At 72.0% G+C, this 57,479-nt stretch carries 48 protein-coding genes, 2 pseudogenes and 2 riboswitches (2 of these 52 cut by a window edge); of the genes and pseudogenes, 26 read left to right on the forward strand and 24 right to left on the reverse strand.

Annotated features, from left to right (window positions below):
- Both tcmP and P2424_RS16080 read right to left on the reverse strand, forming a co-directional pair.
- Nucleotides 1-156, reverse strand: the 5' end (the start) of a protein-coding gene (tcmP, locus tag P2424_RS16075; protein WP_346660127.1) for a three-Cys-motif partner protein TcmP. The gene continues 831 nt to the left of window position 1, outside the view; the window shows 156 of its 987 coding nt (coding positions 1-156); the start codon lies at nt 154-156; its stop codon lies beyond the left edge, outside the window.
- Nucleotides 157-1,554: an IS30 family transposase gene (locus P2424_RS16080; RefSeq protein ID WP_276476414.1), complete on the reverse strand. Its 1,398-nt coding sequence runs from the start codon at nt 1,552-1,554 to the stop codon at nt 157-159.
- Nucleotides 1,555-1,577: 23 nt separating this feature from the next.
- On the opposite strand from P2424_RS16080, the gene P2424_RS16085 reads away from it, so the two are divergent.
- Entirely contained in the window at nt 1,578-1,877 is a 300-nt protein-coding gene (locus P2424_RS16085; protein WP_276476415.1) for an integrase core domain-containing protein, read from the forward strand.
- Nucleotides 1,878-2,376: 499 nt separating this feature from the next.
- Entirely contained in the window at nt 2,377-3,579 is a 1,203-nt protein-coding gene (locus tag P2424_RS16090) for an IS110 family transposase (RefSeq protein ID WP_276478848.1), read from the forward strand.
- Nucleotides 3,580-3,680: 101 nt separating this feature from the next.
- On the opposite strand, the gene P2424_RS16095 is transcribed toward P2424_RS16090, so the two are convergent.
- The 3 genes from P2424_RS16095 to P2424_RS16105 form a co-directional block, all read right to left on the reverse strand.
- The gene (locus P2424_RS16095; RefSeq protein ID WP_276476416.1) at nt 3,681-4,292 is read right to left on the reverse strand and encodes a TetR/AcrR family transcriptional regulator; all 612 of its coding nucleotides are present in this window, start codon (nt 4,290-4,292) and stop codon (nt 3,681-3,683) included.
- 273 nt (nt 4,293-4,565) lie between these two features.
- Nucleotides 4,566-5,519: an IS481 family transposase gene (locus P2424_RS16100; RefSeq protein ID WP_276476417.1), complete on the reverse strand. Its 954-nt coding sequence runs from the start codon at nt 5,517-5,519 to the stop codon at nt 4,566-4,568.
- Between the two features lie 89 nt (nt 5,520-5,608).
- Complete coding sequence (locus tag P2424_RS16105; RefSeq protein ID WP_276476418.1) at nt 5,609-6,091, reverse strand: methyltransferase domain-containing protein; 483 nt, start codon at nt 6,089-6,091, stop codon at nt 5,609-5,611.
- Nucleotides 6,092-6,187: 96 nt separating this feature from the next.
- Here P2424_RS16105 and P2424_RS16110 point away from each other — a divergent pair, with 96 nt between their 5' ends.
- Together P2424_RS16110 and P2424_RS16115 are read left to right on the forward strand one after the other, a co-directional pair.
- Nucleotides 6,188-7,111: an NAD(P)/FAD-dependent oxidoreductase gene (locus P2424_RS16110; protein ID WP_276476419.1), complete on the forward strand. Its 924-nt coding sequence runs from the start codon at nt 6,188-6,190 to the stop codon at nt 7,109-7,111.
- Nucleotides 7,112-7,140: 29 nt separating this feature from the next.
- Nucleotides 7,141-7,785 carry a hypothetical protein gene (locus P2424_RS16115; protein ID WP_276476420.1) on the forward strand — a complete coding sequence of 215 codons (645 nt, stop codon included), beginning with the start codon at nt 7,141-7,143 and terminating at the stop codon, nt 7,783-7,785.
- Between the two features lie 250 nt (nt 7,786-8,035).
- Here the strand turns inward: P2424_RS16115 and P2424_RS16120 are convergent, their stop codons facing one another.
- From P2424_RS16120 to P2424_RS16130, 3 genes and pseudogenes are all read right to left on the reverse strand, one after another.
- The gene (locus tag P2424_RS16120) at nt 8,036-8,680 is read right to left on the reverse strand and encodes a Tn3 family transposase (protein WP_276479000.1); all 645 of its coding nucleotides are present in this window, start codon (nt 8,678-8,680) and stop codon (nt 8,036-8,038) included.
- Between the two features lie 32 nt (nt 8,681-8,712).
- Nucleotides 8,713-9,105, reverse strand: a complete 393-nt coding sequence (locus tag P2424_RS16125; RefSeq protein ID WP_276476421.1) for a Tn3 family transposase — start codon at nt 9,103-9,105, stop codon at nt 8,713-8,715.
- Between the two features lie 316 nt (nt 9,106-9,421).
- Nucleotides 9,422-9,733 (reverse strand): annotated as a pseudogene (locus P2424_RS16130) (XRE family transcriptional regulator); the annotation flags it as partial.
- A gap of 282 nt (nt 9,734-10,015) precedes the next feature.
- Here P2424_RS16130 and P2424_RS16135 point away from each other — a divergent pair.
- The 4 genes from P2424_RS16135 (at nt 10,016) to P2424_RS16150 (ending at nt 14,552) form a co-directional block, all read left to right on the forward strand.
- Entirely contained in the window at nt 10,016-11,536 is a 1,521-nt protein-coding gene (locus tag P2424_RS16135) for an SMI1/KNR4 family protein (RefSeq protein ID WP_276476422.1), read from the forward strand.
- Nucleotides 11,537-11,829: 293 nt separating this feature from the next.
- Nucleotides 11,830-13,260 (forward strand): FG-GAP repeat protein, encoded by a 1,431-nt coding sequence (locus tag P2424_RS16140; RefSeq protein ID WP_276476423.1) that lies wholly within the window; start codon nt 11,830-11,832, stop codon nt 13,258-13,260.
- 123 nt (nt 13,261-13,383) lie between these two features.
- Entirely contained in the window at nt 13,384-13,731 is a 348-nt protein-coding gene (locus P2424_RS16145) for a hypothetical protein (protein WP_276476424.1), read from the forward strand.
- A gap of 233 nt (nt 13,732-13,964) precedes the next feature.
- The gene (locus P2424_RS16150) at nt 13,965-14,552 is read left to right on the forward strand and encodes a hypothetical protein (RefSeq protein WP_276476425.1); all 588 of its coding nucleotides are present in this window, start codon (nt 13,965-13,967) and stop codon (nt 14,550-14,552) included.
- A 113-nt stretch (nt 14,553-14,665) separates the two neighbouring features.
- Here the strand turns inward: P2424_RS16150 and P2424_RS31000 are convergent.
- Both P2424_RS31000 and P2424_RS16155 read right to left on the reverse strand, forming a co-directional pair.
- Nucleotides 14,666-15,040: pseudogene (locus P2424_RS31000) on the reverse strand (IS630 family transposase); the annotation flags it as partial.
- A gap of 34 nt (nt 15,041-15,074) precedes the next feature.
- Nucleotides 15,075-15,407 carry a glyoxalase superfamily protein gene (locus tag P2424_RS16155; protein WP_276476426.1) on the reverse strand — a complete coding sequence of 111 codons (333 nt, stop codon included), beginning with the start codon at nt 15,405-15,407 and terminating at the stop codon, nt 15,075-15,077.
- Nucleotides 15,408-15,849: 442 nt separating this feature from the next.
- Here P2424_RS16155 and P2424_RS16160 point away from each other — a divergent pair, with 442 nt between their 5' ends.
- Nucleotides 15,850-17,334 carry a hypothetical protein gene (locus P2424_RS16160; protein ID WP_276476427.1) on the forward strand — a complete coding sequence of 495 codons (1,485 nt, stop codon included), beginning with the start codon at nt 15,850-15,852 and terminating at the stop codon, nt 17,332-17,334.
- A gap of 587 nt (nt 17,335-17,921) precedes the next feature.
- Here the strand turns inward: P2424_RS16160 and P2424_RS16165 are convergent.
- From P2424_RS16165 to P2424_RS16185, 5 genes are read right to left on the reverse strand one after another with little or no spacing between them, the layout of a single operon-like run.
- Entirely contained in the window at nt 17,922-18,857 is a 936-nt protein-coding gene (locus P2424_RS16165; protein ID WP_276476428.1) for an ROK family protein, read from the reverse strand.
- Nucleotides 18,854-20,566: an ABC transporter ATP-binding protein gene (locus P2424_RS16170; protein ID WP_276476429.1), complete on the reverse strand. Its 1,713-nt coding sequence runs from the start codon at nt 20,564-20,566 to the stop codon at nt 18,854-18,856. The genes P2424_RS16165 and P2424_RS16170 overlap by 4 nt, the downstream gene beginning before the upstream one ends.
- Complete coding sequence (locus tag P2424_RS16175) at nt 20,563-21,465, reverse strand: ABC transporter permease (protein ID WP_276476430.1); 903 nt, start codon at nt 21,463-21,465, stop codon at nt 20,563-20,565. Before P2424_RS16175 ends, P2424_RS16170 begins: the two co-directional genes overlap by 4 nt.
- The gene (locus tag P2424_RS16180; RefSeq protein ID WP_276476431.1) at nt 21,462-22,421 is read right to left on the reverse strand and encodes an ABC transporter permease; all 960 of its coding nucleotides are present in this window, start codon (nt 22,419-22,421) and stop codon (nt 21,462-21,464) included. The genes P2424_RS16175 and P2424_RS16180 overlap by 4 nt, the downstream gene beginning before the upstream one ends.
- 49 nt (nt 22,422-22,470) lie before the next feature.
- A complete protein-coding gene (locus P2424_RS16185; RefSeq protein WP_276476432.1) occupies nt 22,471-24,282 on the reverse strand; it encodes a peptide ABC transporter substrate-binding protein in 1,812 nt (603 codons plus the stop codon).
- 307 nt (nt 24,283-24,589) lie between these two features.
- On the opposite strand from P2424_RS16185, the gene P2424_RS16190 reads away from it, so the two are divergent.
- The 3 genes from P2424_RS16190 to P2424_RS16200 are packed head-to-tail and all read left to right on the forward strand — an operon-like array spanning nt 24,590 to nt 28,123.
- Nucleotides 24,590-25,837, forward strand: coding sequence for an ROK family transcriptional regulator (locus P2424_RS16190; RefSeq protein ID WP_276476433.1), 1,248 nt, complete (start codon nt 24,590-24,592; stop codon nt 25,835-25,837).
- 10 nt (nt 25,838-25,847) lie between these two features.
- Nucleotides 25,848-27,371: a M81 family metallopeptidase gene (locus P2424_RS16195; protein WP_276476434.1), complete on the forward strand. Its 1,524-nt coding sequence runs from the start codon at nt 25,848-25,850 to the stop codon at nt 27,369-27,371.
- Nucleotides 27,368-28,123: a copper homeostasis protein CutC gene (locus P2424_RS16200; protein ID WP_276476435.1), complete on the forward strand. Its 756-nt coding sequence runs from the start codon at nt 27,368-27,370 to the stop codon at nt 28,121-28,123. The genes P2424_RS16195 and P2424_RS16200 overlap by 4 nt, the downstream gene beginning before the upstream one ends.
- Nucleotides 28,124-28,329: 206 nt before the next feature.
- Here the strand turns inward: P2424_RS16200 and P2424_RS16205 are convergent, their stop codons facing one another.
- A complete protein-coding gene (locus P2424_RS16205; protein WP_276476436.1) occupies nt 28,330-28,602 on the reverse strand; it encodes a hypothetical protein in 273 nt (90 codons plus the stop codon).
- Between the two features lie 198 nt (nt 28,603-28,800).
- Between P2424_RS16205 and tsaD the strand changes: the two genes are divergently transcribed.
- From tsaD to alaS, 3 genes are read left to right on the forward strand one after another with little or no spacing between them, the layout of a single operon-like run.
- Nucleotides 28,801-29,877 (forward strand): tRNA (adenosine(37)-N6)-threonylcarbamoyltransferase complex transferase subunit TsaD, encoded by a 1,077-nt coding sequence (tsaD, locus tag P2424_RS16210; protein ID WP_276476437.1) that lies wholly within the window; start codon nt 28,801-28,803, stop codon nt 29,875-29,877.
- A complete protein-coding gene (locus P2424_RS16215) occupies nt 29,874-30,449 on the forward strand; it encodes a GNAT family N-acetyltransferase (RefSeq protein WP_276476438.1) in 576 nt (191 codons plus the stop codon). The genes tsaD and P2424_RS16215 overlap by 4 nt, the downstream gene beginning before the upstream one ends.
- Nucleotides 30,450-30,466: 17 nt before the next feature.
- Complete coding sequence (gene alaS, locus P2424_RS16220; RefSeq protein WP_276476439.1) at nt 30,467-33,115, forward strand: alanine--tRNA ligase; 2,649 nt, start codon at nt 30,467-30,469, stop codon at nt 33,113-33,115.
- Nucleotides 33,116-33,225: 110 nt separating this feature from the next.
- On the opposite strand, the gene P2424_RS16225 is transcribed toward alaS, so the two are convergent.
- The 4 genes from P2424_RS16225 to P2424_RS16240 are packed head-to-tail and all read right to left on the reverse strand — an operon-like array spanning nt 33,226 to nt 38,156.
- A complete protein-coding gene (locus tag P2424_RS16225) occupies nt 33,226-34,863 on the reverse strand; it encodes an ATP-binding cassette domain-containing protein (RefSeq protein WP_276476440.1) in 1,638 nt (545 codons plus the stop codon).
- A complete protein-coding gene (locus tag P2424_RS16230) occupies nt 34,860-35,705 on the reverse strand; it encodes an ABC transporter permease subunit (RefSeq protein WP_276476441.1) in 846 nt (281 codons plus the stop codon). Before P2424_RS16230 ends, P2424_RS16225 begins: the two co-directional genes overlap by 4 nt.
- Complete coding sequence (locus P2424_RS16235) at nt 35,702-36,649, reverse strand: ABC transporter permease (RefSeq protein WP_276476442.1); 948 nt, start codon at nt 36,647-36,649, stop codon at nt 35,702-35,704. Before P2424_RS16235 ends, P2424_RS16230 begins: the two co-directional genes overlap by 4 nt.
- A 1-nt stretch (nt 36,650) precedes the next feature.
- Nucleotides 36,651-38,156, reverse strand: coding sequence for an ABC transporter substrate-binding protein (locus P2424_RS16240; RefSeq protein WP_276476443.1), 1,506 nt, complete (start codon nt 38,154-38,156; stop codon nt 36,651-36,653).
- Between the two features lie 109 nt (nt 38,157-38,265).
- Nucleotides 38,266-38,389: riboswitch (cobalamin riboswitch) on the reverse strand.
- Nucleotides 38,390-38,596: 207 nt separating this feature from the next.
- A riboswitch (cobalamin riboswitch) is annotated at nt 38,597-38,730 on the forward strand.
- Between the two features lie 140 nt (nt 38,731-38,870).
- Here P2424_RS16240 and P2424_RS16245 point away from each other — a divergent pair.
- From P2424_RS16245 to P2424_RS16270, 6 genes are all read left to right on the forward strand, one after another.
- Nucleotides 38,871-39,848: a hypothetical protein gene (locus P2424_RS16245; protein WP_276476444.1), complete on the forward strand. Its 978-nt coding sequence runs from the start codon at nt 38,871-38,873 to the stop codon at nt 39,846-39,848.
- Nucleotides 39,845-40,954, forward strand: a complete 1,110-nt coding sequence (locus tag P2424_RS16250; protein ID WP_276476445.1) for a CbiQ family ECF transporter T component — start codon at nt 39,845-39,847, stop codon at nt 40,952-40,954. The genes P2424_RS16245 and P2424_RS16250 overlap by 4 nt, the downstream gene beginning before the upstream one ends.
- Nucleotides 40,951-42,567 (forward strand): ABC transporter ATP-binding protein, encoded by a 1,617-nt coding sequence (locus P2424_RS16255; protein WP_276476446.1) that lies wholly within the window; start codon nt 40,951-40,953, stop codon nt 42,565-42,567. Before P2424_RS16250 ends, P2424_RS16255 begins: the two co-directional genes overlap by 4 nt.
- Entirely contained in the window at nt 42,564-43,607 is a 1,044-nt protein-coding gene (locus tag P2424_RS16260) for an ECF transporter S component (protein ID WP_276476447.1), read from the forward strand. The genes P2424_RS16255 and P2424_RS16260 overlap by 4 nt, the downstream gene beginning before the upstream one ends.
- A complete protein-coding gene (locus P2424_RS16265) occupies nt 43,604-45,040 on the forward strand; it encodes a peptidase (RefSeq protein ID WP_276476448.1) in 1,437 nt (478 codons plus the stop codon). Before P2424_RS16260 ends, P2424_RS16265 begins: the two co-directional genes overlap by 4 nt.
- Before the next feature lie 330 nt (nt 45,041-45,370).
- Nucleotides 45,371-45,808: a DUF4430 domain-containing protein gene (locus P2424_RS16270; protein ID WP_276479001.1), complete on the forward strand. Its 438-nt coding sequence runs from the start codon at nt 45,371-45,373 to the stop codon at nt 45,806-45,808.
- A 106-nt stretch (nt 45,809-45,914) separates the two neighbouring features.
- On the opposite strand, the gene P2424_RS16275 is transcribed toward P2424_RS16270, so the two are convergent.
- Nucleotides 45,915-46,931, reverse strand: coding sequence for a LysR substrate-binding domain-containing protein (locus P2424_RS16275; RefSeq protein WP_276476449.1), 1,017 nt, complete (start codon nt 46,929-46,931; stop codon nt 45,915-45,917).
- 370 nt (nt 46,932-47,301) lie between these two features.
- Here P2424_RS16275 and P2424_RS16280 point away from each other — a divergent pair, with 370 nt between their 5' ends.
- Nucleotides 47,302-48,552, forward strand: coding sequence for a M24 family metallopeptidase (locus tag P2424_RS16280; RefSeq protein ID WP_276476450.1), 1,251 nt, complete (start codon nt 47,302-47,304; stop codon nt 48,550-48,552).
- A 97-nt stretch (nt 48,553-48,649) separates the two neighbouring features.
- Nucleotides 48,650-49,924 (forward strand): FAD-dependent oxidoreductase, encoded by a 1,275-nt coding sequence (locus tag P2424_RS16285; RefSeq protein WP_276476451.1) that lies wholly within the window; start codon nt 48,650-48,652, stop codon nt 49,922-49,924.
- Nucleotides 49,925-49,958: 34 nt separating this feature from the next.
- On the opposite strand, the gene P2424_RS16290 is transcribed toward P2424_RS16285, so the two are convergent.
- The 3 genes from P2424_RS16290 to P2424_RS16300 form a co-directional block, all read right to left on the reverse strand.
- Complete coding sequence (locus tag P2424_RS16290; RefSeq protein WP_276476452.1) at nt 49,959-50,495, reverse strand: hypothetical protein; 537 nt, start codon at nt 50,493-50,495, stop codon at nt 49,959-49,961.
- A 207-nt stretch (nt 50,496-50,702) separates the two neighbouring features.
- The gene (locus P2424_RS16295; RefSeq protein ID WP_276476453.1) at nt 50,703-52,037 is read right to left on the reverse strand and encodes an MFS transporter; all 1,335 of its coding nucleotides are present in this window, start codon (nt 52,035-52,037) and stop codon (nt 50,703-50,705) included.
- A 290-nt stretch (nt 52,038-52,327) separates the two neighbouring features.
- On the reverse strand, nt 52,328-53,788 hold the full coding sequence (locus P2424_RS16300) for a Glu/Leu/Phe/Val dehydrogenase dimerization domain-containing protein (protein ID WP_276476454.1): 1,461 nt from the start codon (nt 53,786-53,788) through the stop codon (nt 52,328-52,330).
- Between the two features lie 953 nt (nt 53,789-54,741).
- Here P2424_RS16300 and P2424_RS16305 point away from each other — a divergent pair.
- The 3 genes from P2424_RS16305 to P2424_RS16315 all read left to right on the forward strand — a co-directional run.
- Nucleotides 54,742-56,028 carry a pentapeptide repeat-containing protein gene (locus P2424_RS16305; RefSeq protein ID WP_276476455.1) on the forward strand — a complete coding sequence of 429 codons (1,287 nt, stop codon included), beginning with the start codon at nt 54,742-54,744 and terminating at the stop codon, nt 56,026-56,028.
- A gap of 79 nt (nt 56,029-56,107) precedes the next feature.
- Entirely contained in the window at nt 56,108-56,581 is a 474-nt protein-coding gene (locus tag P2424_RS16310) for a diadenosine tetraphosphate hydrolase (protein WP_276476456.1), read from the forward strand.
- Nucleotides 56,582-56,765: 184 nt separating this feature from the next.
- Nucleotides 56,766-57,479, forward strand: partial view of a hypothetical protein gene (locus P2424_RS16315; protein ID WP_276476457.1) — the 5' end (the start) only. It continues 825 nt past the right edge of the window; 714 of the gene's 1,539 nt are visible here — the first part of the coding sequence; it begins with the start codon at nt 56,766-56,768; its stop codon lies beyond the right edge, outside the window.

Here is a 57,479-nt window from a genome sequence, read left to right on the forward strand (position 1 = left end):
GCCCATCTGGTGATCAAGTTGTTGAGCCCTCTGTTTGTGCTCCTCCATGAGGAACATGCGGAGTCTCTTGGGGTACCGGTGCAGGGCGCCGGCGAAGACGTCGTAGGCCACGACTGGGGATCCCGGCTCGCCGTGCTCGTAAATGCCTGGACGGATTCAATCGGTCGTCGCAACGTTGACTGGTGGGAGCGATCGTAGCTGCTTGGTAAACACTTCAGCCGGGGTTCGCCACCCGAGGGTCTTCCGGGGTCGGTTGTTGAAGACGGCCGCGACGGCCTGGAGTTCTTCGCTGTTCCAGCGGGACAAGTCGGTGCCCTTGGGGAAGTACTGACGCAGCAGGCCGTTGGTGTTCTCGTTGGTCCCGCGTTGCCAGGGGCTGTGTGGGTCGGCGAAGTAGACAGGGATGCCGGTCTCGACCGTGAAGGCGGCGTGCGCGGACAACTCCTTTCCGCGGTCCCAGGTGAGGGACCGCAGGAGCTGCTCAGGCAGCGTGGTCATCGTCCTGGCCAAGGCATCCTTCATCGTGATGGCGCCGTATCCGGCCAGGGCAGGGCCGTTCTTCGTGCGCGGGATCACGCCGTAGCCCTCCTCGCGCGGCAGGTGGACCAGCATGGTGAACCTGGTGGTGCGCTCGACGAGGGTTCCGATTGCCGAGCGTTTCAGCCCGATGATGAGGTCGCCCTCCCAGTGCCCGGGAACGGCGCGGTCCTCGGCCTCGGCGGGACGCTCGCTGAGGAGGACCTTGTCGGTGACGTGGGCCCACGCCTTCTGCCGGCCGCGAGCCCGGGGAACACGCAGCGCCCGTCCGGTGCGCAGACAGGCCACCAGCTCGCGTTTCAGCGCGCCACGTCCCTCGACGTAGAGCGCCTGGTAGATCGCCTCGTGGCTGATGCGCATGTCCTCGTCGTTGGGGAACTCGATGGGTAGGCGTCGCGCTATCTGCTCCGGGCTCCATGCTGTCACCCAGCCTCTGTCCCCGCGGTGCGGTTTGTTGCGCCCCTTCCAGGCCGGGCCCTCGGGGCCGACACGGTTGCCTCCGGCGTCGGTGACGTCCCCTGACAGACGGGCCTGGACATAGACTCGCAGTCTTGGATTGTCCACGAGCTTGGCTGTCTTCGGGCGCCGGGCCCGGCGTTCAGCGTGCCACTGCGCGGTCGAGGCCCGGTAGTCCAGCGTGTAGGTCCGAGTGGAGGCATTGCGCCGTAGCTCACGGGAGACAGTCGACGGCGCCCGTCCGAGCCTGCGGGCGGTCTCGCGGACGCCGGCGCCCTGGGCATGCCAGACAGCGATGTCCTCCCGTTCTCGAAACGACAGGTAGCGCCCGGACACTTCATCAGGAAGACACGGATTCACGCCGCCAGCGTGCCGGAACCAGCGGAACCCCACCGGCCCGGACACCCCCGCAGCACTGCACGCAACCTCGGTCTTGGCACCCCGAGCAATCTCCGTCCAGAACCTGACCCTGTCCTCACGCCAGGCCACCGACGGCCTGCCCGGCGACGGCATCAACCCCCGGTACGCACGAACCTGCTTGTGCCGTTCCACAGCACCCATCGCTCCACCTTCCGATCAAGGTGTTGCGACGATCAGTTGAATCCGTCCAGTACACCAGCCGTGAATTCGCCGAACTCGCCGACAGCTTCGGCATCCGGCTGTCCGTCGGCCGCACCGGCCAGTGCTGGGACAACGCGCTGGCCGAGTCGTTCTTCGCCACCCTCAAGAGGGAACTTCCCTGCGACAGCCCATGGCCCAGCAAAGCCACCGCACACGCCGCGATCTTCGAATGGGTCGAGAGCTGGTACAACCTCAAACGCCTGCACAGCAGCCTCGGCTACCGAACCCCCGCCGACTACGAAGCCGCCACCACAGCGGCCTGACCACCACACCGACGGTGTCCGTCAAAGCGGAACAAGCTCACGTCTGGGAAAGGAGGTGTCGTCGATCCTCCACGCCTCCGGAGAGACCGCCGAGGCGACCTTTGAACGCCGCGGCTCGCAATACAGAAGCGTGGTCCCACGTGGACTGGCTGACGAACTGCTGCAACGCCTGCATGCTGTCGTCCGGTAGCCGCTCGGCCATCGGCTGGACCGACTTGCGCTTGCGCTGCCGTCCAGAAATCAGCCCACGCAGACGGCAGCCCCCCATTACCGTTTTCGTGGCCTCGCAACGGGGCTCCCGGCCTCTGGAGCTGGCATGACTGTGTCCCCCTGTCGAACGTATGGCCCGGGGGGTGGTGTCACCAGTTCCGGAGGCATCGACAGACCGCTGATTAGGGACATGACCACCGGCTTCTTCGCAGGTCGGGAGGCTCTTCGTAATGTGGATGTGGCGATCGGTGCCGTGCCAAGGCCGGGCGAGGACGACCGGAGACTGCACGTGATCGACATCAGCGACATCGGCGTCTTCCTGGGCCTGGACGTCGGCAAGGGCGAACACCACGCCACCGCCGTCACCCCGGCCGGGAAGAAGGCGTTCGACCGGCGGCTGCCCAACAGCGAACCCAAACTCCGCGAGGTTTTCGGCAAGCTGACCGCGAAACACGGCACCGTGCTCGTGGCCGTCGACCAGCCGGCCTCCATCGGGGCCCTGCCCCTCGCGGTCGCCCGCGACATGGGCTGCGAGGTCGCCTACCTTCCCGGACTGACGATGCGGAGGATCGCCGACCTCTACCCCGGCGAGGCCAAGACCGACGCCCGCGACGCTTTCGTCATCGCGGACGCCGCCCGTTCCATGCCTCACACCCTCCGCGCGATCGCCCTCGAGGACGAGGCGGTCGCCGAGCTGGAGATGGTCGTGGGCTTCGACGACGACCTCGCCGGCGAGGCGACCAGGATCAGCAACCGCCTCCGCGGCCTGCTCACCCAGATCCACCCGCACCTCGAACGCGTCCTGGGCCCGCGCATCCAGCACCCGGCCGTCCTCACCCTGCTCGACCGGTTCGGTTCCCCGGCCCAGATCCGCAAGGCCGGCCGTCGGCGGCTCATCAGCCTCATACGTCCCAAAGCCCCGCGCATGGCCGAACGACTCGTCGAGGACATCTTCACCGCGCTCGACGAACAGACCGTTGTCGTTCCCGGCACCGACGCGGCCGCACTCATCGTCCCGAGCCTGGCCGGCTCGCTCCAGAACGTGCTCGACCAACGGAAACTGCTGGCCACCAGGATCGAGGAACTCCTGGATGCCCACCCTCTTTCCCGGGTCCTGACGTCCATGCCCGGCATCGGCGTCAGGACCGGAGCCAGGATCCTCATCGACGTGGGCGACGGCAGCGGCTTCCCCACAGCCGCCCACCTCGCCGCTTACGCCGGCCTGGCCCCGGCGACCCGCAGCTCGGGGTCCTCGATCCGGGGCGAACAGCCGTCCCGGCGAGGAAACAAGCAACTCAAACGGGCCTTCTTCCTGTCCGCGTTCGCCGCCCTGTCCGAGCCCAGATCCAGGACCTACTACGACAAAAAGATCGCCCAGGGCAAGCACCACACCCAAGCCCTCCTCTGCCTCGCCAGACGACGAGCCGACGTGCTCTTCGCGATGCTCCGCGACGGCACCTTCTACACCCCCCAACCAGCCCCTACAGGTTGACGAAACCCATAGGGACACCCCCCCCAAGATCCACGACCGGCAGCATGCGCCACGGCACGCCACCCGATCAAACCCACCTGACGAAGCGCTGCCGGAGGTGATCAGGCGACTCGGTCGCTCGGGGGGTGAGCGGCGACGACGCGGCGGAAGAGGGCTTGGACGACTCCTGTGATGTCGGTGTCCGCCTGGGCGTGGTGGCAGGGGCCGGTGTAGGCGTGGGTGAGGAAGTCCGCGGTGAGTTCGGGGTCGGGGACGTCGAACTCGCCTGCCGCGTCGCCTTGCGCGAGGAGGGTGATGAGCAAGTTGCGAGCGGCGGTCATGGGCTCCTCGCCGGTGGCGCCGCCGGGTTCGTGGAAGAGCTGGTGGTAGAGCTCGTGGTGGTCCTGTTCTACGGCAATCCAGGCGGCGACGAGGCCGTCGAGGCGTTCGGTCCAGGTCAGGCCGGGCTGCTCCAGGAGGGCGGCGGGCTTCTGGAGCATGCGGTCCCACATCTCGGCCTGGAGCGCGGCCAGGAGCGCCTGCTTGGAGTCGAAGTAGAGGTAGACCGTGCCCTTGGCGACCCCGGCGCGGGCGGCGACCTTGCTGATGGTCAGGGCCTCGTAGCCGTCGTCCAGGAGCAGGGCGGCCGTGGCGTCGAGGATCTGGCGGCGCCGGACGTCCGGCGGCTGGAAGCGGCCGGTGGGCTGGGCGGGGGCGGACTGCTCCGCGGGCACGGTCCCTCCTTCGTCGTCAGGTGACTGACCGACCGATGGCTGGTCAGTGGGCGGAGTCCAGGGTGTCATGCGGTTTGCGGGCGATGACGATGACCGCGTGGTCCTCGCTGAGGTGCTGGAGGCGCGGTGTGATCCTCCGTTCGGCGCGCACGATGTCCAGGCCCAGCGCGGTGCAGGCTTCGGTCAGCTCGGCGAGGGTGGCGAGATCGCCGGGCTTTCCCCAGTCGCAGGCATCCTCGTCCCATTCGCCGAGGGCCAGGAGACCACCCGGGGCTAGTTGTATTGCTCTGTGAGGTTGGGGACGCGGCTGGCGGGTGGTTTGCCTGCGAGTGCGGTGTGTCCGCGGTGGTGATTGTAGGTGTGCAGCCACTGCGGGAACGCGTCGCGTCGTTCCTGTTCTGACCGGTAGGGGCGGGCGTAGGCCCATTCGTCGAGCAGGGTGCGGTTGAGGCGTTCGACCTTGCCGTTGGTCTGGGGCCGGTAGGGCCGGGTTCGCTTGTGGGTGATCCCGGCCGCTGCCAGTGTGTCGCGCCAGGTGTGGGACTTGTAGCAGGCGCCGTTGTCGGTCAGGACGCGTTCGACGGTGATGCCGACGCTGGTGAAGTAGGCGTGTGCCCGGGCCCAGAAGCCGGTGGCCGTGTCCTTCTTCTCGTCGGTGTGGATCTCGCTGTAGGCGAGGCGGGAGTGGTCGTCGACGGCGGTGTGGATGTAGCTGTAGCCGGCGTTCTTGCGGGTCTTGCGGCCGGCCTGGCGGCCGAGGACCTTGTGGCCGCCGCCGTCGGGGATGTTGCCCAGTTTCTTGATGTCGACGTGGACGAGCTCGCCGGGATGTTCGCGTTCGTAGCGGCGTATGACGCGGCCGGTCGCACGGTCCAGATGGGTCAGCCGGGCCAGCCCGAACCGCGTCAGCACGCGGTGCACGGTCTGGGGCACGAGGTCCAGCAGGTGCGCGATGCGGGCCGGGCCCCACCGGCGCAGGAGGCGGACCTTGATGATCCTTCGCTCGGTCCGTGTCGGCGTCCGCCGCGGGCTGTGACGGGGACGCGAGGAGCGGTCGGTCATCCCGGCCTCGCCCAGCAGCCGGTAGCGCTCAGCCCACCGCTGAGCCGTGGTCGGCGAGACCTGGAAGCGTTCGGCAGCCCGCCGGAGCGGCCAGCCGTCCTCGACCACGCAACGGGCCAGACGCAGACGTCCGGTCTCGGTCAGGGGTGCATTACGGTGGGGCACGAGGGCCTTTCTGGTCGGTGTAGACGTCGCAATCCACACCGAACCCGGAAGGCCCTCACCCGTTCAAGATCCCTCAGCCGAGACCTGCATCACCCGTCCACAACCTCCCGAGACAGAACAGCTAGTGCGGTGGCCAGGACTGCGAGGGTGGCAGTGCGGGCGGGTCCGCGGGGAGGCAGCGCGTAGGAGCTGAGGGCGAAGCCGTAGGCGGTCTCGGGCCGCCAGGTGGCGCTGTCGGCGACGACGAGTTCGACCCGGTCGTCCAGACCGCGGGCGCAGGCGCTGGCGCGGGTGGAGGCGATGGCACGGGGAGCGAGGTCCACTCCGGTGACGCGCCAGCCGCGTGCGGCGAGCGCGAGGGCGTTGCCGCCGGCGCCGCAGCCCAGGTCCAGGGCCCTTCCCGGGGGAAGGCCCTCGGAGGGGGCCAGGAGCATCAGGTCCGGGGCGGCGGTGTCGCTGCCGTCGCCGGTGTAGAGGTCATCCCAGTCGAAGTCCGGGTACCCGGTCGCTCCGGGGCCGTGAACCTGGTTGCCGTCGGGCGTGCCGCAAGCGTGGCCGGTGTTGTGGGTCACAGTTCCTCCAGCGGGAATGAGGTCGAGCGAATGACCGTTGGTCAGTAGTATGACCAGCGGTCATTCGATCCCGTCAAGTCCCTTCGGAGGCATCCCGTGAACCCCACCGCCCAGTACGACACCGTGATCATCGGCGGCGGGCCGGCCGGCCTGACCGCCGCGCTGACCCTGACCCGCTACCGCCACCGCACCCTGGTCATCGAGTCCCCCGCCCCGCCCCGCAACGCCGCATCCCGCGGTGTCCACGGCCTGATCGGCCTGGAAGGCGCCACCCCCGACGAGCTGCGTACCCGCGCCTGGCAGGAGCTGGACGGCTACGGACTGGCCCAGCGGCTCGATGCCGCGGGCGGCGAGATCACCCCGCTGGCCGGCGACGGCTTCACCGTGCGCGCGGACGACGGGACGACGGCCTGGGCCCGGAACGTGATCCTGGCCACCGGTGTCATCGACCAGCACCCCGACGGCGTGGACGGTTTCGCCGCATGCTGGGGCCGCACGGTGATTCACTGCCCGTTCTGTATCGGCGAGGAGAACGCGGACCGCACCTGGGCCCTGGTCGCCGACAACCCCCGCTACCTCGGCATGGCCGCCACCGCCTTCCGCGCCTGGACCGGCGACACCATCGCCATCGCTCCGCCCTCCCTGCCCGGCGCCGACGACCTGCGCCGCAGCCTGCGCGAGCAGGGCAGCGACCTCGTCCAGGGCGAGATCACCCGCCTGCACCACACCGACGGCGACCTGCACGCCGTGGAGCTGGCCGACGGCACCCTCCTCAAGCGCCAGACTTTGCTCTGGCCCCAGCCCCAGCGGCAGGTCCCCCTCGTCGAACGCCTGGCCGCGGACCACGGACTCGCGCTGAGCGAGGGCTACGTCGCCGTGGACGACAGCCGCCAGACCAGCATCCCCGGCCTCTACGCCGCCGGAGACCTGACCGGCCAGACCTGGGAACAGGGAGTCGTCCCCGCCGTCACCGCCGCAAGTGCCGCCGCCGACGCCATCCACTTCGCCCATCTGGCCTGACGGCCCCGACACCCCCACCGGAGCCCTCCGTGCCCGAGCAGGACTTCACCGACTACATCGACCGCGTCGGCGGCCACCTCGGCGACCGCACCCCCCTCTACCAGGACGTCGCCGCCCACAGTCGAGCCCGCCGCGTCCTCTACCCCGGCAGCTACCTCGACCTCGCCCCCTCCTACCACTGGCCCGACGTCACCTACCTCGACGCCGACGCCCGCGCCCGCAAAGCCTTCCAGGGCCCCGACGCCGCCACTCTCGCCACCCGGCACAAGCAATACCCCGAACAACCCCGCATCGCGTTCGTCCCCGGCGACTACACCCGCACTCTCGCGGAACTCCCCGCGGCCGAATGGGATCTGGTGATCTCCCTGTACGCGGGCCCCGTCTCCGAACACGCCACCCGCTGCCTGCGCCCCGGAGGCTGGCTCCTGGCCAACAACAGCCACGCCGACGCCGGCCTCGCCCACCTCGACCCCCGCTACCGGCTCGCCGCCGTCCTCCACCACCGCTCCGGCCGCTACCGCCTCACCACCGACGACCTCGACCGCTACCTCCAACCCAAACGCCCGCCCCACCCCACCCGCGAACAACTCCACGCCACCGGCAGAGGCACCGCCTACACCCACCCGGCCGCCGCCTACCTCTTCCGCCTCCACCCCCACACGCGCGAACGGTAGACCCGACCCGGAATCCCACCGGAACCCGGCAGGCCAGCACCACTGAACGAGCCCGTACGTGCCAGGCGCCCGGGCGGGGAGAGTAACGACCCCGCCCGGGGGCCTGGCACGTTCACCTCACCCACTTGTACGCGCCGTCCTCCCCGCCAGCGTCGCGGTCATCGCCGTTGAGCAGGTCGTTCACCTCGTCCTCGGTGAGCTCGCGCGTCCCACCCATGGCCCTCATGAGGCCGACCCGCCCGACGCCGGCTCAGGCGGCCTGGCTGAGGTCGGCGGCGGTCAGGTCCTGCTCGCGGAGCTGGGTGAAGTCGACGTCCAGTTTCGGGTCGTACGCGTCGGGCTGGACGCCGAGCTCGTGTGTGGAGTGCTCGCCGAACCGGTTGATGTGCTCGGTCAGGTACGGCGGGATGCGGACCAGGTCCTCCGGCTCGATCTCCCAGCCTTCCTCCAACAGCTGCCGGATGATCTCCGCGATGTCCAGGGCGTTGTGAAGAATGACCGAGTTCGTGAGCAGCGCGTTGAGCTTCATCGCCTTCTCCTGCTCGACCGGGTCGCTGTCCGCGATGACCCCGCGGTTGCCGAAGCCGATCCACTGCGAGAAGCCGTTGAATGCTTCGGCCTTGTTCGTCGCCGCGGTCACCCGCCGGCGAACCGCCGGATCACAGAGGTACCGCAGCGGCTGGACGGTGCGGATCACGCAGCCGACCTCGCGAAAGGCGGCGTAGGTGGCGTTCTTCTCGGAGCCCGAGCGCAGCCGCTTGAGCAGCGTGGACGAGGAGATCGCCCCCTCCCGTACGGAGACGGCGACCTTCATCAGGTGCCGGAACTGGGACTCGATCAGGTCCCGGTCGATGACGTTCTTCCCCACCTCGCCGAACAGGACGTCGATGTACACGTATTCGGTGGTCTTGGCCGGCCGGCAGAAGGTCAGGTGCCCTTCCAGTTCCTGATCCTGGGCATGAGGTCGAAGGCGAGCAGGTGGGCGAGCGCGAACACCGGCTGGGACTGGCCCTGGGTGTCCGCGTGCACCGTGGTCGACTTCACCTCGGAGGAGTTCGTCAGCAGGCCCTCGATGATGTAGACGACCTCCCGCACCCCGCACGGGATGAAGTGCATGAACAGCGCGACATAGGTGTCGGAGATGTGGTGATAGGCGATCCCGCCCGGCTTGCCGTACCGGACGGACGTCTCGGCGAGCAGGTTGTCGAGGTAGGTGTCCATGTGGGTGCCGTCGGTGGCCACCGTGGTGCCGTCGCCCCACGCCTGGGAGATGTCCAGACGGGCGTGCGCGTTGACCAGGTCGGCGATTGCCTCGTTCAACAGCACGATTGGAAAAGTGCCGGTTCGCCGTGTACGCCAGCTCGTGACCCGAGACTCCAGGGATGTGCCGGGCGGCCTCGTACGGGCCCAAGTTGGTGCCCTTGACGAAGGTCGTGATGACGTAACGGCCGAACGGGTCGTCCAGCTTCGGCTCGTTGCCGGACGCCGGACCAAAGCGCTGCCACCAGTCCACCCAGTACGCGGTCCTCGCCACGATCCCCATGAGCGAGCGCTCCGGCATCCTGGCCTTGACCTCCTGCTCCAGGCGCCTCGCCGAGGGCCGCTGTCCCTCAGAGCGGTCGGCTTCAGCGACAGGAGCGTCCACGGCGTCGAAGTGTGCGTGCCCGCTGTCGCGGTGAGCCTGCGCGGCCAGCCACGCGGCGACACCGATGGCGTGCGGATCCTCGGACTCCTGGGCCGCCACCATGCCGCGCTCGACGGCGCGCCACAGCAAAGCGGCGTCGGGCTGGTAGGCGGGGAAGAACTGGCTGAGGGCGTATGTCTCGGCAGCACTTCCGCAATCCGCAACACCATGGGCAGCTTCGGCATCTGCCACCGTCCGCCCCTCGCTCTGCTTCACCCAGTTCGTGGAGGGCCCCAGCAGCCCGGCCAGCACCTCCCGGCTCATCCCGCGACGTACCCGCAGCACCCGGACCCGCTGCCCGAGGCCACCGGCTCGCTCCCGTAGCTCCCACCCACCGTCACCGCGGCGACCCTTTTCCCGGTTCCCTCACCAGCCTAGGGATTGCTTGCCGCGGGGTCCGGTGAACGGTCCGATGGCGTCCCGTCACCGACGCCGACCATCCGGTGCGGTGGCTCCGGTGGCTCTTGGGCGCGCTGGATTGTCGGTCGTGGATGCTGCAATGGGTCACACACAAGGCGAATGATCCAACTGACGACGAGGAGCCGCATGACCAGCCCACAGAACCCGGAAACCACCGCTCTGTTGCAGAACTTGGCGCACAGCATGGCCAAGAGGGCACCCAAGGGGTGGCAGCGGATATCGCTCAGCGCCCATGCCGACGACCACGGTGTGGGCACTCACGGAGTGGTCCACGTTCTCGCAGACGGCGAGCCGCGCCTCGCATCCGGGCGAAGCGGTTTCGACGAGACCGGAGCCAAGACTCTGGGCCGGATCTTCGACCTCGACGACACCGGGGCCGACAGGCTGACCGTCGACCTGATGGTGCACCCGGACGGCGGGTTCGAGGCGGTGACCAGCCGGGCGATCGTGCAGCAGTCGGGAAACACCCTCGGAGAAGGGGGCCATGTCTACGTTCTGCGGTCCGATGTACGGCCCCCCGACGCCGGTGACCTGCAAGCAGGCCCTGCGGACCCGAGGCAGGCAGGAGATCCGCACGAGGCGGTGCAGTTGCTGTGGGCGTATCTGCGGAAGCGGGCAGAGATCTTTGGCTGGGAGGCGGGGCGCCTGGAGCGTTTCGAGGACGTGCTGCCCGCTCCCCGGACAGTCGAGGAGATCGAGGAGCTGGAACAGGGGCTCGACATGCGGCTGCCGTCCGATCTGCGCGCGCTGTACGCCGTGGCCGACGGTGACGACGGGGACTGCGGCGCCCGGCTCTTCGACCGCCACCCCTGGCTGGATCTGGACCAGTTGGTCTCCAGGCACCACGCGGACCACTGGTGGGCGGCGGACGAGAGCTGGACGTACCACACGCTCGGTGCGGAGCGCTCCGATGGTCTGCCCCACGCCGCCGTACGTGGCTCTGTCGATCGTCCGGGATGGATCGTCTTCGCGGAGAGCACCGGCGGCGACTTCCTGGCCGTCGACATGGACCCGGCTGAACACGGCCGTCCGGGCCAGGTCATCCGCGTGGGGCTGCACCATGACGACGGTCCCGTGTACGTGGCCGACTCGGTGACCGCACTGTTGCGGCTGCAATTGGCGGCGCTGGAGCGCGGCGCCTACACATGCGACGCCGCCTCCGAGGAGTTGTGGATCGACGCGGGGCTGCCGGAGGACCGCGGCGACTTCCCCCACGGCGCGGACAGCGGAACGGACAGTGTGGACGCGGCCGCGCAGACCCCCGTGCACCATGCCTCTGTGACCTGCGACGCGGAGCTGCTGCCGCTGGCCGGGCACCCGACGCTGGCATCCGTGACCGTCCTGTCGGCGGAACCCGTCTCACTGGCCCCGTTGCGGGACTGCCCCAGGCTCTATGGACTGGATCTGTCCCGGGCGGCGGTGCGCGATCTCGAGGTGGTCGCCGGGATGCCGGGGCTGCGATACCTGTCGATGCGTCAGGAGCAGTGGCGCGCACTGACCGAAAGCACCGGCCGACCTCCCGGCCTGGCCGCCGCCGTGCTGACCGACGCCTCCTCACCCGCAGCTCTCGCCACGTGGGCCAAGCATCTCGACGGCAGCGACGACGACTTCCGCTGTTACGCCGGCCGCCTGCCGGAGGACGGGTAGGCCCCTCGAACACCCCTGGTGTGCCCGAGCCGGCGGTCGCGACTGCCGCGGCCGCCAGCTCCCTGCCGGGGCCCTGCGGGCCGTTCACGACTGGGATTGTCGTCGCGGTGGGGAGTCGGGACTCTCGCGGGACGACGACACCCGTGCCGCAGCAGTCTCAACCGCCCCCTGCGAGCACAACCATTCGATTCTACAAACGGTCTGCCTCCGAAAAGGGCGCTCGGGCGCCCGCGCTCCGGCCGAGCCCGGGCGAAGGACTGCGCTCCGTCTCAGAGAAAGCAAGAGGACCCTGTATGCGCACGCGCGCGCTTGTCACAGCAGCGACCCTGACCGCCCTCGCCGCCGGAGGCCTGGCGGCCCCCCTGGCGACGGCCGCGCCGGCTGATGCCGAGCCCGCGCAGCAGCGGGACGACTTCAACGGCGACGGCTACGGCGACGTGGCGGTCGGGGTGCCCGCGGCCGACGGCAAGGCCGGTGCCGTGGTCGTGACGTACGGTTCGGCGTCCGGGATCTCCCCCTCCCGCTCGGTGCGCATCACCCAGGACACCGCGGGCATTCCGGGCGTCGCCGAGCCCGGCGACCAGTTCGGGGAGAACGTGACCAGCGGCGATGTGAACCACGACGGCTACGCCGACCTGATCGTCGGCGCCCCGTACGAGGAGGTGGCCGGCAAGCCCGACGGCAGCCTCACCGTCGTCTGGGGCGGCGCCCGAGGCCTGACGGGCGGCGGCGTCGCCCTCGCCGCTCCCACCGGGGAGGACCGCAACTTCGGCCAGGGCGCCGCCTTCAGCGATCTCGACGGAGACGGCACCGCACAGCTCCAGGTCGTCAGCGGACGCCACTTCTGGTGGTACCCGGAGACGACGCCCAGGGGCGACGGCAGCGACACACCGCTCGGGCTGGAGGACGACTTCCTCCCCGACGACGTGCAGTTGGACGGCGTGGCAGCGGGGCGCTTCGCGGGAGGCTCCCACAGCGACTTCGTGCTCCACGGGAAGCGCGGGAACGGCGGCGCCTATCTGGCGACCTTCCGCGGCGGTGCGGGCGACATCGGGTACCACCACCAGGTGCTCTCCGACGGCGGCACCGAAGTGCGCTCGGTCGCCACCGGCGACATCGACAACGACGGCCGAACCGACCTGGTCACCGGCGAGCCGGCCGCCGGCCAGGTGGGCGGCTCGGTCACCGTGCGGTGGGGCGCGCCGGACGGACTGGGCACCGGACCGAAGCCGGTCGGCTACGACCAGAACAGCCCCGGGGTGCCGGGCACCGGCGAGAGCGGCGACAGCTTCGGGGCCGACGTCTCCGTCCGCGACGTGACCGGCGACGGCTACGCGGACCTCGCCGTCGGCGTCCCCGACGAGGTCGTACGCGGCAGCAGGGCCGGCAGCGTCGTCCTCCTCAAGGGCTCGGCCGACGGCCTCAGCGCCATCGGGGCGCAGACGTTCCACCAGGAGACGACCGGCGTCCCCGGTATCGGCGAGGAGGGCGACCGTTTCGGGTCCGGCGTACATCTCTCCGACGTCGACGGGAACGGGCGGGCCGACCTGTTCGCGGGGGCCGACAGCGAGGACATCGGCACGGTACGGGACGCGGGTGCGCTCTGGGTGCTGCGCAGCACCTCCTCCGGGCTGACGATCCGCGACATCACCTCGTTCAACGGCACCGACGTCGGCTTCACCGGAAACACCGGACTCCGCTTCGGCCAGGTCTTCGACCACTGACCCCAGCGCCCGAGGACACTGCCGTGGGGCCCGCCGCGTCGGGAGGGACGGCGGGCCCGCGGCGGGGCCCGGCGGGCCGCACCTGGCGGCCGGGATGTCACGGTGGGCCGCTAGGGTGCGGGCATGAGCGCCTCCGGCGGCAACGGGTACGAGCGGCTCCAGCGGGATGCCCTGCGGATGCGGACGTCGTCCGCGGCGGAACGGAGGGCCTCCCTCCGTCAGCAGCGGACCACCCCGGTCAATGCGCGGCGCGCCCTCATGCTGACCGGGGCGGTGTACCTGGCCGGCGGGATCGGTGAGACGGTCAAGGCAGTGCATGGGGACGCTTCCGCGCCCGTCGTCGGCGTGCTCGTGGCCGCCACCGCGCTGTCCGCCCTCATGATCGAGCTGGCGCGGCGCGGCCGCACCCGGCTCGGGTTCACCGTTTTCGTGGCCGGAGTGGTCGTCCTCTCCCTCTTCGGAGCCCTGTAGCCCCGGTGCCGGGTGGCGCAGTGACGGTGCGTGGGTACCGGTGGCAGCGGCGAGGCCATCGGTGCCAGGAGGTGGGAGGCACCCGGCGCTCGGACAAGCCGGCCTGCACCGTCCCAAGCCGTGACGCCCCGCATAGAGGCATGATCGGCTGATGAATGACCGGCTGGGGGTGGGAACACCAGCTGTTCCCACCCCCAACTGCACTGCACCTCACCCACACCAAAGGAGAGAGAGTGTCTGACGGCATCCTGTGGCTGCCAGATACCTGGAACACGCCGAACCTGTTCATCACTTTCGCCCGAGGCTTGAGCCCGCACGATCTCGCCGTTCGGCTCGGCGCCGAGCCGACAGGATTCCTCGGCCCGATCACCATGGCAGAGGCCGAGTCCCTCACCGGCCGGGAGAAAGCGGCACGGACAGCCCGTTTCGGCGAATGCGCGGGCTGGTCCTTCGCGGTCGAACAAGGCTGGCCGTCCAAAGCATGGTGGGCCCACCCGCCCATGTCAGCGGGCGGGGTCGAAGTGCTGCACCTCACGCCGAAGCCCGACGACCCGCCCAAAGAAGTCTGGTACTACCGCGACGGTGCGACGGTCGGGTGGTTCAACATCGGTGAGCGCCCCGACGACGGGACGGAGTTCCTGATCCCCGCGCTGAAAGAGGCCGGCTTCTTCGACACCACGTCACGCGAGGACGAGGTGCTGACCACACTGCGGGTCCTACAGGAGCACTTCAGGCTGTCGCTGCCGCGCCAGCAGATCCTCACCGGGCTTCTTCCCGCCGCAGTGACCGCGACGACGACGCCGGAAAACCTGGGAGACTGACAAGCCGTTCGTCCGGTCAGGGTTCGCCCTGTCGACGACTTCACGTAGCCGTTCATCGGCGGCGGGCGCGGAGCAGGAACCGAAGGCCCTCTCTCTGGCTGGTTCGTCAACCGCCCCTCGGTGACCAGGAAGTCGGCCGGCTTGGCCAGGCTCCAGGTCGCAGGACGGCAGACCGTCCTCGGCCGGATCTTGGCGATCCTCTTGGTCCCGCGCCGCTCGGGCCGGGTGAATGTCCCGGGCCGACAGCCTTTGCACTCGGGTAGAGGGAGCGGAAGCCGTCGGCATTGTGGTTGTGGATCACATCCCGGACCCGGTCCGCGCGCTGGTGAACGTCACGTCGACGATCTTCGCCACGGGCATGCCCTGCGCGGACAGCAGCACCCTCTGTGCCATCCACCACGTCACCAACGATCCGCTGCCCCGGCGGATGATCGCAGCAGGAGCCGCCCGTCGTCATCGATCTCGCGGACGCGTACTCGGTCAGCCACCAGCGCAGCTTCCCTGACGCGCCGCCGGCGAGTGTCATTCCGTCGGCGTGCCGATCCGAAGCCGGTTGCCGTCAGGGTCGCACAGCTCGATCTCACGCGCCCACGGAGCGTCCTTTGCCTGCACACCGAACTCGGAGGCGATGGCGTCGACATCACGCATGCGGAGGTAGACCAATGTGTCGGGACGTGCGTCGCCCTTGTGTTCCGACAAGAACAACCGCACCCCGCCCCGGGCGACCTCGACGAACGCGGGAAGTCCCGGTTCGAAGCGGTGTTCCCATTGCCTGGCGAAGCCCAGTCGCTCGTACCACGCGACCGCCGCCGCAGCGTCCTCGACGTGAAGAATGGGGATGACTTCCTCGTCCATGGCGCCATCGTCGCAGACCGCCCAGGGCGAACGTTGCCTGATGCGGCACTTGCCCCTCGCGGCCCGCGAAGCCGTTCACAGCTCATACCGGCACACCTTCGGCGGCAGTCGGTGACCCGTGCGGGCCAGCAGCCGCCGAGTACGTGGCGGCTGCCCCCGCTGTCAGGGCTTTGAGGCCGAGTCGAGCTGAGCGCTCCGGGCTGCTTCGCAGACGCGCGTGTGCGAGTCGGCTCCCCGGCTTCGGCAGTGGGCATCGCGGTAGTCGTCGACGTGCCGTGCAGTGGCCGACTGCGGCGGCGCGGGCCCTCCGCGTTCACGGGCCTAATTCGCGTGCCGTGCGTGAACCCTGCCCTTTACACTCCTCCGGTACGGCTGTTGGAGGGTGGGAATGCTTGCGGACATCGGGCACGGGGCAGCTGCGGCCACGCGGCTCGCGGAGGGTATGCCGCTTCACAGCGTGCTTGATGTCGCCGACCCCGATGGCTGGCTCGCGCTGGATGCAGCGGTACGTGGGGTGGCCTGGAACCGCCCGCGGTTCCTGACGGAGTGGGAGCCCTCCGCCCCGCTGCCCGCAGGCCTGACTCAGCTCGGCGAGTCGCGCCTCGCGCTCGCCCTCTGCCACCGCGACGGGCGGATCCGTCAGAAGGCGGTGCGCCAGTCGGCCCGATTCCCCGGTCTGCTGCCATTGGTCGTGGTCCGGTGCGCCGATTGGGCCGGCCCCGTGCGCGAGCAGGCCCGGCAGGTGCTGCGCGAGGCTCTGACCGTGGACTCCGCCCTCGGCCTCACGCCGATCATCCTTCGCGTCGGCCGCCGCGACAGAGGTGCCTTCGGGGTCGATGTGCTCGGCCAGGTCCTGCGCAAGGCATCTCATGGACAGCTCGCCGTACTCTTCGCTCACCCCGACCGCACCGTCCGGCGGTTCGCCTACCGGCTGGCCATCGAGGGCCGCCTGCTCGGTCCCGCTGAGCTGGCCCGCGCGGCCGCCCGGGACCAGGACAACGTGGTCCAGGACCTGTGTGCCACAGCAGCGCTGGCGGTTCTGGGAGATGAGGACGCCTACGAGGACGTGCTGCCGCCGCTGCTGTCCGCACGCAACCCGCGCACCCGTTCGGCCGGTGTGACCGCGCTGAGACGTGCCGGGCGCTCACAGCAGGCGGAGACGTTCCTCAGCGACCGTTCCGCGCTCGTGCGCGCTTGCGCCCGGTATGTCGTACGACAGCAGGGAAGTGACCCGGCGGCCTGGTACCGCCAGCGGTGCAGGGCGCCGGACGATCCCGAGTTGCAGCCCGGCGCGGTCATCGGGCTGGCCGAGTGCGGGAACCGCGCAGACGCCGGGCTGCTGCGGCCGTTTCTCGCGCACCCCGTGGCCGGGGTGCGGGCGCGAGCGGTGGCGGGGCTGCGGGTGCTGGACTGCGCGGATGCGGAGCAGTTGCGGCCGCTCCTCGACGATCCTGCCGCCGGTGTCGTCCGCGAGACCGCCTCCGCCCTGGAGCCCTCGGCCAAAGACCTGCCCGCCGACTGGCTGTTGGAGCGCACCGGTTCCGAGTGGCCACGGCACGTCCGCCTCGGCGCGTTCCGACTGCTCGACGCGTGCGGCGGCATCGTGGCGCTGCGGGCGGCAGTCGGTCTGCTCGAGGACCCGGATGTCAAGCTACGCACCTGGGCCGCGCAATCAGTGCAGCGCTGGCATCCGTCGCCGGTCGGGCGGCGCGGCGACGCGGAGGTGGGTGAACTGCTCGACCGGAGCCGACATCTCTTCAGCGACCACGTGCTGCGCCGGCGCAAGTGGGAAGCCGGGCTGGAGAGCCGAGACTCCACCGCGATCCGGGACTCTGCTCAGCCCTCGCCACCCGGTCACCCGAGTGACAGCACGCCTGGCTGGGGGTCAACCGTCGTGTTCCGGCTCAGGCGGGCGATGCGACGCTGATGCCGTGCCATTCTTCAAAAGGCCAGGTCCAGATAGTCGGTCCAGATGGTCGATGTCGTTGATAGCGGACATCCAGGATTCCCACGATGCAACTCCCATGAGAATTCACCTCGTGCACGGAAGTCCTGGACATTTCGTCCCTCTGGAGTTCGACGACGGCGGCGAGTGTCTGCGATGAACCGCCGAACTCATCTACGACGGCCCCCGAAGCGGAATGGGCCCCCGTCGCCCCGGCTCAGTGCAAAACCCGCCGCCGCGAGGACGAGAACCGCATCGACGCGCTCGCGGCCGGCAGCCCGGCATTGATGGGCCGTCAGGACATCTCCCCCGAAGAGCACCCAGGACCACGCGCCACCTGGCCATAGCGATAGGAGACGAGACCATCTGCTATCGCGCACTCTCCGACTGAGACGACAGGCTCCGAGTCCAAACAGCCAGCAGCCGAGTTCCCGGTTCGATTCCCACCTCCTGCGGACTGCGTGAAGCCCCGCCCGCGCGCAGGAAGGGCTTGCGCTCCACTCGCGGAAATCCGCCGGCGATCCGCCCGAGTGTTGCCGCGCCGGGACCGCCGCAACCTCGGTGCGGTCTCAGACCAGGGCGCTCTCTCTCAGTTCCCGGCGGGCTCTGGCCGCCGCGCCCACCGGGATCGCGTCGGCGCCCAGCGCGGCCCGCACCAGCCGGACCGGGTGGCCGCTGACCGGCGGCTCGGCGGCCAGCGCCTGCCGTACGAGGGGCTCCAGCAGCGGCCAGGCACCGCTGACGCCGCCGCCGACCACCACCGTGGTGACGTCGACCAGGCCCGCCGTCATCACGATGGCCCGCGCGAGGCCCCCGGCGGCGGCCCGGTAGACCGCGAGGGCGTTCGCGTCGCCGTGTCCGGCGGCGTCGGCGATCTCGCGGGCTGTGAGTCGGCGGCCGGTGCGCTCGGCGTACCGGGCGCACAGCGAACGCCCGGAGGCGAGGGTCTCCAGGTGGCCGCGGCCGCCGCAGGTGCAGGGCAGGTCGCCGAATCCGGGGATGTGCCCGATCTCGCCTGCCGCGCCGTGCGGTCCGGGGAACAGGGTGCCGCCGGTCCACAGCGCCCCGCCGACGCCGGTGCCCAGCGTGATGCCGAGGACGTCGGTCTCGCCGCGCACGGCGCCGCCGTACACCTCTCCGTACAGGAAGGCGTTGACGTCGTTGTCCAGGTAGGCCGGGACGCCGAGTGCCGACTCGACGGCGTCGGCGACCGCGAAGCCCGCCCAGCCGGTGAAGGAGTCGCTGGCCACCAGGATGCGTCCGGTGGCGGAGTCGACGACGCCGGCCGCGCCGGTGCCGACGCCGGCCAGCCGCCCGGGGGTGCGCTCCAGCAGGGGGGCCAGCGCGCCGAGCGCCTTGCCGATCATGGCTTGGCCGCCGTCGGCTGCCGGGGTCGCCGTCCCGGCGCGGTCCAGGACGGTCAGGTCCTCGGCGCAGAGCACCACTTCGGTGGTCGTTCCGCCGATGTCCATCCCGGCGAAGAGGGTGCGTTCCCGGGGGGTCAAGCCCTCGCCTCCGTCCGGCCCGCCGCCAGAGTGGCCAGGCGTTCGGCTCTGCGACCGCGCTGCACCACCGGGTCCGGCACCGGTACGGCGGCCAGCAGTCTGCGCGTGTAGTCGGTCTCCGGCCGCAACAGCGTGCTGCCGGTGTCACCCTGCTCCTCGATCCGTCCGGCGCGCATCACCAGGACGCGCTGCGCGAAGTGCTGGACGACGGCGAGGTCGTGGGACACGAAGAGGCAGGCGAAGCCCAGTTCGGCCTGGAGTTCGGAGATCACGTCGAGGACGGCCTCCTGCACGCTGACGTCGAGCGCGCTGGTGGGTTCGTCGGCGACCAGGAGGCGGGGCTCCAGTACCAGAGCGCGGGCGAGGCTGACCCGTTGGCGCTGCCCGCCGGACAGTTCCCTGGGGGCCCGCCGGGCCACTTCGCGCGGCAGTCTGACCCGGTCCAGGACGGTGGCGACGCGGTCCTGGCGCTCCCGCGCGGTCAGCGACCGGCGGTGCACCCTGAGGGGTTCGGCAACGCATTCGCCGACGGTCATCCTGGCGTCCAGCGAGGCCACCGGGTCCTGCAGGACCACGCCGATGCCGGCCCGCAGCGCTCGGCGGGCCCGGGAGCGGGTGCGGGCCAGGCCGGTGCCGAACAGCGAGACGGTGCCCTCGGTCGGTGGGACCAGACCGAGCGCGACCCGGGAGGCGGTCGACTTGCCGGAACCGGACTCGCCGACCAGGCCGAGGGTCTCGCCCTGGTGCACGGTGAGGGAGACCCTGTCCAGCGCCCGTACGGCGCTTCTGCCCCGTCCGAAGACGACGGAGACGCCGTCCAGTTCGACGACCGGCTCGGTTCCGGCGACGGGTGCGGCGGGCCGTGCCGCCTGCGCCGCGCTCCCCTCGGCGACGGAGAGGCGCGGCACCGCGGCCAGCAGCCGCCGGGTGTACTCGTGGGAGGGGCGCAGCAGCACGTCCTCGACGGGGCCGGTCTCGACGACGGTGCCCTGGTACATCACCGCGACCCGGTCGGCGAAGTCGGCGACCACGCCCATGTTGTGGGTGACCAGCAGCACGCCGGTGCCGGTCTCGGCGGCGAGGCGGCGCAGCAGGTCGAGGATCTCGGCCTGGACCGTGACGTCGAGTGCGGTGGTCGGCTCGTCGGCGATGAGCAGCGCGGGTTCGTTGGCGATGGCCATGGCGATGACGACGCGCTGGCGCTGGCCGCCGGAGAGCTGGAAAGGGTAGGCCGAGGCCCGCTTCTCCGGTTCGGGGATGCCGACGCGGCGCAGGAGATCGACGGCCTCGGCGGCGGCTTCCTTGGCGGAGACGTCGCGGTGGTTGCGGATGACCTCGGCGATCTGCTTGCCGACGCGGGTGAGCGGGTCCAGGGCTGTGGCCGGTTCCTGGAAGACCATGGAGACGGTCCGGCCGCGCAGGCCGGCGAGTGCGGCTTCGCCGGCGCCGACGACTTCGGTGCCGGCGACGGCGGCGCTCCCGGTGGCGCGGGCGTTTCCGGCGAGCAGGCCCGTCGCGGCGAGCGCGACGGTGGATTTGCCGGAGCCGGACTCGCCGACGAGGGCGAGGGTCTCGCCGGGTTCGACCAGCAGGGACACGCCGCGGACGGCGGGCACCTCGCCGGACTGGGTGGTGAAGACGACGCCGAGGTCGTCGAGTTGCAGGATGGGCCCGGCCGCCGGTGCGGCGGGGCGTTCGGTGGCGGTCATCCGCGTCCCCTCACGTCGAATGCGTCGCGGAGCCCGTCCCCGATCGCGTTGAACGCCCACACCACCAGGATGATGGCGAGGCCCGGCGGCAGGATGAGCCACCAGTAGCCGGAGTAGGCGGCGGTGAGGCCGGCCGTCAGCATGCCGCCCCAGTCGGTGGCCGGCGGCTGGACGCCCAGGCCCAGGTAGGAGACGTAGGCGACCAGCAGGATGGCGTCGGCGATCTGGAAGGTGGCCGCGACGACGATGGTGGAGACCGAGTTGGGCAGGATGTGCCGGGTGATGGCCCTGGAGTGGGTGCCGCCGATGGCGCGCAGCGTCAGGACGTAGTCGCGGTTCTTCAGGGTGAGCGTCTCGGCGCGGACCAGCCGCGAGGGCACCAGCCAGGAGACGAAGCCGAGGATGAGCACGAGGCCGCCGAGGCCGGGCGTGGTGATGGCGGAGACCACCAGCAGGATGAACAGGGCGGGGATGGCGATGCCGGCGTCCACGATCCGCATCATGACCGCGTCGATCCAGCCGCCCGCGTAGCCGGCGGCGGCGCCCCACAGGGTGCCGATGACGGTGGCGAGGACGCCGGCGGCGAGGCCGACGGTCATCGACACCTTGCCGCCGTACATCAGCCGGCCCAGTTGGTCGTGGCCGACGGCGTCGGTGCCCAGCCAGTGTGCGCCGCTGGGGGCGAGGTTGACCTGGTGCAGCAGGGTGTGGGTCTGGTCGGTGGAGTAGACCAGCGGGCCCGCGAAGCAGAACAGGACGAAGAAGACGACGACGCCGAGACCGACGACCGCGAGCCGGTTGCGCAGGAAGCGCCGGACAGCCAGCCGGGTTCCGGACGCCGCGGGCTCGGCGGTGGTGGGCGTGCCGGGGGTGCGGCCCGGCTGCATGACTGTGCTCATGACCGGCCTGCCTTCACTCGGGGGTCGATGATCCGCTGGACGATGTCGGCGAGCAGCGTGCCGGTCACCGTGGCGACCGCGATGATCAGCACGCAGCCGAGCAGCACCGGGTAGTCGGAGGACTGTGCGGCGGTCCAGAAGAGCAGGCCCATGCCGGGGTAGTTGAAGAGCTGCTCGACGACCAGGGCGCCGCCGAACAGCACCGGCACGTAGTAGCCGAGCATGGCGACCACCGGGGTCAGCGAGTTACGGAAGACGTGCCGCCACAGGATGGCCCGGGAGCGGGAGCCGCCGGCCCGGGCGGTCCTGACGTAGTCCTCGGAGAGGTTCTCCAGGGTGGCGGCGCGCATGTAGCGGCTGAAGACGGCGATCATCGAGGCGGCGCCGGCGGCGACGGGCAGCACCAGTCCCTGCGGGTCGGCGAGCACCTCGCCCAGTGTGTGCCCCTGCGGGGCCTGGGAGGGGAACCACGGCAGCGCCTGGCTGAAGACCAGCACCAGGATCAGCCCGAGGAAGTACACGGGCGTGGAGTAGGCGATGAAACTCAGCGTGGTGATGACGTAGTCGACCGGCTTGTTCCGCCTCATGGCCTGCCACATGCCCAGCGGCACGGCCAGCAGCAGGCCGACGACCGCCGAGAGGACGGTCAGCAGCAGGGTCTTCGGCAGCCGCTCGGTGATCAGCTGCGACACCGGCTCGTTGAGTGTGTAGGAGGTGCCGAGGTCGCCGTGTGCCAGTTGCCCCAGGTAGTAGAGGTACTGCACGGGGAGGGGCTTGTCGAGGCCCTGCTCGTGGTCGAAGGCCGCGATCTGCTGTGCGGTGGCCTGCGGGCCGAGGATCCCGCGGGCGGGACCCCCGGGCAGGGCGTGCAGCAGGGCGAAGACGACGATCGTCACGATCAGGATGACCGCGGCGGCCTGCAGGACCCGTCTGATCAGGTATGTGGGAGTGCTCATCTGTGTTCCGTCGCTCGGGCTCGGTGGTGCGCGCGGTCGCGGTGACGGGCTACTTGGTCCACTTCCACATGGCGGGGTGGAAGTTGGCGAGTGAGTCCTGTGCGAAGCCGCCGAGTCCCTTCTTGACCACGGAGACCTGGTAGTCGGGTTCGGGCAGCCACACCACCGGGAGCTTCTCGGCGAGCGCTGCGCTGTACTCGCGCATGGCCTCGTCGGAGCCGGAGGTGGTGGTCCGGGCGACCAGCTTGTCCACCTCGGGGTCGGAGTAGTTGCCGAAGTTGGAGCCGCCGCCGCTGGCGAAGAGCGAGTCGCCGCTGGGGTAGGCGGGGAAGTACCAGCTGCCGGCGGTGCCGAAGAAGGAGAGCTGCCACTTGCAGCTCGGTTCACTGGCCTTGCACTGGCCGGACTGCGAGAGGACGGAGTTGACCGGTGCGGTCTTGATGTGGAAGTCGATGCCGGTCTTGGCGAACGACGACTGCAGGGCGCTCATCATGTTGTCGGTCACGGTGGAGCCGGACTGCGAGAGCACCTGCATGGAGAACTTGGTGCCCTTGTCGACGCCCTTGCCGCAGTGGCCGTCGCCGTCGCCGGGGCTGGTGCACACCATGGTGCCGCCGCGCTCGCTCCAGCCGTGGTCGGTGAGCAGCTTGCGGGCCTTGGCGGTGTCGTAGGGGTAGGGGTTGTCCTGCTGCTTCTTCGAGACGAAGGAGGACTTCTGGCCCTGCGGGATCGGACCGTAGGTGGGCACCGCGGTGCCGTTGAAGACGACCTTGGAGAGCGTCTTCTGGTTCACCGACATCTGGATGGCCTGGCGGGCGTAGAGCTGCTTGAAGACCGGGCCCATCTTCGGGTTGTTGAAGTTGTAGGGCATGTAGGTGATGGCCCAGCCCGACCAGGGCCGGACGATGTACCCCTTGGCGGTGAACTGCGACTTCTGGCCGAGGTCGGTGGCCTTGATGTAGCCGTAGTCCACGGTGCCGGCCCGCAGTGCGTTCTCCTCGGCGTCGGTGGTGGTGAACGGCAGCAGGTTGACGTTCTTGATGTGGGCCTTGCCGCCGCCGTCGTACTCGGCGTTGGCGGTGAGCTGCACCTTTCCGGCGGTGGAGAACGACTTGAGGGTGTAGGGGCCGCTGACGGTCTTCCACAGCGGGTCGGTGGCGTAGCCGGAGATCTTCTTGGCGACTCCGTTGAGGTACTTCCAGACCTTCTTCGCTCCGGCGGGGGTGCGGTCCAGGTCGGAGACGGAGCCGGAGTCGCCGGTCTTGTCCCAGACGTGCTGCGGCATCGGGCGGATCATGCTCAGCTCGTTGGCGAGCATCCACTGCTGGTTGTAGGCCCGGTCGAAGGTGAGGGTGAAGTGGGTGTCGTCGACGGTCTTGAAGGACTTCCAGTTGTCGGGTGCCTTGCCGGGGCTGTAGCTGGCCCAGTCCTTCTTGTTCTCCTTGACGAGGTTGAACCAGAACTCCACGTCGCGGGAGGTGATGGGCTTGCCGTCGCTCCAGTGCCGGTCGCCGAGGGTGACGGTGACGCTCTTGCTGTCGTCGGCGAAGTCCGCGGCGGTGGCCAGCGAGTTGTCCTTGTTCCAGCCGACCTTGCCGGTGGAGCCGTCGTAGGCGATCAGCGGCTCCCACAGGGACTGGGATATGGAGGAGTTGTTGGTGTTCAGATGTGCGGCGGTGCCGATCGGGAGGATCCAGTTCGGTGTGAAGTTGGCCGGGAGCGCGTAGTTGATCGTGTCCGAGGCGCCGGAGGCGGACGAGGCGCCGCCACCGGAGCAGCCGGCCAGGAGTGCACCGGTGGTGGCGGTGGCGCCCGCGACGAGGGCCCAGCGGCGGCCGGCGGCCGTAGGAGCAGGGGACATGGCTCTCCTCAGGAAGTAGGACCCGAAGGGGGAGCCCGGTGAACCGGGCTGGCGCCGTCGGACCGGCGCTGTGTTCACGACAGCTAACGCCTGCTGCGGCCCGCACACAAACAAAGTTCTGTAACAAGTAAGTATCTGCGGTTATGGAAAAAGTTCGACCTACCCTGAGAACCGGCCACGATGCTGCACTTTGCAAGGTTTTGGGCAATTTTTATGGCTGGAAAAGATCATCAGGAACCGTTCCGCAACGCGCCGCCCGGGCGTACTGTCTCCGGCACACCCACCCATCGCGGAAGTTACTTCGTCCATGAATGAAATAAGTCCAGGGGGCTCCAAGGACGCGAAGGGCGCCTCGGCCCTCGCCCCGCGGATCCTGGAGCTCGTGGCGTCGGGACAGGCGTCCTCGCGCGCCGAGCTCGCCGGTCTGCTCGGTGCCGCCGCCTCCACGGTCTCGCTGGCCGTGAGCCGACTCGTCGAGCGCGGGCTCATCGCGGAGGAGGGCACTCAGGCGTCCACCGGCGGGCGGCCCCGCAAGGTGCTGCGGCTCGGCGGCACCGACGAGTTCGCCGTCGCCGCCGACCTCGGCGGACGGCATGCCCGCGTCGGCGTGGTGCTGCCCGGCGGCGGCGTCGCAGGCGTCTCGACCGTTCCCTTCGCCATCGACGAGGGACCCGAGGCGGCCCTGCCGCGGCTCGCCGAAACCCTGCAGGCACTGGCCGAGGACCACGGTCCCGGGCTGCGCGGCGTCGGCCTCTCGCTGCCGGGCCCGGTCGATGTCGTCTCGGGCTCGGTCGTCATGCCCGCCCGGATGCCCGGCTGGAACCGCTTCCCGATCATCTCCTGGCTCCAGGACCGCTTCGGCGTCCCGGCCGCAGCGGACAACGACGCCAACTGCATGGCGGTCGGTGAGCACACCGTGCGGCCCGCCGAACACCGGCAGTCGATCATGGTGAAGATCGGTTCCGCGATCGGTGCCGGAGTCATCGTCGACGGCCGGCTCTTCCGGGGCGCCACCGGAGCCGCCGGCGAGATCACCCACATCCGCGTCGTCGGCGGTGCCGAAACACCCTGCTCCTGCGGCAACACCGGCTGTCTGGAGACCGTGGCCTCCGGCGCCGCACTGGTCCGCATCCTGCGCGAGCGCGGCGCACACGTCGACCGCCTGGAGGATGTGGTGCGGCTCGCCGGCCATGGCGACCCCGAGGCCACCCGCGCCGTCCGCAAGGCCGGCGACTACCTGGGCCAGGTCCTGGCCGCCAACGTCAACTTCTTCAACCCCGACGCCGTCTACCTCGGCGGCATCCTCTCCACCCTGGAACCGTTCGTCGCCGCCGTGCGCAGCCAGCTGTACGAGAGCTGCCACCCGCTGGTCACCGAGCATCTCACCATCGAACGCGTCAGCCTCAGCGCCGACGCCGGGCTGGTGGGCGCCGGGCAGTTCGCGCTGCAGCGCGCTCTCGCCGACGCCCTGCGCCAGGTCGGCCGCACCGACCTGGCCTCCGGCCACCTCCCCTCCCCCGCTTCCCCCGCCGCGCCGGGCCCCCGCACCCCGTAGGAGAACAGCCGTGTCACGCCCCCGCACCCCCGCCGACCGCCCGGTGATCGCGATAGCCGGACTCGGCATCGAGTCCTCCACCTTCTCCCCCGCCCGCACCCTGGCCCCCGCCTTCCATCCCTCGCGCGGTGAGGAGGTGCTCGAGCGCTACCCCTTCCTGGCACCCGGCCGGCAGCTGCGCGAGGCCGCCGAGTGGCACGGCGCGCTCGTCGGCAAGTCGCTGCCGGGCGGCACCGTCACGGCCGCCGCGTGGGAGGAGCTGACCGGCGAGCTGCTCGAGAGGCTCGCGGCGCTGCCCGAGCCGGACGGCCTCTGGTACGACATCCACGGCGCCATGACCGTCGAGGGCGTCGACGACGCCGAGGCAGTGCTGCTGGAGCGGATCCGCGCCACCATCGGCCCCCGCGTGACCGTCTCCACCTCCATGGACCTGCACGGCAACGTCTCGCGGGAACTCGTCCACCGCAGCGACCTGATCACCTGCTACCGGATGGCGCCCCACGAGGACCACATGGAGACCAAGGAGCGGGCCGTCCGCAACCTGGTGGACCTGCTGGCCTCCGGCGCGCCCCGCCCGGTCAAGGCGTGGGTGCCGGTGCCGGTGCTGCTGGCCGGCGAGCAGACCTCCACCCGCGTGGAGCCCGCCCGGAGCGTGTACGCGGCCGTCGAGGAGGTCGAGGCCGCCGATGGCGTCACCGACGCCGCGATCTGGGTCGGCTACGCCTGGGCCGACGAGCCCCGCAACCGGGCCGCCGTCGTGGTCACCGGCCCGGACGGGGACGCCGTCGCAGCGGGTGCCGAACGGCTCGCCCGCGGCTTCTGGGAGGCCCGCCACGACTTCGACTTCGTCGCCCCCACCGGCACCTTCGACGGCATCCTGGACGAGGCACTCGTCTCCGACCAGCGCCCGTTCTATGTCAGCGACACCGGTGACAACCCGACCGCGGGCGGCGCGGGCGACGTCACCTGGGGCCTGGCCCGGCTGCTGGAGCGCCCGGAGTTCCAGCAGGACGACGGCCCGACGGTGCTCTACGCCTCCGTCCCGGGTCCGGAGGCGGTCGAGACCGCCGTCGCGGCGGGCGTCGGCGCCACCGTCACCGTCACCGCCGGGGCCGAGGTCGACGACCGGCACGCGGGTCCGGTCACCCTCACCGGCGTGGTGCACGCCGTCCGGCACGGCGACCGGGACGCCGGGACCGAGGTCGTGATCCAGGCCGGCAGCGTCCACGCGATCCTCACCCGGCTGCGCAAGCCCTACCACCACGAGCACGACTTCACCGACCTCGGCCTCGACCCGCGCGGCGCCGACATCGTGATCGTGAAGATCGGCTACCTGGAACCGGAACTCGCCGAGATGTCGGCCGGCTGGAAGATGGCGCTCACCCCCGGCGGCGTCGACCAGGACCTGGTGCGCCTGGGCCACCACCGTATCCGCCGCCCGATGTTCCCCTTCGACCGCGGCATGGCCGACCCGGACCTGCGGGCCCGCCGCATCCCGGCCTCCGACCAGCCGCTGACCGGGGACGAGGAGTGACCGCCCGCCACGCCCTGGAGATCGCCGTCACCTCGCCGGCCGGTGCCCGCATCGCGCGCGAGCACGGCGCCGACCGGGTCGAGCTGTGCACCGGCCTGGAGCTGGGCGGCCTCACCCCGTCCGCGGCGCTGGTCGAGGCCGCCGCCGAAGCGGGCCCGCCGGTGCACGTACTGGTCCGCTGCCGACCCGGCGACTTCGTGCACGACGCCGAGGAGGTGGCCCTGATGGCCGCCGAGGTGCGGTCGGCCGTCGCCTCCGGAGCCGCCGGAGTGGTGATCGGGGCGCTCACCGCCCACGGAGCCCTCGACGTCCCCGTGGTGGCCGCGCTCGCCGAGGCCGCACACGCCGCGGGCCGGCCGGTGGAGGTCACCCTGCACCGGGCCGTCGACCAGGCCGCCGACCCGGTCGCGGCCGCGGCGCTGCTGCCCGGGCTCGGCCTCACCCGGGTCCTCACCTCGGGCGGCGCCGCCACCGCGGCCGAGGGGGCCGGGGTGATCGCCGCGATGGCCGCCGCCGCTGACGGCGTCGAGGTGATGGCCGGCGGCGGGGTGCGTCCCGGCACGGTCGCGGAGCTGCTCGCCGCGGGCGCCACCGCCGTCCACCTCTCCGCCAAGACCCGGGCCGCGCCCCGGCGCGGCGGGAGATGGGTGCCGCTCGGCGCCGCGGGCGCCTCGGCCGCGGAGGACGGGCACTTCGTCACCGACCCCGCCGTCGTCGCGGCAGCCCGGCGGGCGCTGGACGCTGCGGGCTGACCTCCGGCCGCGCCGGCCCGGGGGCGTGCCCCAGGACGCCGTCCCGGGCGCCTGATCGCGCCTGGTGGTTCACTCGGTTCCGCGGCGGAGTGAACGGTCGGGCCGTTCCCTGCCGTTCCCGCAGCGCGCCGTCGGGGCTCGCGCGCGGGCCCCGACAGTGCGGCCGGATCCCGGGGACGGGCGGAGCTGCCGTGCCCGGCAGGCCGTCAGCCGCGCCGGGCCGGGACCAAGCGCGTCCCCACCGCCAGCAGCACGCCGAACACGAGGAGGTACACACCCAGTCGGTCCTGCGGCACCGCCGATGACCACACCTTCCACGTCGAGGGTGTATAGCCGTCGGCCGCCAGGTAGGGCCCGTATGACCGGGGTGGCTGCGGCGCCCGGTCGTGTCCGCGCACCCACAGCAGCGCGCCCACGGCGGCGCAGGTGGCGGATATCGCGTACAGGGCCGCCGCACGCTGCCGAGCCGGTCTGCTCACGGGTTCCTCCTTCATGATCGCTGACGTGGTGGTGCGGGAAATTCTCGCCACCCGCACCGTCCGGACGCGCGTCAGGGTCGTCTTCTGCTGGCGTCGTCCCGGCTCCCCTTCCAGGCCTCACGACCCCGCGAGACACCTATTGCATCTTGGTTGCAACTACAATAAGCGTGCAAGAAAGCCGGATGTGAGGGAGTGGCCGTGTCCCGAGGACCGATCGTGCTCGGTATCGAATCGTCGTGCGACGAGACAGGTGCGGGGATCGTGCGGGACGGGCAGCTGCTGGCGCATGTCGTCGCGTCGAGCATGGACGAGCACGCGCGGTTCGGCGGTGTCGTGCCCGAGATCGCGGCCCGCGCGCATCTGCACGCCTTCAACCCCGTGGTCCGGCGGGCGCTCGACCAGGCCGGTCTGCGGCTGAGTCAGATCGACGCGCTCGCGGTCACCACCGGGCCCGGTCTCTCGGGCGCGCTGCAGGTGGGGCTCGCCGGGGCGAAGAGCCTCGCCTACGCGGTGGGAGCACCGCTGTACGGGGTGCACCATCTGGCCGGACACGTCGCGGCGGACACCCTGGAGCACGGGCCGCTTCCCGACCCCTCCGTGGTGCTGATCGTCTCCGGCGGCCACACCTCGCTGCTCCTGGTCCGGGACCTGGTGCGGGAGCCGATCCTGCACCTGGGTGACACCCTGGACGACGCGGCCGGTGAGTGCTTCGACAAGGTCGCCCGCGTGCTGGGCCTGCCGTATCCGGGCGGTCCGGCCGTCGACCGGGCGGCACGGGACGGCGATCCGCGGGCCGTTGCCTTCCCCAGGCCGTTGACGCGTCCCGGCGACGACCCGTACGCGTTCTCCTTCTCCGGACTCAAGACGGCTGCGACCCGCTGGGCCGAGCAGCACCGCCTCCGTGGCGAGGAGCCGCCCGTGGCCGACGGGGCCGCCGCCCTCCAGGAGGCGGTCGCCGACGTGCTGACCCGCAAGGCGGTCGCGGCCTGCCGCGCCCACGGCGTCGGGACCCTGGTGGTGGTCGGCGGCGTGGCGGCCAACTCCCGGGTCCGGGCCCTGGCGGAGCAGCGGTGCGCCACCGCCGGGGTGGAACTGCGCGTCCCGCCGCCGACGCTGTGCACGGACAACGGGGCGATGATCGCGGCCGTCGGTGATCTGCTGGTGCGCTCCGGTGCCGAGCCCGCGCCGCTGGGAGTGTCCGTCGACCCGTCGGCACCGCTGGAGTACGCGGCGCTCCAGCCGGGCACTCCGGCCGGTGCCGGGCGGGCGGCGTGACGGCCTCGGACCTCCGCGTCGTCCGGGGTGCCGCGCTGCTGGAGCAGGCGGAGGCGCTGCGCGGCGTGTACGTCGACGCGTTCTGCGCGCCGCCGTGGAACGAAGAGGTGGAGCGGGCCGCGGAGTTCGTGGCGCGGCTGCGGGAGGAGGCGTTCGGGCCCGGGTTCACCGCGGTGACGGCCGGCGGGGAGGGGCGTACGTCCGGCTTCGCCACCGCCCGCACGACTCCCGCCCGCCTTCCGGCCGGCCGCTGCTATCGGCAGGCGGCGGCCGCGCTGGGCGCGGAGCGTACCGCCGCGTGGCTGTGCGGCGCCCGGGAGGTCGCCGAGCTGGCCGTGCGCACCGCGGCCCGCGGCACCGGTCTCGCCGCCGCTCTGCTGGCCACGGTGGCGGCGGACGCTCCCGGAGGCCGCGTCTGGCTGCTGACGTCCGTCAGATCGCCGCGGGCCGTCTCGTTCTACCGCCGCCAGGGCTGGACCCAGGCCACCCATCCCGCCCCCGAGGGCGAAGGTGTCGTGGTCTTCCTCGGTCCGCGCCATCCCGCCCGATCCCTCGCCGCCCTCCCCCAGTAGCCGTCCGGAGCACTGCCTTGCACACCGCCGACATCCGCCGCCGCTTCCTCGACTTCTTCACCGAGCGCGGCCACACCCCCGTCCCGAGCTCGCCCCTGCCCACTCCCGACCCGACGCTGCTGTTCGTCAACGCGGGCATGGTGCCCTTCAAGCCCTACCTGACCGGGGAGCGGGCGGCGCCGTGGCCGCGCGCTGCCAGTGTGCAGAAGTGCCTGCGCACCCTGGACATCGAGGAGGTCGGCAGGACCACCCGGCACGGCTCCTTCTTCCAGATGTGCGGCAACTTCTCCTTCGGGGACTACTTCAAGCCCGAGGCCGTCGCCCTCGCGTGGGAGCTGTCGACGAAGCCGCAGCCCGAGGGCGGGTTCGGGCTGGATCCCGAGCGGATCTGGGTGACCGTCCACCACGCCGACACCGAGGCCCGCGGCATCTGGCGCGAGGTGGCCGGGCTGCCCGACGAGCGGATCGTCGCCCGCGGCGACGAGGACAACTTCTGGTCCATGGGCGTCCCGGGCCCGTGCGGACCGTGCTCGGAGCTGTACTACGACCGCGGCCCGGCCTACGGCCCGGCGGGCGGACCGGCGGTCGACGAGGACCGCTTCATGGAGTTCTGGAACCTCGTCTTCATGCAGTACGAGCGCGGCGAGGGCCCGGGCAAGTCCGGCTACCAGATCCTGGGCGAACTGCCCCGCCCCAACATCGACACCGGTATGGGCCTGGAGCGGATGGCGACCCTGCTGCAGGGCAAGGACAACCTGTACGAGACCGACGAGACCCGCCCGATTCTGGACCGCGCGGCCGAACTCGCCGGTGTCCGCTACGGCTCCGGCCCGCGGCGGGACGACGTCCTGCTCCGGGTGGTCGCCGACCACGTCCGCACGGCGCTGATGCTGCTGTCCGACGGCACCGCGCCGGGCAACGAGGGCCGCGGCTACGTCCTGCGCCGCATCCTGCGCCGCGCGGTGCGCTCCATGCGCCGGCTCGGCTTCCACGACCGGGCGCTGCCGGAGCTGCTGCCCACTGCGCGGGACTGCATGGCGCCCGGCCATCCCGAGGTGTCCGAAGGCTTCGCCCGTACAGCCGACCGCGCCTACGGGGAGGAAGACACCTTCCGCAGCACGCTGAGGCAGGGCACCACCGTACTCGACACTGCCGTCGCTAAGGCCAAGGCGGAGGGCGCGCGCTGGCTCCCGGGCGCGCAGGCGTTCCTCCTCCACGACACCTACGGCTTCCCGATCGACCTGACGCTGGAGATGGCCGCCGAACAGGGCGTCGAAGTGGACCGCGAGGGGTTCACCGCGCTGATGAACGAGCAGCGGGAGCGGGCCCGCGCCGACGCCCGCGCGCGCAAGTCCGGGGGTGCGGCCGACCTCTCGGCGCTCCGGACCGTTCTGGACGCACATGGCCCGACCGACTGGCGGGCGTGGGAGACGCTGACGACGGAGTCGACGGTCGTGGCCGTGCTGGGAGCCGAGGGTCCAGTCCCGGTGGCGGGCCAGGGCGGGCTGGCGACCGTGGTGCTGGACCGTTCACCATTCTACGCCGAGTCCGGGGGCCAGGACAGCGACGCGGGCCGGATCTCCGGGGCGTCCGGGGAGGCCGAGGTCGTGGACGTCCAGCGTCCGCTGCCCGGCCTGGTCGTGCACCGGGTGCGGGTGACCGGCGGCGAGATCGCCGCGGGGGACGCGGTGGTGGCAGCGGTCGATCCCGACTGGCGGCTCGGCGCCCGCCAGGCCCACTCCGGGACGCACGTCCTGCACGCGGCGCTGCGAGAGATCCTGGGCCCCACCGCCTTGCAGTCCGGGTCCTACAATCGGCCCGGATATCTCCGCCTGGACTTCCCCTGGCGCGGCGCTCTGTCCCAGGCGGTACGCAGCGAGGTCGAGGAGGTTGCCAACCGGGCCCTGCGCCGTGACCTGCCGGTCGGGGTCCGCTGGATGCCCTTGGCCGAGGCCCGGGAGATCGGCGCACTCGCGCTGTTCGAGGAGGCCTACGGCGAGCAGGTGCGGGTCGTCGAGATCGGCGGGGCCTGGTCCCGCGAGCTGTGCGGTGGCACCCACGTCGAGCGTGCCGCGCAGATCGGCACCGTCACACTGACCGCCGAGTCGTCGGTCGGTGCGGGGACCCGCCGGCTGGAGGCGGCTGTCGGTATCGAGGGCTTCGGCTATCTGGCCCGCGAGCGCGACCTGGTCGCGCGCATCGCCGGGCAGCTGAACGCGCCCCGCGCCGAGCTGCCCGAGCGGATCTCCGGGCTGCTGGAGCGGCTGAAGGCCGCAGACCGCGAGAATGCGCGTCTCATGGCGCAGGCCAGGACGGCCCGTGCCGCCGAGCTGGCGGACCGGGCGACCCGCACGGCGGACACCCTGGTGGTGGCCTCGACCGAGGACGGCACTCCCGAGGAGGCCCGCGCACTCGCCCTGGCTGTCCGCGACCGGCTGCCCCAGGACCGGCCCTGCGCGGTGGCCGTCGCGACCGCGGCGGGGGCACTCGTGCTCACGGTCAACGCGCGTGCCCGCGAAACGGGGCGGCACGCCGCCAGGATGGTGGCCGAACTCCTCGACGGACGCGGCGGCGGCACCGCGGAGATTGCGCAGGGCGGCGGCATCGCGGTCGGCGGGACGGCCGCGGTGCTGGCCAGGCTGCCTCGCATGGTGACCGGCGGCTGAACCGCGGCGGGGCCGCACTGTCGGGGCAGGCGCGGCCCGACGGCAGGGGACCCCGGCGGGTCGCACCCCGCTGTCCAGGTGACCCCGGCGGACCCGCCCGGCGGCCACGGTCAGCTGTTTCCTCCGCCGGTGTCCGAGCCGTGCACGGGCTCGACCTGCCAGGTGGCGGACAGCACGGCGGAGACGGGGCCACGCCGCAGGAGGCATCCGGACTCGAACAGCGCGGCGTCCTGGGCGAGTATCCGCACGGCGGGCAGATCGTGGCTGATGAACAGCAGTGCCGTTCCAGCCGGGGCGAGCAGCCGGGGCAGGGTGTCGAGGAGTTGCTCGCGGGAGACGGTGTCGAGGGCCGAGGTCACCTCGTCGCAGATCAACAGGGCCGGACGGGCTGTCAGCGCCCGTACCAGGGCACAGCGCTGCAGCTGGCCGCCGGAGAGCCGGCCGGGGGTGCGGCGCAGTGCGGCCTCCTCGAGCCCCAGCGAGGCCGCCGCTTCGACGGCCTCGACTCTGGCCCGTTCCTTCGGCACTCCGTGCAGCAGTCGTGCGGTGTCCGCGAGCTGCTCCAGCAGCGGCCGGTGCTCCTCGAAGGAGTCGGCGCTGCTCTGGTGCACGTACTGCACGGCGCGGCGCTGTGCGGCCGTGCGGCGGTCGATGCGGCGGGGCAGCGCCCGGCCATCCAGCCGTACCTCGCCCCGGGAGGGCGCGGTCAGCCCGGCCAGCGCACGGGCGAAAGTCGTCTTGCCCGAGCCGGAGGGGCCCAGCAGTGCGGTCCTGCTGCCGGGTGGGAACACCATCGAAACGGGCCCGGTGAGGGGATGGCCGGACCGGCGTTGTACGGCGAGGCCGTCGGCGGCGACGGTGCCCGGCCCCGCCAGGCACGCAGCCGCCCGGGCGACGGGTGTTGCGCGGCGCTCGGTGCTGGCTTCCGCGGCGAGCAGGTCCCGCGTGGCCCGGGGGCGCGCGGAAGGCCGGGCGGTGGCCGTCCGGGAGGGAGCGGAGGCCGGCACGGGTCCGCCCGTGCCGAGGAGGTCCGCGGTCTGGCCCTCGTCCACCGCGGTGCCGCGCTCCAGCACGAGGGTCCGGTCGGCGATCCGCCGTACCAGCGGCAGGTCGTGGCTGAGCAGCAGCACCGCGGTGCCGCGGTCCGCGAGAGCGCGCAGCGTCCGGCCCAGGTCGTGTGCGAGGGCAGGGTCCAGGCCGCTCGTCGGTTCGTCGAGCACCAGTAGTCCGGCTCCCGTCACCAGGGTCGAGGCGAGTGCGAGGCGTTGCTGCTGGCCGCCGGAGAGCTGGTGGGGGAAGCGGCGGCGGACGACGTCCCACTCCAGGCCGACACGGGCCAGTGCCCGGTGTGCGGCCCGGGTGCGCGCGCCGCGGTGCGGATGCCCGAGGGCGGCCAGTTCCCGCAGCGCCCCGCCGACCCGGCGGACCGGGTCCAATACCGTCTCCGGGTGCTGCGGCAGATGCGCGGCCCGCCCCGCTCGGGACGCGGAGCGGGCGGCAGGTTCCAGGCGCAGCAGGTCGGTGCCCTCGAGCAGGACACGTCCGGTCAGCCGCACTCCCCCGGGTGCGGCGCCGAGTGCCGCCAGGCCGAGTGTCGTCTTGCCGCTGCCGGAGGGGCCGACGACGGCGGTGACCGTCCCGGCCCTCACGGTCAGCGCGACGCCGTCCAGCAGGGGGCGTTCGGCGCCGCGGGCATGCGCGGACAGCTCGGCGAGGTCGAGGAGCGGGGTACGCGGGGGGCCGGTCACCGGCGGTGGCGCTTACTGGCGAGGGTGTGGTCCGCCAGCAGGTTGCCGCCGACGCACAGCGCCGTCAGCAGGGCGGCGGGGACCAGGACCGCGGCGGGCTGGGTGAACAGGGCGCCGCTGTTGCGCTCGATGAGGACGGCCCAGTCCGGTGAGGAGACCGGGAGTCCGAGGCCGAGGAAGTTGGCGGACGCCAGCAGGTAGAGCACGACGGAGAAGCGGCCACCGGCGTCGGTGGCCACGGGGGCGGCCAGTTCGCGCGCCAGATGGCGGAGGTGGATGTAGGCCCAGCCGTGTCCCTGCATCCGCAGAGCCTCGACGACCGTCCGGGTGCCGGGGGCCAGCGCCGCGCCGCGCACCAGGCGCGCCACGGCCGGGACCTGGAGCACTCCTGCGACCGTCACCAGCCAGTACCACTGCCGGTGCCCGGTGGCGGCCAGGGTCATCAGGACGAGCAGTCCCGGGAAGGCGATCAGCAGGTCAAGGCCCCGCATCACGGTCTCGTCCAGGCCGCGGCGGGGGCCGGCGGCCAGCAGGCCCAGGGGTATCCCCAAGGCCAGCCCGATCAGGAGCGCGCCCAGCGTGCTGCCCAGCACCGAGGCGCCGCCGTGCAGCACGAGCCACAGCACGTCGCGGCCCAGGACGTCGGTGCCGAGCACGTGCCCGGCACCGGGCGGCTGCGAGGGCAGCGCCCCGTCGGCCATCGGCGCCTCGCGGGCCGGCCACAGCAGGGGGCCCAGGAGTGCCGCGAGCACCGGCGTGCCGGCCAGCGCCAGGGCGGTCCACGGGCGGGACCGCCCGCCGGCCGGAGGGTCGGTGGTGCCGGCGGGCTGCCAGGGGCTCATGCCGTCACCTCCCGGCGAGGTGCCAGTCGGTGGGCGGCCAGGTCCCCGGCGACGTTCACCGCTACGGCCGTGCCGGCGAACAGCAGCGCGTACGCCTGTACCTGTGGAAGGTCGCGGTTCTGCACCGCCTCGACGAAGCCGCTGCCCAGTCCGCGGAAGCCGAACACCGCCTCCACCAGCACCGCGCCGCCCAGCAGTCCCTCCACACACCGGGCGAACTGCTGTGCGGCAGGCCCGAGTGCGCCGGGCAGTACGTGCCGCAGCACCACGGTGCGCTCGCGCACGCCCAGCAGCCGCAGGTGCGTGGCGACGGTGCTGTGCCGCTGTGCCGCAACCCCGGCACGGATCTGCCGTGCCAGGTCGCACAGGTGCCGGGCGGCCAGGACGGCGACGGGCAGCACCAGCACGCTCGGCTGCGCCAGCAGTGCGTCGGTGTCCATGCCGACGGCGGTGGCGGGCAGCACTCCGGCCGCCAGCGACACGGTGGCGACGAGCAGCAGCCCGAGCACGAACTCCGGGACCGCGTGCAGCAGCAGCGCCGCCGTGTTCAGGGCGCGGTCCAGGCGGCTGCCCTCGCGCAGCCCCGAGACGGTGCCCAGCACCGGCGCCACCAGGACGACCAGCAGCAGGGCGGGCACCCCGAGCAGCAGGGTCACCCCGGTCCGGTGGCCGAGATCCTCGCTCACCGGCAGTCCGGTCGTCGAGGAGGTGCCGAGGTCGCCGGTGAGCAGGTGGCCGAGCCAGTGCCAGAACCGGGCCCAGGCGGGTTCGTCGAGGCCCAGTCGCACGCGCAGGGCCTGGATCTGTTCCGGCGTGCCGAGTTCCCCGCGGAGCACGTCGGCGGTGTCGCCGGGTAGCAGGGTGCCGACGGCGAACACGGCGACGAGCACCGCAAGGCACTGCAGGGCCGCCAGGGAGCAGCGCCGCAAGACATATCCGCGCATCTCAGCCGAGGCGCACCCGGTCGAAGCGGGCCCAGGCGTGCGAGTTGGGCGGCGCGGCGCGCAGTCCGTGCACGGCGGGGCCGATGGCGTCGTTGGCGTCGGAGAAGGCCCACACCAGCAGTCCGGAGTCGTCGCGGGCGATCTTCTGGGCACGGGTGAGCATGGCCAGCCGGTCCTGCTCGTCGCGGGTGGTGCGGGCGCGTTCCAGCAGTGCGTCGAACTTCTTCGAGCCGAACTGCGTTTGGTTGCGCGCGGTTCCGCTGCGGAGCCGCTGCTGGAGGAAGTCGGAGACCGGCAGGGTGGAGGTGGTGTTGAAGGCGGCGACACCCTTGGTCTTGATCTCGCTGAAGTAGGTGCTGGAGGCGCGGGTGTGCGCCGTCAGTTTCAGACCCACCTCGCGGAGCTGGCGCCGCATCAGGTCGGCGGCCGGTTCCCATGCGGCGTCGACCGAGCTGGTCTCCACGGTGATCTCCAGCCCGTCGGCGCCGGCTTCCTTGACGAGTTTCCGCGCCTTCTCGACGTCGCGGCGGCGGGGTGCGAGGTCGTCGGGGTAGCCGCGCAGTCCCTTGCCGAACAGGTCGTCGCCCACCTGGCCGTGGCCGGCCAGCGCGACTCGGACCAGTTCCTCGCGGTCGAGCCCGAGCTGCAGGGCCCGCACCAGCCGCGGGTCGTCGAACGGTTCGCGGCCGGTGCGCAGCAGGAGCTGCTGGGCCGTGGCACGTTTCGCGGTCAGCAGCCGCGCCGAGCCGTCCTTCTTCAGCCGTTCCACGGAGGATCCGGCCATGTCGGCCGCGTAGTGCACCTGTCCGGACAGCAGCGCGTTGAGCCGGGCCGACTCCTCGTTCGCGGGGACGATCTCCAGCTCGGCGATGTGCGGGGCGCCGTCCCAGTGGTCGGCCCAGCGGCGGTATCGGGCGGTGCCTCCGGGGGTGAAGGACACGTAGGTGAAGGGTCCGGATCCGACGGGTTCGCGGAAGTCCCTCGTCCCGTCGGGGATGATCTCGGTACCGGGTCCGGCGAACACGGTGGGGAATTCGAAGTTCGGCGCCTTCAGCACGAGGATGAGGGATCGTCGGCCGTCCGCCCTGCTGGCGGAGAAGTCGATCGCGGAAAGCAGTTCCTGCGAGGGGGAGCCGGTGTCCGGGTCGGCGGCTCGGCGGTAACTGTAGAGCACGTCCTGCGCGGTGACCGGCTTCCCGTCGTGGAACTGCGCTTCGCGCAGACGTATCCGCCACCGGGTTCCCGAGGGGTCGCTCTCCCATGAGTCCGCGAGTCGTTTGCGGACGGACATGTCGTCGGCATACGTGCCGAGTGTGTCGTACAGGGCCTTGGCGCGGGCCTGGTCGACGAAGTTGGGGGCGACGTGCGGGTCGAGGGTCTCCTGGGAGCCGCCGGCGGTGAACGCGGCGCGGAACCGGTCGCCGTCGTCCGCGCTACTTCCGTCCCGGCCACAGCCGGTGAGCAGGCCAGAGCCGGCCAGTGCCAGTCCGCCTCCGGCTGCCAGCACTCCTCTTCTGCCGGGTCCGGGCCGTGGTGCCGGTTCCGTCCGGGCATGCCTCGTCACGGTCGATCCTCTCCGGGGTGTCCTCGCCCCTGCTGTCGGACCGGCGACGGGTCAGTCTCCTGGCTCCCGGATCGTCGCTCACCTCCGCCTTCCCGTTCGCGAACGGTGGCATGGTGGAGGGCCGCTCCCCGGTCACAGTGGCGGGACCGCGCCGGACTCGCACCGGCTTCCTGGTTCCCCTCGCCTCGTGGGCTCATTGTGACGCACGGGCCGACGGCCTCGGCACCGGGGCTGCCACCTGCGGCTCGGCCACGGTCGGCAGCTCGTCCTCGCATCCGGCGAGTGCGGCATACATAATTCCGGAGCGGGGCCGGTGAGCGGCGGCACCACCCCCTGGCGCGAACATCCTTGCGGGTCTAGCATCCCTGGTGTCCGCCGTCGGCGGACACACAACTTCATGCGTACGCATGCGGGGAAAGCCGGTGAGAATCCGGCGCTGACCTGCAACCGTGAGCAGCGGAGGGCCCTGAGTCCTGTGCTGCGAGCCGGAGCGCCCGATGCGGCACGTGCACCGCTTCCCACTGTCATGGTCCGCAGCGTGGAGCTCCAAGTCCCCGAGCCCGGACCCCTGCGCGCTCTTCTTCGGAAGAGATGCCGGGGGTTTTCGTACGGCCGGGGCCGGGGTCCCTGGTGCGGCCCCCGGATGAAGGGCCTCCGATGCCTCGCGTGTTACGCACCCTGGCCGCGGTGCTCGCCGTGCTGGTGGGCTCGGTCGGCGCCGGCCTGACGACGCCGGCCGAGGCTTCCGCGTCGGCGGCGTCCAGGGGCAGGGCCGGATACTGCCCGGATGCCGACGGGGTGACCGTGGTGGTCGACTTCCGGGAGCTGGGTGGCGGGACCCTGGTGCGGTGCGCGCCGGGAGGTCACCGCACCGGCCTGGCCGCGCTGAAGGCCGCGGGCATCGAGGTGACCGGCACCAACCGGTGGGGCGAGTCGTTCGTGTGCCGTCTGCTGGGCAAGCCCGGTCCGCAGCGCGAGCCGTGCGTGGACACTCCTCCGGCGAGCGCCTACTGGTCTTACTGGCACGCGCCCAACGGCGGCCGGTGGGCCTACAGTCAGCGCGGCGTCACCTACCGCACCCCGCCCCGGGGCAGCTTCGAGGGCTGGTCCTTCTCCCTCGACCACACCGAGAACGACGCTCCCCCGCCGCGTGTCGCGCCCCGGCGCCCCAGCACGGGCTCCGGGGGTGGTTCGGGCTCCGGCGGCGCCGGTCCGCAGCAGGGCGGCGGCGGGGCGGTCGGCGGCACCGGTGGGCGGGGCGGCAGCAGCGGGGCGGGAGGTTCCGATGGAAGCAGCTCCGGCCCCCAGGACCGCGGAAGCCACTCGACCGAGGGCGGCAAGGGCGAGACGGACGAGAAGAACAAGGGGAAGGACGGGAAGAAGCCGTCCAAGGGCAGCGCCGAGGACGACAGGCGCACCGAGGAGGCCCGGGGGTCGTCCGGTCCGGTGGCCGCTCCCACCGAGGCCGAGGACTGGCAGGGCGGGAATGCGGCGGGCGAAGACGCCTCTGGCTCCTCCGGTGTGCCGGTCGGAACCCTGGCGGGAGGAGCCGCGGCCGCGGGCCTCGCCGCCGCGGGAGGCGTGGCCGCATGGCGGCGGCGCAGGTCCAGAGGTGAGGACGCCACGACGCCGTGAAGCGTCCGCACCTGACACCCCTGTCGCGCACTGTCCACCCTGGCGCCTGGTGGCTGTGGGCGCTCGCTCTCGCCGTGGCCGCGAGCCGCACGACCAACCCTCTGCTGCTGGCGATGCTGCTGGGGGTGGCCGGGCTGGTGGTGGCGCGGCGCCGCGGCACGGCGCCGTGGGCGCTCGCCTTCCGGATGTACCTGTGGCTCGGCGCCTTCATCGTCGTCATGCGCGTTCTCTTCCGGGTCATCTTCGGCGGCGGCGAGGGCGAGCACGTCCTGTTCACGCTGCCTGCCGTGCCGCTTCCGGAATGGTCGGCGGGCATCCGGCTGCTGGGCCCGGTGGCTGCCGAGGAGTTGCTCGGCGGGCTCTACGACGGGCTGCGTCTGGCGGCGATGGTCGTGTGTGTCGGGGCGGCGAACGCGCTGGCGAATCCCAAGCGGATGCTGAAGGCGCTGCCCGGGGCTCTCCACGAGGTCGGCACCTCGGTCGTCGTCACGCTGACGGTCGCACCGCAGTTGGCGGAGAGCGTTGTGCGGGTGCGGCGGGCCCGGCGGCTGCGCGGGCGGCGCACCCGCGGTCTGCGCGCGCTCCACGGTATCGCCGTCCCGGTGCTGGAGGACGCCATGAACCGTTCTCTCGCCCTGGCTGCCGCCATGGCGGCGCACGGGTTCGGCCGTACCGGGCAGCTTCCCGTCCGTACCCGGGTGCTGACCGGCGCTCTGGTCATCGGCGGGCTGCTGGGGGTGTGCGCGGGACTGTACGGCGCGATGGGCTCGGGCGGTCCCGCCGGGCTCGGTACCCCGGTCCTGCTCGCCGGGCTGCTGCTGGCCGTCGCGGGGTTCCTGCTCGGTGGCCGGCGCGTCGTACGGAGCACTTACCGGCCGGACCGCTGGCGGGCTGCGGAACTACTGGTGACGGCCTGCGGACTGGCGGCCGCCGCGCTGATGTACGCCGCCGCCGGTTCGCAGGCCGCCGTCCTCCACCCCACCACCAGTCCGCTGATGTGGCCGGAGGTGACGCCGCTGCCCGCAGTGGCGGTGCTGCTGGCGTCGCTGCCCGCCTGGGCTGCGCCGGCTCCGCCCCGGCCGACCGTGCAGGAGGCACCCGCGTGATCCGGTTCGAGAACGTCACCTTCAACTACCCCGAGGCTCGCTTCCCTGCCCTGCGCGAGGTGGACCTCCGTGTCGAGGAGGGAGAGCTGTGCCTGGTCACCGGTCGGACAGGCGTGGGCAAGTCCACGCTGCTGAGCGCCGTCAACGGGCTGGTGCCGCGCTTCACCGGGGGGCGGCTGGCGGGCCGCGTGAGTGTGGACGGGGTGGACACCGCGGGCAGTCCTCCGCAGGAGTTCGCCGCGCTGGTGGGCATGGTGGGGCAGGACCCGCTGGCCGGCTTCGTCACGGATGTCGTCGAGGACGAGTTGGCCTACCGCATGGAGCAGTTGGCCGTGCCGCCGGAGACGATGCGCAAGCGGGTCGAGGAGATCCTCGACCTGCTGGGCATCGCCGAACTGCGCGACCGCCCGCTGCGTGCCCTCTCCGGCGGCCAGCAGCAGCGCGCTGCCATCGGTTCGGTGCTCACCTCGCACCCGCGCGTTCTGGTCCTGGACGAACCCACTTCCGCGCTGGACCCGAGCGCCGCCGAGGACGTGCTCGCCGCGCTCACCCGTCTGGTGCACGATCTGGGCACCACCGTGCTGGTCGCCGAGCACCGGATGGAGCGGGTGCTGCAGTACGCCGACCGGCTGGTGCACCTGACCGGGGACGGCCGGCTGCGGGACGGCGACCCCGCGACGCTGATGCGGGACACCGACGTGGCCCCACCGGTGGTGCGACTGGGCCGGCTCGCCGGCTGGTCCCCCCTGCCGCTGTCGGTACGGGACGCGCGCCGGAAGGCGGGCCCGCTGCGGACGCGGCTGGCCGGCCATCCGGCGCCTCCCGCCACTCGGGCCGCGGGAGGGACGGTGCTGCGAGCCCGGGGTGTGACGGTCACCTACGGCGAGCTGGTGGCGGTCCGCCACGTCGGGCTGGATCTCGCGGAAGGCCAGGTCACGGCGCTCATGGGGCGCAACGGGTCGGGCAAGTCCTCCCTGCTGTGGGCTCTCCAGGGGTCGGGGCCGCGCCGCTCGGGCAGCGTGGAGGTCGCCGGGCAGGACCCCGGCACGGTACCGCCGGAACAGGCGCGCGCTCTGGTCGGGCTGGTTCCGCAGACGGCGAGCGATCTGCTGTATCTGCCCACTGTGGAGGCCGAGTGTGCCGAGGCGGACGAGGAGTCGGGCGTGGAGCCCGGCACGTGCGCCGGTCTGCTGGGTTCCCTGGCGCCGGACGTCCCGGCCCACCGGCACCCCCGGGACCTGTCCGAGGGGCAGCGGCTGGCGCTGGTGCTGGCGGTACAACTGACCGCGGCCCCGGGGGTGCTGCTGCTCGACGAGCCGACCCGGGGCCTGGACTATCCGGCCAAGGAGACTCTCGGCCGCATCGTGCGGGACCTGGCGGCGCGCGGCCGGTCGGTGATGGTGGCCACACACGATGTGGAGTTCGCGGCGCGGGCCGCCGACCGCGTGGTGGTGATGGCCCAGGGGGAGGTCGTCGCCGACGGGCCGACGGCCCAGGTCGTGGTCTCCTCCCCCGCCTTCGCCCCCCAGGTGGCCAAGATCCTCAACCCGCAGCCCTGGCTGACGGTGGAGCAGGTCGCCGACGCCCTGCACGCGGCGGAGGTGGCGAGTTGACCGATACCTGGCCGCACTCCCGCCCTCGGGCCGGTGCCGGTCCGGCGCACCGGGAGCAGCGCGGGCGGCCGGGCGGCGGCACGTACGGACGGCTGCCGCTCCGCGGGGGGCGGCACGTCCTGCCCCGCAGCAGCGCCGGATCCGGGGCACAGCCGGGTGCCGGCCCGGCGCCTGTGGTGCGGGTGGGGCTGCGGACGGCCCTGGTGCTGCTGCTGGTTTCGCTGGCGGGGTTGGCAATGTTCTGCTGGCCGCTGCTGATGCCGCCGACGGCCCGGTCCGTCGGCCACTCGGCGGATGCGCCGCTGCTGTTCGTCCTGATCATGCCGATGCTGCTGGCGGTGGTCCTGGCCGAGATGTCCTCCGGCGGGATCGATCCCAAGGCGCTGGCGATGCTCGGTGTGCTGTGCGCGCTCAACGCGGGGCTGCGTCCGCTGGGGGCGGGGACGGCCGGGATAGAGACCGTCTTCTTCCTCCTCGTCCTGGCCGGGCGGGTGTTCGGACCGGGCTTCGGTTTCGTGCTCGGCAGCCTCTCGCTGTTCGCCTCGGCGCTGCTGACCGCGGGCGTCGGGCCGTGGCTGCCGTTCCAGATGCTCGCCTCCGGCTGGATCGGTCTCGGGGCCGGGCTGCTGCCCCGGCGGATCTCGGGACGTGCGGAGATCGCCATGTTGGCGGTCTACGGTGTGCTGGTCGCCTACGTGTTCGGCTTCCTGATGAACATGTGGTTCTGGCCCTTCACCGCCGGAGCGGACACCCAGCTCTCCTTCCAGGCGGGTGCACCGGTCCTGGAGAACCTGCACCGGTTCGCGGTCTTCACCCTCGTCACCTCCACCTTCGGCTGGGACACCGGCCGTGCCCTGACCAACCTGGCCGCGATCTTGCTGACCGGACCCGCCGTGCTGGCGGTGCTGCGCCGGGCCGCGCACCGCGCCGCCTTCGACGCGCCCGTCGTCTTCGGCGCGTCCACCGGCCGTGCCCCCGCCCCTCCCCCCGAACCGGCCGGTGGTCACACAGCGGCCGACACCGAAGGAGACTCCGTATGAGAGCCCTACGCCCGGGCCGTCCCGCCCCTCCGGTCCCCCGGCGCGCTGCTGCCACCGCCGGTCTGCTGGCTTCAGCACTGCTGCTGCCCGCCGCGGGTGCGCAGGCATCCTCCCCGGCACGGGCCGCCGAACCCGCGGCGGCACAGCAGCCGAAGGCACCGGCGAACGCGGCGGCCACCTGGATGGCCGGACAACTTACGGACGGCAGCAACGCCTCCGGCGACCACGGGTTGACCGCCGACATCGTCCTGGCCCTCGCCGCCACCGGGACGGGGGGCCGGACCGCGGACCGGGCCACCGACTGGCTCGCGGCCCGGTCCACCGACTACATCGACCGCGGCACCGCGGGCCGTGTGTTCGCCGGCGGCACCGCCAAGCTCGCGCTCACCGCAGCCGTCCAAGGGCGCGATCCGAGGAACTTCGGCGGACACGACCTCGTGCGGCTCCTGCTCGGACGGATGCAGGACAATGGACGCTTCACCGACGACCTGCCCTCCGGGGACGGCTCCAACCAGTTCACCCAGTCGCTGGCCGTTCTCGCGCTCGACCGGACCGGGGACCTGCCCGCGAAGGCGGTCGACTTCCTGGCCGCCTCACGTTGCGCCGACGGCGGATATCCGCTCACGTTCAAGTCGGACCCCGCCAAGTGCAGGTCGCACACCGACAGCACGGGCCTGGCGGTGCAGGCGCTGCTCGGCGCCGGGCGCACCGCGGCCGCGAAACCCGCTCTGGACTGGCTGGAGAAGCAACAGCTGGACAACGGCGGCTTCCGGGACAACGGCTTCGGTACTCCGCCCCCGAATTCCAACTCCACCGCCCTCGACGTGCAGGCGCTTACCGCGGGCGGCCGCGTGGAGGCGGCCGGCAGGGGAGTCAACTGGCTGCGCAGCATGCAGGTCGGCTGCGCGGCCCCGCCCGAGGACCAGGGTGCTGTCGGCTACAGCGAACCCAAGGCCGACGGTATGGCCCTGCGTTCGACCGCGCAGGTCGTACCGGCCCTCGCGGGCAGGTCTCTTGCCGATGTCGACGGCAAAGGGGCGGCGGACGAACTGGTTCCGGTCACCTGCGGCCCCGGTGGGGGCACCAGGGGCCCGGGCGGCAGCCCGGGAGGCTCGGACGGCGACAGCGACGGCGACGGTGGTGACGATGGTGACGGCGGCACCGGATCGGGTCCCGGGAACGGCGCCGACGGCGGCCAGCAGCCGGGCGGCGACGATCCGACCGCCGGGGGCGCCACCGGAGGCAGCAGCACAGGCGGCGGTGCGGAGCCGGCAGGCGCGTCCGGAGCAATCGGCGGCAAAGGTGCGCTGGCGAGTTCCGGCACCTCCGGCGCCCTGCCGCTCACCGGTGCGGCCGCCGCACTGCTGCTGGCGGGGACCGGCAGTGTCGTAGCCGCCCGGCGCCGACGACACGCCCCTCGCGGCGGCCGTTGAGAGGTTCCCGGTCGGCCCGTCCCGGCCGCATGCTGCAGGACGCTGCCGCAGCGGCAACCGGGACGGTTGGCCACCTGCTTCCCCGGTGGGAGGGAGGCGGCGTGCCCGAGGTGTCCGCGGACGATGCGCGCGCCACCGGGCCGACGCGCATGCGCAGGTCAGGACGGCTCGCCGCGGGGCGGGCCCGGGCCCGCCCCGCGGCGAGCCGCATACAGAGAAGCACCCCTACAGGACCCTGAGATGAGGAGAACACCCGTGTTCCGTACGGCCGCAAGACCCCAGCACCCGACGCGCTTCCGCGCCCTCCTGCTGCTGCTCGCCTCGTTCGGCATGGTGATGACGGCGGCGCCCTCCGCTCTCGCCGCGGAGTCCGCCCCGGCCCTGAGCGCGCCGGTGACCGTCCAGCTGACCGTCACAGGTCCCTCCGGCACCATCTTCGATGGCGACATCAGCACGACGGGGCACGACGTGACCACCGCCTCCGGGGGAACCCACACCTGCGACGGCACCAACAACGACGCCAACCCCTCGCCCGTGGCCACACCCACCGCGGCGCTCGACGACGCAGCCGGGCAGGAGGGCTTCACCTGGGACGGCACGTGGTACGCCTCGTTCGACGACTACTTCGTCACCACCATCGCGGGCAGTGCCGGCGGGGCCGACGCCTACTGGAACATCTCCGTCAACGGCACTTCCACACCGGTGGGCGGCTGCCAGTTCGCGGTGGCGGCCGGCGACGAAGTGGCCTTCACCTGGACCGAGCTGTAGCCCACCAGAGGTACGGATCCCGACAGCGGCAGGGGCCTTCGGCACCTGCCTGGCCGGGATCGCCGGAGGGCGACCGGCCGCGCGGCGTCGCCGGGCGGGCCGCCCTTCAGCGGCCTTCCGGATCCTCCAGCAGCCGGAGCGAGGCTGCCGTGTCCAGGGCGGCGCGGACGAAGGCCAGTTCGGAGGGGCGGTCTCTGGTCGAGGTCCGCCGGATGACGGTGATGCGGCGCCTGATCGGGTCCCGGAAGGGGAAGACGTCGACGTTCGCCGGCCGCAGTGGCAACGCGAGTTCGGCGACCAGGGTGATACCGAGGCCCGTCGCCACCATCGCCATGGCCGTGGCCTGCTCGTCGATCTGATGCGCGATCCGCGGGGTGAAGCCGGCCGTCCGGCACACCGCGCACAGGGCCCGCCCGAATTCGGTGTCGGTTCCGGAGGCGACCCAGGAGCTCCCGGCCAGGTCCTTGAGGTCGACGGGGGTGCCCACGGCCGCGCGTTCCCGGTCCGCGGACCTCGGCGCGGCGGCGGTCCCGGCCGGCTGCTCTGCGGACGGGCCGGAGGCCGCCGGTGTGCTCAGGGTGCCGTGCGGGGCGACGAGGTAGAGCTGCTCCACGCCGACGAGGGTGCTCTCCAATGCGCCGTCCAGGGCGCCGGAGCCGGGGGCCGTGGGATAGTCCAGTACGAACGCCAGGTCGAGATCACCGTCCCGTACGGCGGCCTGGGTCTCTTCCGGTACGACCTCCCGGGTCCTGACGTGCACCCCGGGGTGGCGTTCGGTGAGGGTGGCCAGCGTGGGCGGCACGAGGGTTCCGGCGAGGGTCGCCAGTACGCCCACGGTCAGCTCTGCGGTGAGGGTGTCCCGCGCCTGTTCGAGCGCGATCCGGGCGCGCTCCTCGGCGGCCAGGATCTCCTCGGCGTGCTGCGCCAGCACGCGCCCGATCTCGGTCAGCCGGACGCGGCGCCCGACGTGTTCCAGCAGCGGCACACACACCTCCCGCTCCAGCGCGGCCAACTGCTGGGAGACGGCGGAGGGCGTGTAGTGGAGCGCGGCCGCCGCCGCGGTGAGGGTGCCGCGCCGGGAGAGCTCCCGGAGCATGCGCAACCGGTTCAGCGAGAGTTCCATTAACCAAATCTAATGAGATCGCTGAAGGTTTTCCCGATGGACGTGAAAGAACGGGGTGCACGAGACTGCGTGCACGGCGGAAGCACGGCGGTCGGGCGGATCCGGCCACAGCAGACCCGTTCCCGATATCCACCCTTCTCCGCGTCCCGGATCGGCTCCCGCCCGCGGCCGCCTCGGCGGTGGCAGCGGGATGACGGGAGCCGCCGGGCCCCGCCCCCGGTGCGCTCCCCCGCGCCGGGGGCGGGCACGACGAGCACTCAGCACGAGCGGCCGGATGCCCCGGAGCCCGCCGTCTCACCCGACGACGGCCGGCGGGGCGCGGCACCGAGCGGTCCGGCGCATTCCTCCATCAGGAAGAGAAGAGGGACACATGGGCACCACGGAACACGGCGGACACGGGCCCGACGTCACCCGACTGGGCAACGCCCCGTCGCCGGGGTGGCTCACCGAGGAGAACGCCGCATCGATCCGGGCGACGGAGGGCCCCGCGTTCGAAGAGGCGGAGTACGCAGCGCGGCTGCGGGAGCTGCGCGGCCGCATGGAGCGGCTGCCGCTGGACGCGATGCTGGTCTTCCGCCCCTCCAGCGTGGAGTACCTGTGTGGCTTCCACACCGCGGAGACAGCTCCGCAGCCGTTGCTGGTCACCGACTCCGAGACCCATCTGTACCTGCCCGACCTGGAGGTCGGCAGGGCGCTGGCCAGTTCGGTGGCCGGCAATCTTCACTACTGCGGCTACGCGGACGCGCTGCGCGGTCTGGAACTCTTCATCCGGCACGCGGCGACGGTGCTTCCCCGAGGCGCGCGGGTGGGTGTCGAGATCGGGCACGCCTCCACGCCCCCGCGCGTGCTGGAGCTGCTGCGCGAGCAGGGGCTGGTGGTCGTGCACCCGGACCATCTGGTCGAGCGCGCCCGCCTGGTGCTCTCCCCCGCCGAGCTGCGCAGGATGGAGGAGGCGGCCGCGGTGACCCAGCGGGGCGTCGCGGCGGGAGTGGCCGCCGCGGGAGGGCCCGGAGCGACCGACTCCTCGGTGGCCGCGGCGATCGCCGAAGCGCTGTACCGCGAGGCGGACTCGCCCTCGGCCTGGGGGCCGGTCGTCGCCACCGGGCGGCGCGGCGGTATTCCGCACTCCAGTTGGGTGGGCCGGGAGCTGGGCGGCGGGCCCACCTTCCTGGAGTTCGCCGGGACCCGGGACCGCTACCACGCGCCGGTGATGCGCACGGTGGTGCGGGACGGAGCGTTGGAGGCGGCGGACCGGCGGCTGGCGGAGCTGGCCCGCACGGCCGTCACCGCCGTGCTGGAGACCGCGGCGGAGGGGGTCACCGCCGCGCAGGTCGCTGTCCAGGCCGGCGAGGCGCTGGGCCCGCTCCCGGACGATGTCATGTTCCACCAGCTCTTCGGCTATCCCGTCGGTCTGGCGCACAAGCCGCACTGGATGGACGGCGCACCCTTCTACCTCACCCCTGACAATCACGAGCCTCTGGTGAGCGGCATGGCGTTCCACATTCCCGGCTCCTTCCGCTCGTTCGGCACGTCAGTGGTCGGCCTGAGCCAGACGTTCGTGGTCGAGAAGCACGGCACGCGCGTGCTCACCCACGGCCCGGCGGACGTCATCGAGGTGTGAGACCGGTTCCCGCCGCGCTCGGGCCGGGTACCGCCGGACGACGGTTCGGCCGGCGGTTCGGCAACCGCACTGCTCCTTCGGATTCTTCGAGGTGACCGTGAACACATCGCACACCGCACCCGAACACGTCGCCGTCGTCGGGGCCGGCATGGCCGGACTCTCCGCCGCGTGGTTCCTCCAGGAACACGGGGTGAGGGTGACCGTGCTGGACCGCGAGGGAGTGGCCGCGGGGTCCTCCTGGGGGAACGCGGGCATGCTGAATCCCGCGTTCACCGTGCCGCTGCCGGAGCCGTCCGTGCTGCGCTACGGCATCGCCTCGCTCTTCGACCGGGACTCGCCGGTGTCCGTGCCACCCGCGGTCGACCGGCACCTGTGGGCCTTCCTCCTCTCGTTCGCGCGCAACTGCACGGCGCGGCGGTGGCGGCGCACGATGACGGTGTTCAACGAGCTCAACCGCGGCTGCCTCGCGGCGTACGAACAGCTTGTCGAGGGCGGCGTGCACGCCCCCGTGAAGGACGCCGACCCGCTGGTCATCGCCTGCGGGAACCAACAGGATCGCGCGCACGTGCTGGAGGAGTTCGCGCACATGAGCGCGACCGGAGGGGACGAGGCCCGGTTCGAGGCCGTCACCGGTGCGGAGCTGCGCGCACTCGAGCCCGTGCTCAGCGACGAAGTCCGGCTGGGGCTGAAGGTGCACGGGCAGCGGTTCATCAACCCGCCCGCGTTCCTGCGCACCCTCGCGGAGGATGTGCGCAGCCGGGGCGGGGACATCGTCGAGGGCTGCTCGGTGGCCCGGGTCCGTGACCGGGGCCGGGCAGGTGTGGAGCTGGTTCCTTCCCCCACCTCCGCGGTGTCGGACCCGGTGCGGGCCGACGCGGTCGTACTCGCCTGCGGCGCCTGGCTCGACACCCTGGCCCGGCCCTTCGGAGTCCGGATGCGGGTACAGGCGGGGCGCGGATACAGCTTCACGGTGCGGCCGCGGGCGATGCCGACGCATCCGATCTATCTGGCGGGGCAGCGGATCGCGTGCAATCCGCTGGGCGACCGCTTCCGGGTCACCGGCAGCATGGAGTTCCGCGCGCCGGACGCGCCGCTCGATCCACGGCGGGTGCGCACCATCGTCGAGTCCGCCCGCCCGATGTTCCGCGATGTGGACTGGGAGGACCGCCGCGAGGAGTGGGTGGGATCCCGGCCCTGCACCGCGGACGGGTTGCCACTGGTCGGGCCGAGCCGCTCGCCCCGGGTGCAGATCTGCGGCGGGCACGGCATGTGGGGCATGGTGCTCGGGCCGCTCACCGGGCGGCTGCTCGCCGATGCCATGACCGGCGGTGAGGTGCCGTCACTACTGCGCCGTCTCGACCCGTTGCGCTGAGCGGCTCGCCCGCGGCCGGTGAGGTGACGGCGAGTCAACTCCCGTCCGCGCTGGAGAGCGCCTCGGCGATCATGCGGGTGGCGAAGTCACGGTCGTCGGTGATCCGGTTGATGAGCTCGGCGAGCAGGAAGGCCGTGGCCTCCAGGGAATTCAGCTCCTCCCGCCGCCACTCGCCGAACTGCCGGCGCCACAGGCTGGGGCTCAGGCCGGTTCCGGCGGCGACGAGCAGGCCGGCCATCGTGGGGATGACTTCCGGGCGGACGCTCTTGGGCATCATGCGCATCGAGGCGACCAGGTTCGGGACGACGTATTCGATGACGTCCTTGTCGTGGTCCTCGTAGGCGAGTCGCAGCCACCGCATGAACAGGTAGATGAGCGTGCACGCGCCGTCGAGCACGTCGTCGAGCCCGCCGGGGCCCAGCGAGGCGGCGAACTGGCGGTCGAGCCGCTGCCGTTCGGCATCGGGCCGGGTGTTGTCGTCGTAGATCGCCTTGAGTTGGGAGTCGATCATCATGAGCGCTGCGCCCACGTCACCGGCGGGCGCGTGCTGGGGATCGCAGGGCGAGGGCACAGGATTCCTCCTCAGGTGACCGTATGGAGTGGGCCGCATCCGTACGGTAGCCCCTCGACGGTTCGCCGGTCCGCCGAATCCCGGGAAGCGTTCCGGGATTCGGCGGACGGTGGGCGCGGCCGGGCCCGCACTCCGGCGCTCTTCCGCCCGCCGCCTGCCGCCTGTACGGGATCAGGGGGCTGCCCGGCCGCGCGGGACGGCACCTCGTCAGCGCTCCAACTCCTCTCCGGACCGTTCCGGCAGGCGCAGATAGACCAGCGCGGACAGCAGGCACAGCGCCGCCACGTACCACGGGAAGGCGTCCGGCATCTCCAGGTCCTCGAAGAGGGTGCCGACGTAGGGCGCGGTGCCGCCGAAGAGCGCCACCGCCAGCGAGTACGGGAATCCGATGCCGGCGGCCCGGACCCGGGCGGGGAAGATCTCGGCGTTCACCGCCGCGGCGATCGAGGTGTAGCCGGTGAGCAGCACCATGCCGATGCACTGGACCAGCAGCAGTGAGGTGAACGAGTCACCGACCGCGTGCAGCAGCGGCACGCACAGTACGGCGAATCCGATCGCGAAGACCAGCAGCAGCGGTTTACGGCCGATCCGGTCCGACAGCATCCCGCCCAGCGGCTGGAGCAGCATGAAGAACACGAGCGAGAGCGTGCCGGACACCAGCGCGTCGCTCTTGTCGAGACCGGCGTTGACCTCCGCGTACGTCGGCAGGTAGGACGTCCACACGTAGTAGGCGATCGTCCCGCCTGCCGTGATCCCGACGACGAGGAGGGATTCGCGGGGATGCCGGCGCAGCGCGTCGAAGAGTCCGGGGCGCGGCGCCTCGGCCTGCCGCTCGCTCCGGGTCTCCCGCGCCCCGCGCCGAACCCAGAATCCGGCCAGGCTCAGCAGTGCCCCGAGCAGGAACGGAACCCGCCAGCCCCACTGGTGCATCTGTCCGTCGCTCACGGTGGAGACGAGCAGCGCGGCGACCCCGCTGGCGACCAACTGGCCCGCTGTCGTCGAGACATACTGGAAGCTGGAGAACAGTCCCCGTCGGCCGGGGCCGGCCGACTCCACCAGGAAGGTCGTCGAGGCGGCGAACTCACCGCCCACGGAAAGCCCTTGCAACAGGCGCGCTGCCACCAGCACCACCGGGGCCAGCACCCCGGCGGATGCATAGGTGGGCGTGACGGCGACCAGCAGGCTGCTGCCGCCCATCAGCAGGATGGTCAGCGTCAGTGCCGCCCGCCGTCCGGCCCGGTCGGCCACCGAGCCCAGCAACAGGCCGCCCACCGGCCGCATGAAGAAGCCGACGGCGAAGACGGCGAAGGTGGAGAGAAGCGGAACCAGTGAACTGCCCGTGTTCTCGGGGAAGATCTCGTCGGCGATGTAGGTGGCGAGGAAGGAGTACGCGAACCAGTCGTACCACTCGACGCCGTTGCCGACCGAGGCGGCGACCAACTGGCGCCCGGTCCGCCGCGGCGGACCGTCGCGCCCTTCGCCAGTCCGGTCGGGCTGCGGCCCTTCGGCCGCTTCCCGCGGCTGTTCACTCACCCGCGTCATCGATCGCCATCCCTCCGGTGCGCTTGCCATGCGTCACCGGGTAACCGGACTCCGCCGCAGCTCCATTCCCGCACCTCCACGGCGTCCGGCATCCGGTCGTCCTGGGCCCCGGTCTGCCGCCGCCGGAACGCTGTACGGCCTGCGGGCCGCCGCCCGTCGGAGGGGGCAGCGGCCCGCAGGCCGTGTCGATGCCGGGTCCGGACCCGAGGCTCCGCCGCACCGGGGGCGAACGGGAGAGGCCTGCAGCCGGGGCTTCCCGACCGCAGGCGCTCACCGCGGCGCTAGGCTTCTCAGTGGCGCGTGGGGGGCTCGTCGGCCGTGCCCGGCCAGTAGGCGGGGAAGGCTGCGGCAGGCTGCCGCCCGGTCTCCATGAGACCGGTGTCCGGCTCCAGCTCGGTCACGATCGGAGCCATCCCGTTCGGCGGGGCGGCCGCGACGACGTCGGTGACGGCTTCGGGGCCCGGCGGCAGCGCGGACCCGGGCGCCGAACCGGTGTCCGCGTCCGGCAGTTGCGGCTCACGGGCCTTGCGGTCGAACAGGTCGCGGAAGGCCACCGCCGCCCCGCACTCGCCGATCATCCGCTGCGAGTTCTGCTTCGCGAGCCGGACCCCGGCGGCCCGCATGGACATTCCGGTCTCGTCCGCCAGGATCATCAGTTCGCGAACCAGGGGCCGGATCTGGGAGGCCAGCCGGCCGCAGGCTCCACTCGGGCTGACCACGTCGCCCAGGATGACCCACCAGGCTCCGGCGGCGGCACCGGTGTTCGCGATGAAGTCGGGCACCACGCCGACGCCCCGCTCCTTCAGGAGCTGTTCGGCTGCGGGAGTGGTGGGTACGTTCGCGGCCTCCACCACCAGCTCGGCCGTGACGCGGTGGCAGTTCTCCTCGGTGATCACGTAGGAGACGGCTGCCGGGACCAGGACATCGACCTCCTGGTCAAGCCACTCGTCGCCGGGGCACACCTCGTCGTCCTCGCGCAGCGCGGTGCGGTCGATCACCCCGCTGGTGCTGCGTGCGCTCAGCAGACCCTCGACGTCGACGCCGCGCGAGGGGTTGCGGACCAGGCCCTGGGCATCCGTGACGCCGACGATCTTCACTCCGGCGCGCGCCAGGTAGAGCGCCGTGGCCCCTCCCATCGTGCCGAAGCCCTGGACGGCGGCGCGCGCGGACGAAGCGGGGATGCCGCGGTGCTCCAGCGCCGCCAGCGCCGCCTCCGCCACTCCGAAGCCTCCGACCAGCTCCGAGAGCTTCAGACCGTCCGTCCTGGTGGCGAAAGCCTGCCGGACGCGTTCGCGCGCTTCCTCCTCGTCCGGGGCACGGACCATGGCGGCGTGGAAGGAGGTGTCTCCGAGGCCGACCCGTGCGAAGGCGCTGTCGAGCTCGTCCTGCTGGGTCCCGAGGTCCCCGGCCGTCACCCAGAAGCGCTCCAGCAGCGGCCGCACACCTTGGAGGAACCGCTCCCGCACCCCGTCGGCCCGGGGGTCGGCGGAGTCGAAGTCGATACCGCCCTTGGCACCGCCGACCGGGATGCCGAAGGCTCCCATCTTGAGCGTCATCTCCCGGGCGAGCGCAGCGACCTCGTCGAGCGTGCACCCCGGCCGCATGCGCAGGCCGCCGGTGGCGATGCCGGACACCAGTTGGTCGATCACGACGTAGCCCCGGGCGGTGGTTTCCGAATCTCGCCACGTGACCTGCAGAAAGGGTTCATGCTCGGCAGCCTGCAGCGGCGTGTCGACAGCGTTCTGTGTCATGTAGCACTCACCCTTCCGTTAACTATCCAGGCTTTATGTGCGAGCTTTCAGGCGTCACCGCCCGGCGGGCAGAAACCCGCTAACGCACATGAGGGGTCGCGCGATCCTGTTCCACCGGTCGGGCGGGCAGCAATACGTGCGACGGTCGTGCAGGTTTATTCGGGCAGGCCGAATGGCACCCGCAGGGGTGTTCTTCCAGTGATCCCCAGAAAAGGGAGGGGATGGATGTACGCAGAGAACGCATCCGGTTGCGTTGTACGTAGCGACCACTGTGAGGTCGGGATCACCCCTTGTCAAGGTGTCTCTGGAGGCGGCTGCGGCGGCCGCGTGACCACCCCCGCCCGATTGGCCCGATCGGGTGAAGCCCCCCTGGTCGAAAGGGCGTTGGGACGTCGCAGCAGAGTCGCCGCACCGGTCGGCCGCGCCCCGTCGTCCGGGCTCGCCGCCCCCCGTCCGCAAGACCCTCCCGCGGACCGCGCGGCACCCCCGATTCCGACCGCGGGACGGCCTCCGGTGCCAAATGCGCGCCGGCGCTTTCCGTCGGACTCCGCTCGTGTTTGCCCGATTCCGCTCGGGAGCTTTACCATTCGCCCTTTCCCTCCCTCGGCCACCGGAACAGCCGGTCCGCCTCCGCCTCCTTCCGCACGGCGCCGCCGGATTTCATCGGCGGCTCCTTCCGCAGGCCGGAAGGAGCCGCTCAGCTCTGCCTTGCCAGGAGAGCATCGACCTGTCACCGTACTGTTTCCGGAAAACTACGAGTCCCGTGACCGCCCGGGAGCGTTCCGTCTTTCCGGAACATCGCGATCCGGTCGACCGGCGGACCCGGGAGGGTGGCGACCGGTGTCGTGGAGAACCGGTCGCGGTTGTGCGCCCGGCGCTGTCCACCGGGTATGACGGATCCGGGCGAAACCGGTGTCGCGGACCGGACGGGTGAGCGAGGCTTGTGCGGTGTGATGTCACGACAGTCCAGGCCCCCCGAGGGCCGCGCCGGCCTGCGCCTGTGGCCGGTCGGCTCCGTACTCGCCCTGACCTTCCTCGCCGCACTGGTCGTCGCCGCCGCGGTGTTCTTCACCGGCTGGGACCTGCTCGGCGCCCGGGGAATCGCACGGGAGCGGCAGCTGACGTCGAAGACGGTCTTCGAGCTGGTGAAGCTCTCCTTCGGAGTGGTGGCCGGCTCCGGCGCCCTCGTCGCGCTCGTCGTCGCCTACCGGCGTCAGCGGGTCGATGAGGACGGTGCCCGCCGGGACGCCACCCGCCTGCATACCGAGCGCTTCACCGGCGCGGTCGCTCAGCTCGGCGAGGAGCCCGCCGCGGTGCGCTTGGGCGGTGTGCACGCCCTGGCGGGTCTGGCGGACGACGCGCCGGACCGGTCGCGGCGGCAGACCTGCATCGACGTGCTGTGCGCCTACCTCCGGCTGCCCTACCCGCCCGAGGAGGCCCCGGAGGGGACGGCGGTCCGCGGCCGCCATCGGCACCCGGGCCTGCACGAGGTCCGCCGCACCGTGGTCCGGCTCATCCGCGACCGCCTCCGCCTCCCGGGTGACCATCCGCACTCCTGGCAGGGCTACGACTTCGACTTCACCGGCGCCGTCCTCGAGGGCGGCTCCCTCGACCACGCGCAGTTCTCCGGCGGCACGGTCAGCTTCGACGACACCGTCTTCCGCGGAGCGGTGCTGCTCAACGGCGCCCGGTTCTGCGGCAGTACCGTGAACTTCACCGGCGCCCGGTTCGCGGGTGGCACCGCGAACTTCAACGGCGCGCACTTCTCCGGCGGCCGCGTCAGCTTCGAGGGTGCCTCGTTCTGCGGCGGCACCGTCGGCTTCGGCGCCGCGCTCTTCACCGGCTGCACGGTCTCCTTCAAGGGCGCGCACTTCGCCGGCGGGGCAGTCAGCTTCAGCGGGGCGCAGTTCTCCGGCGACCCCGGCGGCTTCCGCGGCACGGTCAGCTTTCACGGTGCCCGCTTCTGCGGCGCCGCGGTCGACTTCGACCGGGCCGGATTCGCCGTAGGCGCCGTCGATCTCGGCGGCGCGGACTTCTCGGCCGGTACCGTGACCTTCACCGGCGCGCGCTTCGCGGACGGCAGCGCCGACTTCACCCGAGCGACGTTCTCCGGTGGCGCGGTCGGCTTCTCCCACGCGCGGGGCGCGGCTCCGGCAGGGCTGGTTCCGACGGACGGCGGGCCGCCGCACCCGGGCGTGAGCCTGCCGGACAGCTGGCGCCCCGCGCCGACGCGTCCGTGAACACACGGCTCCGCGTATTCTGCCGCCCCTGCCCGGGGGCGGCGGCGGTCTCCTCACCACCGAGAGAGAGGATGCGACTATGGCAGTCGACTGGCGGACCGACCGGATCGGGAGCGCGCTGCGCGGCGAGAACCCGGCTGTGCTGCGGCGGTTGGCCTCGGGGTTCGCCGTGATCGGAGACGTGCAGTTCCTGCCGGGCTACGCGCTGCTGCTCGTGGACGACCCGGACGTGGAGCGGCTGTCGGACCTGCCGAAGGCGAGGCGGCTCTCGTTCCTGTCCGACATGGACCGGCTCGGCGAGGCGGTGGAGCGCGCCTGCCGGCGGCTCGACCCGGCGTTTCGGAGGGTGAACCTGGAGATCCTGGGAAACACGGACCCGTTCCTGCACGTGCACGTGTGGCCCCGGTACGGCTGGGAACCGGCCCACCTCCTGGGAGGTCCGGTGTGGCTCCACCCGCGCGAACGGTGGAGCGCGGAGGAGTTCCGGCTCGGACCGCAGCACGACCCGCTGCGGAAGGCGATCGGAAGCGAGCTGGACCGGTTGGACTCCTGATCCCGCCGCGGGCCGGGCCGGACGCGTGCGGATGTCTTCCCACCGGTGCGGGCCGGGCGGTGCGGCCGCTGCCGCCGGGGTTCGCAGGGGGATGACAGATCATCATCGAGGTGGCTACGATGCCCGCGATGAAGAACTACTCCTCACATGGATTGGGGGAATCGTTCGCGCAAGGTGAGTGCTGATGGCGACTCACTCCGCGAACCCGATTCCGCCCCGCCTTTCGATGTGGCGCCGCGTACGCGAGTACGCCGTACCACCGTCCATGATCGAGAACGCGACGGCGCGGCGTGCCGTCGGCGACTGGGCGGGGGCCTGTGCCGCCGCCCGGGTCGATGTCGACCTCGATCTGCGCGCCGTGCGCGTCCGCCACGGCACCGATCTCGCCCACCGCCTCCGAGCGGACCTGCGTCGGCTGGCGCCGGATCTGCTGCGCTGGCATCTGCCCCGGATCGCTCCGGACGGCCGGCTCCGTCCCGGCCTCACCCTCTCCCTGGCCCGCTACCCGGAATGCGGCCTCGCACCGCTGCAGTTGGTGGCGCGGACGCCACCGGCCCGCGCTGCTGCCGGACAGCGGATATCGCTGGCCCTGTGGGAGGGTCCGGGGAGCAGGGTGGCCGGGCAGCACCCGCATCCGCACCCCGACCGGCGGTTCCGGCTCGATCTGCACCGGCACCTGTGGGACGCGGCACGGAGTGGCGAACTGGCCCGGCGCTGCGGGGGAGCAACAGCACCGAGGGAGCGGTCCGGTCGACCGCTCACGGCGGATTCGTGGCAGGAGGCCGCAAAAGGTGGTGCTTCCCCGTGGGCGGTGGAACGCTGGGCCGCCGAGGGGGAGTCGCTGCTGCGGGCCGAGGAACGGCCTGCACGGGGGCCCTTCGCCGTACGGCTCGGCACG

It is taken from the genome of Streptomyces sp. WMMB303 (assembly GCF_029351045.1).
In the GTDB taxonomy this organism is placed as follows: Bacteria; Actinomycetota; Actinomycetes; order Streptomycetales; family Streptomycetaceae; genus Streptomyces.

Excerpts from the sequence above, each read along its gene's own strand:
- P2424_RS16275 (WP_276476449.1), bottom strand. The coding sequence starts at position 46,931 with ATGGAACTCTCGCTGAACCGGTTGCGCATGCTCCGGGAGCTCTCCCGG.
- P2424_RS16230 (WP_276476441.1), bottom strand. The coding sequence starts at position 35,705 with ATGAGCCCCTGGCAGCCCGCCGGCACCACCGACCCTCCGGCCGGCGGG.
- P2424_RS16295 (WP_276476453.1), bottom strand. The coding sequence starts at position 52,037 with ATGACGCGGGTGAGTGAACAGCCGCGGGAAGCGGCCGAAGGGCCGCAG.
- P2424_RS16175 (WP_276476430.1), bottom strand. The coding sequence starts at position 21,465 with ATGAGCACAGTCATGCAGCCGGGCCGCACCCCCGGCACGCCCACCACC.
- P2424_RS16270 (WP_276479001.1), top strand. The coding sequence starts at position 45,371 with ATGGTGATGACGGCGGCGCCCTCCGCTCTCGCCGCGGAGTCCGCCCCG.
- P2424_RS16265 (WP_276476448.1), top strand. The coding sequence starts at position 43,604 with ATGAGAGCCCTACGCCCGGGCCGTCCCGCCCCTCCGGTCCCCCGGCGC.
- P2424_RS16160 (WP_276476427.1), top strand. The coding sequence starts at position 15,850 with ATGCCGCTTCACAGCGTGCTTGATGTCGCCGACCCCGATGGCTGGCTC.
- P2424_RS16190 (WP_276476433.1), top strand. The coding sequence starts at position 24,590 with ATGAATGAAATAAGTCCAGGGGGCTCCAAGGACGCGAAGGGCGCCTCG.
- P2424_RS16155 (WP_276476426.1), bottom strand. The coding sequence starts at position 15,407 with ATGGACGAGGAAGTCATCCCCATTCTTCACGTCGAGGACGCTGCGGCG.
- P2424_RS16280 (WP_276476450.1), top strand. The coding sequence starts at position 47,302 with ATGGGCACCACGGAACACGGCGGACACGGGCCCGACGTCACCCGACTG.
- P2424_RS16245 (WP_276476444.1), top strand. The coding sequence starts at position 38,871 with ATGCCTCGCGTGTTACGCACCCTGGCCGCGGTGCTCGCCGTGCTGGTG.
- P2424_RS16300 (WP_276476454.1), bottom strand. The coding sequence starts at position 53,788 with ATGACACAGAACGCTGTCGACACGCCGCTGCAGGCTGCCGAGCATGAA.
- P2424_RS16140 (WP_276476423.1), top strand. The coding sequence starts at position 11,830 with ATGCGCACGCGCGCGCTTGTCACAGCAGCGACCCTGACCGCCCTCGCC.
- P2424_RS16180 (WP_276476431.1), bottom strand. The coding sequence starts at position 22,421 with ATGAGCACTCCCACATACCTGATCAGACGGGTCCTGCAGGCCGCCGCG.
- P2424_RS16135 (WP_276476422.1), top strand. The coding sequence starts at position 10,016 with ATGACCAGCCCACAGAACCCGGAAACCACCGCTCTGTTGCAGAACTTG.
- P2424_RS16080 (WP_276476414.1), bottom strand. The coding sequence starts at position 1,554 with ATGGGTGCTGTGGAACGGCACAAGCAGGTTCGTGCGTACCGGGGGTTG.
- P2424_RS16235 (WP_276476442.1), bottom strand. The coding sequence starts at position 36,649 with ATGCGCGGATATGTCTTGCGGCGCTGCTCCCTGGCGGCCCTGCAGTGC.
- P2424_RS16185 (WP_276476432.1), bottom strand. The coding sequence starts at position 24,282 with ATGTCCCCTGCTCCTACGGCCGCCGGCCGCCGCTGGGCCCTCGTCGCG.
- P2424_RS16170 (WP_276476429.1), bottom strand. The coding sequence starts at position 20,566 with ATGACCGCCACCGAACGCCCCGCCGCACCGGCGGCCGGGCCCATCCTG.
- P2424_RS16145 (WP_276476424.1), top strand. The coding sequence starts at position 13,384 with ATGAGCGCCTCCGGCGGCAACGGGTACGAGCGGCTCCAGCGGGATGCC.
- P2424_RS16310 (WP_276476456.1), top strand. The coding sequence starts at position 56,108 with ATGGCAGTCGACTGGCGGACCGACCGGATCGGGAGCGCGCTGCGCGGC.
- P2424_RS16305 (WP_276476455.1), top strand. The coding sequence starts at position 54,742 with ATGTCACGACAGTCCAGGCCCCCCGAGGGCCGCGCCGGCCTGCGCCTG.